Below are 52456 nucleotides of genomic sequence, written 5' to 3'. Positions count from 1 at the left end.
CCGCCGCCGCGCCCATCAGCGCGGCGGCGAGGTGGATCGCGGGGTGGCCGTAGTCACCGAACCACAGGTGACGGGCCAGTCCGCCGAGGGCGGCCAGCGCGGCGATGACGCCCATCTGCGCGAAGAGGGTGACGGCCGTGAAGGGGGCCAGGAGCAGGAGGAGGGAGTTCAGCCAGAACGGGGCCGCGCCCGTCCAGCCCCGCCACCGCCATATCGCCGTCGGCATGTACTACCGGCCCCTTCATCGTCAACTCGTCGGCTGCACAGCCTCCTTGGGTGCGGTGGCGGGCACAAGGGCCCGTTCGGCTAGATAACCGAAGGCCAGGCCGAAAGTCGCCCACAGTGCCGTCTGGATGGCGAGGGACGCCAGGCGGAACTCCCAGATGAGCGCGGCCGGGAAGCCCGCCGGGACCTCGTTGATCCCGGGGAGGAGGGCGTACGAGAGGCCGACCGCGGCCACGAAGGCCACCCCGGCGGCGGTGCTCGCGTTCCAGTTGCCCATGGACGGTGCGAGGCGCCGGCCCAGGATCAGCGCGCCCGCGGCCAGCAGGGCGCTCAGGGCGATCATCAGGAGGTAGAGGACGGTCCGGCGGGTGGCCGTCCCGGGGTCTCCGACGGCCGGCGGGTTGGCGGGGTACTTGAGGAACGGCACCAGGGTCACGGTGACGAACAGGGCCCCGGTGACCAGCGCGGCCGTGGCCCGCGGGCCGAAGCGGCCGAGGCGGCCCAGGGCGTAGCAGTAGACGAGCGCGGCGATTCCGCCGAGCGCGACCCCGTACAGCAGGACACCGGTGCCGAGGCCCGCGGTGGCCTGGAGAGCCCGGCTGACGGGGGCCTCCTCGCCGTGGTCGTGGCCGTGTGCGGCGGCCTCCTCGATGGCGATCGCCGCGTCCACCTTGGACTCTCCGAGGAGGTAGGCGACGAGGAAGGCGGCCACACCGGCCAGCAGGCCGGCGAGCATGCCCCGGACGAGGAGCGTGCGGGGGGAGACGGTGCGGGGGGAGAGGGAGGGTACGGCGGAGGACGTCATGGTTCGGTTCCCTTGCGAGGTGCGGATCAGTGGCAGGGGAAACCGAGCAGGTGACGGCCGTCGTGCAGCCATTCGTGGATGGTCTCGCCCTCGAAGACCGCGGTGGCGCCCTGCTCGACGCCGACGAAGTACAGCAGGACGAGGGTGAGGACGGCGACGAAGACCGCCCAGGGGGCGAGCGCGGAGAGTGAGATCGGTGCGACGGTGACAGGCGTCGAGGGCACGGCGGAGTGGGCCATGGCAGGTACCTCCAGAGGGAACACGCGTCCCGGTCAGTGGTGCTCGCGACGACGGCTGCGGGTCTGACTTGCCTCCCCCTTCCGGGAGGGTTCACAGTGGCGCGACCGTGCCGGATTCTCACCGGTTCTTCCGTCGGACCGTCGTCATTCAGTTGTGTCGTCCGCGACCGTACCGCGCTTACGCTCCCTTTATGAACCCCTCTTCGGTACGAGTTCACCTCGTCACCCCAGGTCCGGACGCCGCGCTGCGCGAGCACCGTTTCGGGGCCGGCGGGCCGTACGGGCTGGACACCGGGCTGTGGGCCGGGCGCACCCTGGAGGAGGTGGCGGCCGAGGACCCGGCCGGGGTCCGCAGCTGGCTGACGGACCCGGCGTACGCCCCGCCCGGAGGGGAGTCCGTCGAGGAGCTCGTCGCCCGTGCCGGGAGCTGGCTGGACGGCCTGGAGCCCGGTACCCACCGGGTCGAGGCCGAACAGGCCTTCGTCCGCGCGGCCGTGGTGCACGCGCTGGAACTGCCGCCGCAGGTCTTCTGGCGGCTGGACGCACGACCCCGCACGCTCACCGAACTCAGCGGGCGCGCGGGGCGGTGGAACCTCAGGCTGGGCAAGCCGGCCCCCGAGGGGGAGCCGGTCACCGAGGGGACCTAGCCCGGACGGATCAGGCGACGATCCAGTCGGAGGTCGCGATCACCGGCTGCACGCCGTCGCGGTGGATGGTGCCCTCGATCAGGCCGTACATCCGGTCCGCGGCGAAGTAGACCTCGTTGTCGTTCTTGAGGCCGAAGGGCTCCAGGTCGACGAGGAAGTGGTGCTTGTTGGGCAGGTTGAGGCGCACCTCGTTGACCCGCGGGCAGTTGTCGAGCACCCGCTCGGCCATCTGGTTCAGGGTCTGCTGGAGCGAGTACGAGTACGTCTCCGCGAAGGCGTCCAGGAGGTGCTTGCGGACCTTCTTGTACGAGCGGTCCCAGTCGAACTCCGGGTCGTCGGAGGCCAGCGCCGAGTGGGCCCAGCGGGAGGTGACCTTGGTCGCCAGGATGCGGTCGTACGCCTCCTGGAGGGTCGTGTACTTGTCCTTGATGTAGCCGTGGAACTCGGAGTTCGTCGAGTTCATCACCGTCAGGTCCTTGAGGCCCGAGATGACCTGGAGACCGGTGGTCTCGCTGTAGGTGACCTGCGCGGTGCGCACTTCCTGGCCCTTGAGGACGAAGGAGTGCTGCTCCTTGCGCGTCGGGACGGGGATCCGCTCCCAGACGAACTCCTCGATGCGGATCTGCGCCTCGCGGATCGGCTGCTGCGAGGAGACGAAGTGCTTGGCGAGGAGGATGCCGAAGGCCTCCGGGGAGGCGATGCCGTGCTCCTTGGCGAAGGCGTACACGGTGTTCTTCGTGGTGTCGGTCGGCAGGCAGTTGGCGTTGTCGCCGGTGAGGTGGACGTCGCGGAACTCGCCGCGGAGCGCGACCGAGACGTTGAGGTCGCGGATCTCGTGCCAGGAACCGTCGCTGCCCTTGCGGGTGACCTTGACGATGCGGTTCTCGGCCTTGCCGTACTGGTTCTGCGCCAGGACGTGCTTGCTCATGCTGTCTTCCTTCGACTCGGGAACACGGAGTCCGGTTGTCTGGATCCCGTACGCCCGGCGTCCAGCGGTCCGACCGCTCCCCGCCGTTCGGTCCCGCAGGACCGCCCCGGGACTGACGTGCATCCCGGTCCGTAGGTGCTTGATGCAGGCCCGGTGTCGTGTGCATCCAGGCCTGAACGGATTGCAGCATGTATGCGGTGGGTTGACCACGGCACCGATCATCCGAACACCAGCACCCACGGCTTGGGCGACCGTACAGAACAGCAGGTCAGGCCGTGTGCGCGTCGGCCACCGAGAGGGCCTCGTCGAGGATCTCCAGCCCCTTGGCGACGTCCTGCGGCGCGATGTTGCAGGGCGGTGCGACGTGGATGCGGTTCCCGGCGAGGAGCGGCCACAGCCCGCCCTTCTTGCAGGCGGCTCCGAACTCCGCCATCGGCGCGTTGTCCGCCCCGGCGGCGTTGTACGGCACCAGCGGCTCCCGCGTCCCCCTGTCCCGGACGAGTTCGAGCGCCCAGAAGGTGCCCAGGCCCCGCACCTCCCCGACCGAGGGGTGCCGCTCGGCGAGCGCGCGCAGGCCGGGCCCGAGGAGCTCCGCGCCCGTGCGGGCGGACTGCTCGACGATCCCCTCCTCCTCCATGACGTTGATCGTGGCGACGGCGGCAGCGCAGGCCAGCACGTGCCCGGAGTACGTCAGCCCGCCCGGGTAGGGCCGGCGGGCGAAGGTCTGGGCGATGGCGGACGAGATGGCGACCCCGCCGAGCGGTACGTATCCGCTGGTGACGCCCTTGGCGAAGCAGATCAGGTCCGGGACGACGTCCCAGTGCTCGGAGGCGAACCACGTACCGGTGCGCCCGAAGCCGACCATGATCTCGTCCAGGATGAACACGATGCCGAAGCGGTCGCAGAGCTCGCGCACCCCGGCCAGGTAGCCGTCCGGGTGCACCAGGACGCCCGGGGCGCCGCCGACGGTCTCCAGGATGATCGCGGCGATGGACTGCGGGCCCTCGAAGACGATGGTGTCCTCGAGGTGGCGCAGGGCCCGCTCGCACTCCTCGGCCGGGGTGCTCGCGTAGAAGGGCGAGCGGTAGGCGAAGGGGCCCCAGAAGTGCACGACGCCCGCGGTCGCGGAGTCGTTGCCGAAGCGGCGGGCGTCACCGGTCAGGTTGATCGCGGTGGAGGTGGCCCCGTGGTACGAGCGGTACGCGGACAGCACCTTGGGCCGGCCGGTGTGCAGCCGTGCCATGCGGACGGCGTTCTCGACGGCCTCGGCACCGGCGTTGGTGAAGAAGATCTTGTCGAGGTCGCCGGGGGTGCGCTCGGCGATCAGCCGGGCGGCCTCGGAGCGGACGTCGACGGCGAAGCCGGGGGCGACGGTGCACAGCCGGGCGGCCTGCTCCGCGATGGCCGCGGTGACCTTGGGGTGCTGGTAGCCGATGTTGGTGTAGACGAGGGCGCTGGAGAAGTCGAGGTAGCGATTGCCCTGGTAGTCCCAGAAGTACGAGCCTTCGGCCCCGGCGACGGCGAGCGGGTCGATCAGCTCCTGAGCCGACCAGGAATGGAAGACGTGCTTCCGGTCAGCGTCTTTCACGGCGGCGAGGGCGTCGGCTGCTGTGTTCATGAAACGAGGGTAGTTGTCCAGGATGTGGACCCCGGGCCGACTCCGCCGGGAGCTCCCGGACGGCGGCGGTCCGCGGGACCGGGCGGGTCAGACGATGTGGCGGCCGCCGTCGACGGCGAGCACGTCGCCCGTCGTGTAGGCGGCGTTCACCAGGTACAGGGCGGCTTCGGCCACGTCTTCGGGGGTGCCCACGCGGCGCAGCGGGGTGTTCTCGGTGATCCAGTCGCGGGAGCTCTCCCAGACCTGTTCGGCGTCCTCGTACCAGGGGGTGACGATGAGTCCGGGCGCGACGGCGTTGACGCGGACGGCCGGGCCGAGCTGGGAGGCGAGCAGGCGGGTCATGTGGTTGAGCGCGGCCTTGCTCACGGCGTAGGGCACGGAGCTGCCCAGGGCGCGGGTGGCGGAGACCGAGGAGACGTTGACGACGGAACCCGCGCCGGAAGCCCGAAGGTGCGGGGCGGCCGCGGTGATCATCTGCCAGGCGCCGATGACGTTGACGTCGAATATCTCGCGCCAGACCTCGGCGTCGACCGCCTCCAGGTCGTCCAGCGGGACGAAGCGGGTGACGCCGGCGTTGTTCACGAGGATGTCGAGCCGGCCGAAGGCGTCGACGGCCTCCTGGACGACCCGCCGCGCGTCGGCCGCGTCGGCGACGTCTCCCCGCACGTAGACCGCGCCGGGCAGTTCCGCGGCCAGCGCCCTGCCGGCGCTCTCGCTGCGGGCCGAGTTCACGACGACCCGGATGCCCTCGGCGCTCAGCCTGCGGGCGACGGCCGCACCGATCCCCGAGGAGGATCCGGTGATCAGGGCGACGCGGCTCTCGGTCATGGCTCTCCTCCTGGAGTTCTGGAGCGTTCTGGATCCCGCGGGGTCGGCCTGGATCATAGTTTGCCGCATGGCGGAATTCGATTTCCGAGATGTGAAATCCCTGGGGATCTTTCTCCAGCGTTCCTGGAGGAATCCGGGGCCCCGGCCGCCTAGGATTGGCTTCCTTTGACTGGGGTAGGCGCGGCGCGGAGACAGGAGGCCCTGTGACCGAGCAGACGCGAAGGCTGGTCCTGGGCGGTGCCACGGCCGGGGTCGTGAGCAGGTGCCGGGACTTCACCCGGCAGGCACTGGCCGACTGGCAGTGGCAGGGCCGGCCCGAGGCCGTGGAGGACGTGCTCCTCCTGGTCTCCGAGGTGGTGACGAACGCCTGCCTGCACGCCGGCGGCCCGCGTGAACTCGTCCTGAGGCATTCCCCCGAGCGCCTGCGCATCGAGGTCAGCGACGACAGCCCCGAGCTTCCGCGGCGCCGTCCGCCCGGCGACCGCGCACTGCCGGGAGGGCACGGACTGATCGTGCTGGAACGGCTCGCGCGGAGCTGGGGCTCGGTGCCGTCCGCGGACGGGCGTCCCGGCAAGACGGTCTGGCTGGACGTCCGGGCGCCGGATCCGTCCCCGCCGCGGACGCAGCGCCGGCCGGGCCAGGCCCTCTAGGCGGTTTCCGCGGGCTCCACCTCGCGCCCGCTTCCGCTTCCGCTCCCGTCCTCCTCGTCCGCGTCCTCGCCGTCGTCGGTGAGCAGTCCGGTGCGCAGCTGCGTCAGGGTCCGGTTCAGCAGCCGTGACACGTGCATCTGGGACAGGCCCACCCGGTCGCCGATCTCGGACTGCGTGAGCTCCTGCCCGAAGCGCAGCGCGAGCAGCGTGCGCTCCCGCTCGGGGAGCGCGGCGAGCATAGGCTTCAGCGCCTCCAGGCACTCGATCCGCTCGTACGCGGGCTCCTCCTCGCCGAGCGAGGGCTGCGTGGCGAGGGCGTCCCGCTCGCCGCCGTCGTCCTGCACCGGTGCGTCGAGGGAGCGTGCGGAGTAGGCGTGGGCCGCGATCCGGCCTTCCTCCAGCTCGGCGGGCGTGACGTGCAGGTGCTCCGCGAGTTCGGCGTCCGTGGGCTCGCGGCCGAGGCCCTGTTCCAGGGCGTCGTGCGCCTTGGCCGTGTCGATCCGCAGTTCCTGGAGGCGGCGCGGGACCTTGACGGCCCAGCTGGTGTCCCGGAAGAACCGCTTGATCTCGCCGCTGATCGTCGGCATCGCGAAGGAGGTGAACTCCACCCCGCGCTCCGGGTCGAACCGGTTGATCGCCTTGATCAGGCCGATCGTGCCGACCTGGACGATGTCCTCCATCGGCTCGCTCCGGCTGCGGAACCGACGGGCGGCGTACTTCACGAGGCTCAGGTTCAGCTCCACGAGGGTGTTGCGGACGTACGAGTACTCCGGGCTGCCCTCCTGCAACTCGGCCAGTCTCCGGAACAGGGACACGGACAGGGTCCTGGCCTCGTGGGTGGCGACGTCTGTGAGTTCTGTGCGGTGCATGGCCTGCGCTCCTCCGACGGCGGGGACCGGCGGTGTGCCGGGGCGCGTCGTCGCGCTGTCCAAGGGGATATACCCGCCCTGACTACCTCATACCCCTCAAAACGCCAGGTCCGGGCTCCGGGGGTCAGCCCAGGGCCTCCCCGTACAGCCGGAAAAGCCGCGGGCCTCCGGCGGGGGCGGTGGCCCGCAGCTCGTCCCAGGCCCGCGCCGCGGCCTCCCGGGCCACGGCGCCGGGCCATGGCTGCGGGAGCAGCTCGGGCGGGAGCAGGGGGTCCGGAACCATCGCGTCGGACAGCGCGGCCGCCAGTGCGACGGCCCGGGCCAGCACCTTCCCGGCTCCGGAGCCCCCGACCCCGGAGCTCCCGACCCCGGAGCTCCCGTCCCCGGAGCTCCCGGCTCCTTCTCCGGCCCGGGCCCCGGCTGCAGCCTCGCCCGTCGGGCGGCCCGTCCGGGCTTCCGCCAGGGTGCGCAGGGCCTCGTACCGCCCCGCGATCTCGGCCAGCGGCCACAGCCGGGCCGCCAGGGCAACCGGGTCGGTGGTACCGCCCACCGCGAGGTCCCGCGTGCTCAGGCAGCTCAGGGCCCCGGCGACCCCCAGTTCCGCCGCGCGGGCCCGTACGTACGGGCCGATCGCGTTCGGGGTGACGTAGAGACCGCCCTGCACCGGGGCCGCCCCGAGGCCGGTCACGGTGTCCCGCAGGGCGTCGCGCGCCGCCCGGGAGGATTCCGGCACGGCGAAGGCGAAGGCGTGCCAGACCCCGTCCCAGGGCTCCAGGCCCCGGTCCTGCCGGTACGCGTGCCGGACGAACCCGACCTCCGGCACCAGCCCCGGCAGGTCCGGTCCCGCCGCGGCCGCGGCCCCCGGGTCCACCGGCGGCCGCAGTACGGAACGCCGCCCGCGTCCCTCCAGTACGAAGCGGCCCTCCGCCACCAGCCGCTTCACGCAGAGCCGGACCTGCTGGTCGGTCATGCCGAGCAGCGCGGCGACCTCGTACAGTTCGGCGCCGTCCACCGTCCCGTCCTCCCGGACCAGCGCGTGCACGACCATCCGCGTGGGGACCTGCGGGACCGCCAAGTCCGCAGGCTCTGCCGGGTCCGCCGCATCCGCCGGCCGCGTTCCGCTCATCACCGCACCGCCTTGTGCATCGTCGTCACGGCCCCGAACCCCAGCACGTCCCGCAGCCACGGCGTCCGCCGGACCTGGACCGCACGGAAGCCGTGCCGTTCGTACAGGGCGCGGGCGCGCGGGTTCTCCGCGACCACGTCCAGCCGGATCCGGTGGCAGCCCTGTGCCACGGCGATCGCCTCGATCTCCCCCAGCAGCAGCCCGCCGATGCCCCGGCCCCGCTCGGCGGGGTCCACGGCGATGCCGTCCATGACGAGTTCGCCACGGGCCGGGGTGCGCTCCAGCAGGGCCAGCAGGAAGACCCGGTACAGGCCTCTGACCTGCCCGTACTCCGACCTGACCGCGGCCGCGTCACCGCCGACCAGGCCGCGCCCGGCGAGCTGGTAGCCCGCGACGCCCACGACCCGGCCGTCCGGACCGCCGGACAGCGCGGTCACCGCGCGGTCCGGGTGCAGGTGCCCGGCGATGAACCGGCGCCCCGCCTGCGCGGGCCCGAGGGCGGCGCCCAGCTTCCCCCCGAAGGCCTCCCAGTACAGCTCGGCCACCCGCTCCGCGGCGCCCTCGGGCACCCCGCGCCGCAGTTCCACGCTCTCCGTCGTCATACGCACAAGCATAATACGTTCACGGGCGCTACGATCGTTCTTCAAATGAACGATTCATCGAGAGGGAGTCCTCCGTGACCGAGCCCCACCGCAAGGCCCGTCGCCCGCTCCGCAGGGTCCTGCTCCTCGTCCTGTCCGTCGTCCTCCTGACCGCCGCCGCCCTCACCGGCGTCGTCCTGTGGCAGCACGGCTATGCGTTCCACGAGCAGCGGGTGAGGGTGCCGGCCGCAGGTCACGTCCTGCCCGGCGTGCTCGCCACCCCCGAGGGGAAGGGGCCCGGCCCCTTCCCGCTCGTGGTCTTCGTGCACGGGGACGGCGAGGTCGACGCCACCCACGAGGGCTTCTACCGGCCCTACTGGGAGGCCTTCGCGCGCGCCGGTTACGCCTCGCTCTCCCTGGACAAGCCCGCCGACTGGCTCGCCCAGTCCATGGACGACCGGGCCCGCGAAACCACCGACGCCCTCGCGTGGGCCCGCACCCGGCCCGGGATCGACGGGGACCGCATGGGCCTGTGGGGTGCGAGCCAGGCGGGCTGGGTGATGCCCAAGGTGGTGGCCCGGGCCCCGGCCCCGGGCATCCGCTTCGTCATCGCGGTCGGCACCGCCGTCAACTGGGAGCGCCAGGGCGAATACCACCTGCGCTCCGAGCTGCGCGCGGCAGGCGCCGACGCCGAGCGCACGGCGGCCGCCCTGCGCGGCCGGGAGGCCACCCTGGCGCTGCTGCGCCGCGGGGCCCCGTACGAGGAGTACCGCGCGAGTCCGGACGCGGACCCGGAACTCACCGCGCAGCGCTGGTCGTTCATCAGCCGGAACCACACGGCGGACGCGACAGGGGACCTGAAGGCGATGCCGCCCGTCCCGGTGCTGCTGATCTCGGGCGCCGACGACCTGAACGTGGACGGGGCCGAGACCGAGGCCGTCCACCGGGCCCTGCTCCCGCCGGGGATGCTCACCGTCCGCCGCTATCCGGGGGCGACGCACGCCCTGCTCCGCACCCCCGTCGAGCGTTCCTCCTGGCGGCTGGCCCTGACGGCCGTGTTCGCCCCGCGGGCCCTCTTCCCGCCCGGGCTCCTCACCGACCAGCAGCGCTTCCTCGAAGGGCTGCCGGCATAGGAACGGGCCGGGCGGGACCGCGCAGCTACGCGCCGTACGGACGGGCGGCGCGGCCCTCACGCAGGGTCCGGGACCACCACGCGAGCTGGTCCAGCATGGTCTTGGCGGCTCCCGCCGCGCCCTGCGCCTCGTGCGCCCGGCCGCCTTCGCCGAAGTGGTCCCAGGCGCTGTGGAAGCTGACCCCGTCGCGGATGGCGGCGCAGTGCACCTCGCTGAACACCTGACGCAGGTGTTCGACGGCGCGCAGGCCGCCGCCCACCCCGCCGTAGGACACGAAGCCGACGGCCTTGGCCTTCCACTCGGTGCGGTGGAGGTCGATGAAGACCTTCAGGTGGCCCGGGTAGCTGTGGTTGTACTCGGGGGTGACGACGACGAATCCGTCGGCGGCGGCCACCCGGGCGGACAGTTCGCTCAGCGCGGGGGTCGGCGGGGTGCTCCAGCCCGGCTGGATGCCGGGCAGGTCCAGGCCGGCGAGGTCGATGACGTCGACGTGGAAGTCGCCGTGCTGCTCCGCGAGCGGGACGAACCAGTCGCCGACCGTGGGCCCGAAGCGGCCCTCCCGGGTGGAGCCGATGATGACGGCGATCCGCAGCTTCTCCTGGCCGGCGGACGCGTGGGTGGTCGCAGTGTTGTTGTCCATGGCCCAGACAGTAGGAGCAAGAGGCCCCGCCGGTCCTGTGGCGGACGACGGGCCCGCACCCTGCGGCAGCGCCGGTCCCGGCGTCGGGGCGACGGCTTGACGTCGACCCAACCGGCGCCCCGGGCCCGGTGTTTCACGTGAAACACCGCCTGACCGGCCGTCCGGCGCGTGCCGGAGAGGGTGGCCCGGGCCTCGGCCGCACCCTTGACTCCGGGCCGGGCCCCGAGTGGAGTCCAGCCGTCCGTGGGCATCGGCCCGAGCGCACCTCGACTTCGGCGACCGCCGCACGGGGGCCGGCCGGCTCAGCCGCCGAGCGTGACCCGGGCGAGCTCCCGTACGGCTTCCATGGTGAGCCCGGGCCCGTCGCTGCCGTCGGGTTCCCCGTGCCCCGCGTGCTGCTCGTACGCGGCGCCGAGCGTGGCGCGCGCTGCCTCCTCCACCCGCCCGGCGTCGGTCAGCGACAGGTCCGGTCCGCCCCGTACGGCCAGCGCGGCCGCCAGCAGCCGGGCCGCTTCCTCGGGCCGGTCCAGGCGGACCGCCTGGTCCGCGACCCCGACGAGCATCTGGGCGACGGTCGGCGCGTGCATCGTCCCCACCGCCATTTCCAGCGCCTCGGCCCGCCGGGCCCGCGCTGCCTCCAAGTGGCCGTCCGCCGCGTCCAGATGGGCGAGCGAGTCCAGGACCATGGCCCGGAACGCGTCGTGCACCGCCACCTCCCGCAGTGCTTCCTGCACCCGGTCGAGCCCGGCCCGGGCCACCGCCGACTCCCCGCGCCAGCGGGCCAGTTCGGCCCTGCCGTGCGCCGTCGCGGCGATCGCCTCGGGCCAGCCGGCCGCTTCCGCGTCGCGCTCCGCCTGGGCCAGGGCCGCCTCGCCCGCCGCCGCGTCCCCGGCCAGCCAGGACAACTGCGCCTGCCTGACCTGCGCGTACAGCCGGTCCTCGACGACCCCCATCTCGCCGATCACGGCGGCCGCCTGCCTGTAATGGCCGATCGCCGCGGCGAAGTCACCGCGCCGGGCCACCAGATCGGCCAGGACGGTCAGGGCGAAGGAGGTGCCCCAGCGCTCCCCGATCCCGCGGAACCCCGCCAGCGCCTCCTCGGCCGAGGCCTCCGCCGCCGCGGGAGGCCCGCCCGCCGCGAGCAGGGTGCGGGCGCTCTCCAGCCGGCCCTGCGCCCGCAGCCAGGGATCCTCGTCGGCCAGCACCCCGTCCCATGCGTCCAGCGGCGCGGGCTCGCCGGCGGCGGCGCTCAGCAGCAGGCGTTCCATCGGCGCGACGAAACCGACCACCGGATGCCGGGTGCCCGTCCGTTCGGCGAGGACCACCGCCCTGCGCAGCAGATCGCCGGTCCGCCGGTCGTCCCCGAGCCCGGCCGTCGCGAACAGCACGGCCAGCGCGCAGGCCACGGCGAGCGCCTCCTCCTCCGGCTCCTCGTCACCGGGCCCTTGGCCGGGCCCCTGGTCCGGCCCCTGGTCAGGCTTCGGGGTGGCGACCGCCAGGGCCCGCGCTGCCAGTTCGGCCCCCTCCGCCTTGTGCCCGCTGATCCACCAGTACCACCCGGCCGCCGCCACCAGCCGTACGGCGGCCCGCGCATCGCCCGCCGCGATCGCGCCGCGCAGCGCCGCGTTGAGGTTGTCGTGCTCCACGGTGAGCCGCGCGAGCCACTCCAGCTGCTCCGCCCGGCGCAGGTACGGGTCCGCGGTCCGCGCCAGCCCGGTGAAGTACGCGGCGTGCGCCCGGCGGACCGGCTCCCGCTCGCCCGCCTCCGCCAGCCGTTCCAGACCGTAGGCCTTGATCGTCTCCAGCATCCGGTAGCGCCCGTCCCCGTCCGTCACCAGCAGGGACTTGTCGACGAGCGAGGTGATCAGGTCGAGCACCTCGAACTGCTCCACGGGCCCTCCCACGCAGGCGGCCTCGGCCGCTTCCACGGTGGCGCCCCCCCGGGAAGGCGGCGAGCCGCCGCAGCAGCGCCCGTTCCGCATCCGTCAGCAGCCCCCAGCTCCAGTCGACCACCGCCCGGAGCGTCTGGTGCTGGCGAGGCGGGCCGCCGGGGGTTCCGCGTACGGCCCGCCCACGTGCGCCGCCGCGGCCGGCCGGGCCTCGTCCAGTTCGCCGCGCAGGACGGCGGTGTGCAGCGCGGACAGTTCGGGTGACGGGTCGGCCCCGAGCTCCTCGGCGAGGGCCTCGCGGGCCCGCGCGTACGCGCTGAGCGCCTCGGCGGGACGTCCGGAGGCGACGAGCGCCCGCATCAGTGCCCCGACGAGCCGTTCGCGCAGGGGGTGCTCGGCCACGAGGGAGCTCAGCTCGCCGGTCAGTTCCCGGCCGCGTCCCACCCGTAGATCGGCCTCGATCCGGTTCTCCAGGGCGACCGTCCGCAGCTCCGTCAGGCGGGTCACCGGCGGCCGGAAGGAGTCGGAGCCCGCCACGTCCAGCAGAGCCTGCCCGCGCCACAGCGCGAGTGCCTCCCGCAGCACCCGCGCCGCCGTGCCGGGGTCGCCCCCGGCCAGGGCGGCGTGCCCCTCGGAGGCCAGCCGCTCGAAGCGGACCACGTCCACGTCCTCGGGGCGGACCAGCAGCCGGTACCCCGCCGGATGGGATTCGACGTCCACCCCGGGCAGCGCCCGCCGCAGCCGTGACACCAGGGCCTGGAGTGCGTTGGCGGCGGCCGCCGGGGGGTCCCGTTCCCAGATGCCGTCGATCAGGAGCTCCGAGGACACCACGCGTCCCGGTTCCAGCGCCAGCAGGATCAGCAGGGCGCGCAGCCGCGCGCCCCCGACGCCGACGTCCCGCCCGTCCTCGGCCCGTATCTCCAGGGCACCCAGCATCGAGATCCGCATGCCGTCATTGTGCGGAGCCGGGCCGACGGACCGGCGGGGCGGGCTACTTGTCGGAGTAGCTGAAGTCCCCGACCGTCCAGGCGCTGACGTCCTTGACGGCGATCCGGTACATCCCGCCGGTCTCCGGGATGCCCAGGGTGCCCTGGAGGATCCGGGCGACGTGGAAGTGCAGGTGCGAGGGTGGTTCCGCGGCGGCCCGGGCGGGGTCGCCCTGCGCGGTGCCCATGAAGATGTCGGCGAACGGGCCGAGTTGGTCGGAGTCCTGGAGGACTTCGGCCACGCGCTGGCGCCACACGCTCTCGGGGGCCAGCCGGCCGGTGACCACGGCGCCGTGCACCACGACGGTCAGGGACATCTGATTGGTCTGTTCCGACTCGACCATGGCGGCGATGTCGACGAGCAGGTCGTCAGGGATCGACATGGGCAGTGACTTTAGCAAGGGCGGGCGAGGGCGCGCCCGGAACGCGACGAGCCGGGGCCCGCACCCTGTGGGTGCGGGCCCCGGCCCGGGGTACGCGTCGGCGTCAGGCGGGAACGATGTTCTCGGCCTGCGGGCCCTTCTGGCCCTGCGTCACGTCGAAGGTGACCTTCTGGCCTTCCTGAAGCTCACGGAAGCCGGAAGAGGCGATGTTCGAGTAGTGGGCGAACACGTCCGCGCCGCCACCCTCCTGCTCGATGAAGCCGAAGCCCTTTTCCGCGTTGAACCACTTCACGGTGCCAGATGCCATATGAATTCTCCTTCGGGGCATTGCCCGGAATCGCACTGTGCGAGTCCGGAAGTCGCTGAGATGTCGCCCCGCCCGGAAATGCACCGGCAAAATAAAAAGTGCGCTCACCGAAAATCTGGTGAGAGCACTTGTAAGTTTTTTGGGAACCACAACTGCAACTGAGATCACAGTAGCACGGGGGGAGGCTCCTGACGGGGAAATTTTTCGTCGCGGGGAGTCGGCGAGCCCTGACATTTTTCGGCCTGCCGGCCTCAATTCTGCACGCGCAGCAGCACGTATGTACGTCAGAAATTCATATGAATGGCGCCGGAAAACGACGTCCTCGTCGGGTCGCGACCCGGCCGGCGCACCGGCCCTGGCCGGCCGTTCGGCCGTACGGGTGAGAACCGGCTCCCCTCCGTACGGCAGAGCGCATGCGCGGCCCAGTCGGGTATGCATATTTTGTCGCGTGTGTCCGAAAGGTCCCGCACATCAGTTCCCTCCCGTTGTCTCCCGTCGAGGAAGGCCCCCTCCATGAAGCGACTCCCCGTGATCGGTGTGCTGTGCATCAGCGCGGTGTTCGGTCTCTCGGCATGCTCCGACGACAGTTCTTCGCCCGCCGAGGAGGCCACCGAGGCCGCAGCCGACGTCTGCACCGACCTCGGCGAGCTCAAGGCCGACAACGCCAAGCTGAAGGCCCTCGACCCGGCCACGGCCACCAAGGACCAGATCAAGGAGGCCTACGACGCCGTCCAGAGCGACTGGGAAGGCCTCAAGGACAACCTGACCAAGCTGAAGCAGGCCGAGAAGGACGCGGTCAAGGCGGCGGCCGAGGACCTCAAGAAGGGCTACGAGGACCTGCCGGGCGACACGACCGGCCAGGAGGCGCTCACCAAGCTCCAGCCGCAGATCCAGAAGCTCGACGTGACGACGGCCGCGGCCTCCGTCGGCCTGAAGTGCTGACGGACGACACCCATCCGGCGGCCGGGGCTACGCAGCCCCGGCCGCGGTCACGTCCGCGGACCTCGCCGTGCGCCCGGTCGGCAGCAGTTCGCTGACCACGAAGGACACCATGGCCGCCAGGATCACGACGGGCATCATGCCCGAGCTGCCGAGGACCATGGTCACGAGCACCACGCTGCTCACCGGCAGCCGCATCACGGCGGCCAGCGCCGCGGCCATGCCCGCCGCGAACCCGGGTACGACGCCCAGCCCCGGCAGCGGCGACAGCAGGACGCCGGCCGCAGCCCCGAGGAAGAGCACGGGGAAGACCGGGCCACCGCGCAGGCTGCCCAGGCAGATGGCGTAGGCGGCGCCCTTGAACAGCAGGACGGCGATCAGCGCCCCGATGCCCCAGGCGTGCGGATCGGTGGCCAGTGCGCCGATCGCGCCCTGTCCGGAGGACGCGACGTCCTCGGGCGAGCGCCCGGTGATCAGCGCGTAGAGGGCGGCGCAGACCGCGGCGCCGAGGGCGCCCTGCACGGTCCGTACGAAGGGCCGCGCCGCGACGTACCGGGCGATCGCCCGGGCCCAGGCCAGGACGGGGTGCAGGACCAGGGCGAGCACCACGGCGATGACCAGCGTCCAGAGCACGTCCCCGATGTCCAGGCGGGGGTCCGGGAGGGCCGAACCGAAGGCCAGGTCCCCCGTCGACAGCCCGGTCCAGCGCCCGAGGCCGGTGAACACCAGGGCCCCGATGCCGCTGGACAGCAGCGACGGCACCATCACAGCGAACAGCTGCGGCCCGCCCACGCCCGCCACCTCGATCAGCAGCACGGCCGCGATCAGCGGGTTGCCGAAGATGGCGGCGATCGCGGCGGCGGCTCCGGCCGCGCCCAGCAGCGCGGTGCTCACCGGGGTCGACGGCAGCCGCGCGAGATTGCGGAACAGCAGGGCCAGGCCGCCGCCCAGGGCGATCAGCGGGGCCTCCGGACCCAGGACCGCGCCCAGCGGCAGGGCGGCGAGCGCCGCCAGGACGACGCCGGGCAGGTAGGCGGGCGAGGTGCCTCCCGCGTTCAGCCCGGCGGCCGGGACGTGGCCGCCCGCGCCGGGCAGGTGCGTGACGACCAGGCCGACGACGGTCCCGGCGACGAGCAGCAGCGGCAGCGGCCACCACCACGGCGGGGCGTCCCAGCCCAGGGACTCGGGGAGGTCGGCCCACAGGAGGTGCTGCAGTTCGCGCAGTGCGACGAGGAACCAGAAGGCGGCGAGGGACACCGGGATGCCGATCAGGGCGCTGAAGACGAGCACCTTGAGGTAGCCGGGGCTGCGCAGCACGTCCCGCAGGACGACCGCCTCTTTCGGCCCGGCCGCGCCGCCGCGGCCGTTCACGGCTCGTCCTCCGGCGGTGCGTACGGGTCCCCGCGCCGGCGCATCCCGATCCTGACCGCGCCGAAGAGGGCCTTGGCGATCACGCCCACGACGATCAGGTCGGCGGCCATCTGCACGGTGACCAGCACGCGTCCGACCTCCGTGAGGGGGGAGATGTCCCCGAACCCGACGGTCGCGAACACCGTGACCGTGAAGTACAGGGCGTCGGTCCGGCTCAGGGGTTCCTGGAAGGACTGCGGAGTCTGCGCGGAGAGCAGGAAGTACGTCGAGGCGAAGAGCACCAGGAACAGCGGGACGGCGGTGGAGAGCGCCTCGACGGCGCGCAGCCGCGGATGCTCCGCACGGGTGATGGCGCTGGCCTGGAGGGCGACCACCCCGCCGAACACGAGGAGCCCGAGCACCAGAAGGACGACGGTGAAGACGCCGAACCCGCCGTCCAGGGGCGCCAGGTAGTAGAGCGCGGTGAGCAGGGCGGCCGAGAGGGTCGAGCGGAGCAGGCACACGGCGAACAGCCGACGGCTGCGCCGGACTGCCCGCGTGCGTTCCCGGTCCATGGCTTCAGGAGAAGGTGGCGGAACGCTTCGCGCGACCGGAGGCCGGGCCGGACGGGTACGTCCGGCATTCGTTCACCATTCGCTCGGAATGCGGACACCCAACACCGGCTGTATGAATGGAGTAACGCCTGCCTGAACGGAGTCGAGCATGGACGATTATCCCCTCCTCAACCTCTTCTGGACGATGTTGTGGCTCTTCCTGTGGGTGATGTGGTTCTTCCTCCTCTTCAAGGTCGTGACGGACATCTTCCGTGACCACGGCCTCGGAGGGTGGGCGAAGGCGGGATGGCTCATCCTGGTCCTGCTGCTGCCGTACATCGGTGTCCTGATCTATCTCATCGCCCGCGGCAAGAGCATGAGCCAGCGGGAGGCGAAGCAGATCAGGGAGAACGAGGACGCCTTCAAGCAATACGTGCAGAAGGCGGCGGGATCTGGCGGCAGTTCGGTGGACGAGCTGCACAAGCTTTCCGCGCTGAAGGACAAGGGTGATATCACCCAGGAGGAATTCGACCGGGCCAAGGCGAAGATCCTCGCCTGAATCCCCGCGCCGGGACTCCGTGCACGGCAACTCTCCGCGAAGGCCCCGCCCCTCCCTGGCGGGGCCTTCGCGGTGCCCGGGCGGGCGGGGTGCCGTAGGTGTGCTCATACTGGGCCATATGAGGCTGAACCGTACGGTGTTGCTGTGCATCGCCGCTCTGACGGCCACCGCCCTCCCGGCCGGGCCGGCCACCGCGGCTCCCGCACCCGCCCCGGCGTCCGTACTCGCCCCGGCGGCCGCGTACCGGGCCCCGCAGGCCTGCGTCAGCACCCCGCAGCCCGCTCCGGGGCCGGACGGAGGCACGGCCGGAAAGGTCCTGGAGATCGCCCGGAAGGCCCAGCGCGAACTGGGCCTCAACGCGGTGGTCCTCAGGGTCGATTCCGGTACCGAGGAGGTCGTCACCGGCGCCCTCGGCACGTCCATGACGGGCGTCCCCGCCGATCCGGCCATGCACTTCCGCTCGGGATCGGTGGGCATCGCCTACATGACGACCGCCCTGCTCCAGCTGGTCGACGAGGGCAAGGCCGGCCTCGACGACCCGGTCTCGCGCTGGCTCCCGGACGTCCCGCACGCCTCCGAGATCACCCTGCGCATGCTCGGCGCCTCCACCTCGGGCCTGCGCGACTACGTCACCGACCCGGAGTTCCTCGCCGCGTACGAGGCCGCGCCCTTCCGCAACTGGACCCCGGCCGAGGTCATCGGCATCTCCACCAGCCATCCGCTCCTGTACGAGCCCGGCACCAACTGGAGCTACTCCCACGCCAACTTCCAGATCCTGGGCGCCGCCCTGGAGAAGATCAGCGGCCTCCCGCTGGACGAACTGCTCACGGCGCGCGTCATGGGCCCCCTCGGCCTGGACCAGACCCGCAACGGCGCCACCCCGGAGATCCCCGCGCCCGCGCTGCACGCCTTCACCTCCGAGCGCGGCCCCTACGAGGAGTCCAGCTACTGGAACCCCTCGTGGACCACCGCACCCGGAGCCGTGCTGACCTCCGACATCTGCGACCTGGCCCGCTCCGCCCGCGCGCTGGGCACCGGGGAACTGCTCTCCCCCGAGGCGTTCCGCACCCAGCTGGACCCCGGCACGGTCGGCCTGGGCACCCCCGAGGACTGCCCCGCGGGCGTCTGCATGAAGAACACGCAGGCCCGGCACTTCGGGCTCGGCGTCATCGTCGTCGACGGCTGGATCCTGCAGAACCCGTCGTTCTCCGGCTACGCCGCCCTCCAGGCCTACCTCCCCGAACTCGGGCTCACCATCGCGGTCAGCACGACGAAGGGCCCGAAGAGCCCCGAGGGAAATTCGGCCCAGACCGTGGCCGAACGGATCTCGGCGGCTCTGGCCCCCGGCCACGTGCTGAAGATGAAATGACCTCCGCGAGCGGTACGCCCCACCGGGCACCCGCTCACAGGGCCGCGGCCGTCTCCTCCCGCGCGGCGAGGAGCGGCTTGCCCATCTCCGCCTCGATGCCGGCGAGCAGCGCGCTCTTGCGGGCCGCGAAGAAGCCGGCGAAGTCGTCGGCCCGCATCAGCTCCGAGCTCGCCAGGTGGGTCAGGACGTGCCCGTCCAGGACCTCGTCGGTGCTCTCGGCGCTCTTGGCCAGCCGGGACAGGTACGCGGACGGGGCGAGGCTCCCGATGATCCGGTTGGTCCGGGCGGTCAACGGGGTCTTGTTGACGATGGAGTTGTAGATCTCCGGCCGGTGCCCGTTCTGCTCGCACCACGCCTTGGGGAAGACGTGGTGGATGTCGACGGCCTCGTCGAAGTAGTCGGTCACCTTCACCGGCTCGCCCGTCCGCCAGTCGGCCGCCCCGGCCTTGAGCAGCAGCGCGTAGATCCCCTTGTAGGCGGCGCTCTGGCGGGTGCGCAGCGTCAGCAGCCGGCCCGGGGCGAACTGGGCGGCCGTGACCGTGCGCGGCTCCTGCTCCGCGCCGCGGATCCACTGCACGACGTCGTGCAGGTCCTGGCTGAACCGGGTCTCCGTGGAGCCTCCGTACAGCTCGCCGAAGACCCCGCACCAGTACCAGCGGGCGAGCTTGCGCTGGGCGCCGGCGGGTTCCGCGGCGTCCCCGGTCGCGGCCAGGATGGCGGCGAGCGGGATCAGCTGGGTGCCGTAGGGGAGGAACTTCGTGTCGAAGAAGTACTGCTGGTGCAGGAACTTCGCCGCCTTCTTGAACCCCTCGATGACGCCCGGTGCGTGCTGCCTGTAGTCCTCCAGGGAGAGGGCGAGCATGTCCTTGCGCTTGCAGCCGACCCGGGGGAGGCGGTCCTCCTCGGTGCCGCGGGCGGCCTCGGCGACGCTGCGCCGGTAGGTCGCCAGCAGCGTGACGGCCTGGAGGAAGTCGGTGTTGGAGACCTCGCGCAGGATGCGGTACTCGGGGGCCTGCCAGGCGGCGCGGCACTCCCGTTCCCAGTGGTCGCGCAGGTCGAACTCGTCCGCGGCGTAGGTGGCGGTGAGCAGCTCGAACACGGTGAGGGTCACGCCGCCGGTGTTGACCTTCTCGAAGACCTGGCAGACGGCCTCGCGCTCGGTCGCCTTGCCGAGCTCGATGACGGGCACGTGGTAGAGGATGAACGGCTTGATGAAGGCCTTGTCGAAGTCCTTCCACAGGCGGCGCTTGGGCCTGTCGTCCTCCCAGTACTCCTCGAAGCCGTCCTCCCAGTCGTCGGAGTCCAGGACGGAGTTGAGGGGGAAGAGCAGGGCCTCGTACTCCTTCTCCCGCGTCGAGAGGTCTTCGAGGACCTCGCCGCGGAAGTTCACCACCTTGCGGGTGGCGGGCAGGAAGCGGATCGCGTCCTCGCGGTCGGTGTACCCGTCCAGGACCTTGGCCATGTCGACGTAGAACCAGCCGGACACCGGCTGCTTGCGCAGGTCCTGGGTGACGACGGCGCGGTCGAGCTTGAGCGCCTGGAAGAGCGAGGTCAGCCGCTGCTGGCCGTCGAGGACCAGGGACTCGGGCTCCCGCCCGGGCGGGGGCGTGGCCCCTTCGATCGGCCGGTACTTGAAGCGGACGTCGCCGCCGGCGCGCAGCGTCATCAGGGTGCCGAGGGGATAGCCGAGGGATATCGAAGCCAGCAGACTCGCGATGTTCGGGTGCGGCCACACCCAGCCGCGCTGGAACTCGGGCAGCTGCGCCCGGCCGTCCCCGACCTGCTGCAACAGGTCGCGCAGCGGTCGCTTGTCGATGCTGAACGCTTCGTCGGCCACATCGGCTCCTTCGGGGCACGGCTCCTGCTGCATGACGCGCCCGAGACTACTGGGCGTGACGGTGCGGGCGCGGCCGTTCCCTGCGCGGGGCGTCAGGGGCGACAGGGGCGTCAGGGGGAGGCGGGGCCGGGTGTCTCGGGGGGCGTGGTGCCCGCGGCGCGGCGGAACTCGGCGTTGAGGCGCTGGGCCTCTTCGAGCTGGTCCTCCAGGATGACGATGCGGCAGGCGGCCTCGACCTGCATGCCCTGGTCGACGAGCTCCCGGGCCCGGGCCGCGATCCGTAGCTGGTAGCGGGAGTAGCGGCGGTGGCCCCCCTCGGAGCGCAGCGGTGTGATGAGGCGGGCCTCCCCGATGGCGCGGAGGAAGCCGGGCGTGGTGCCCAGGAGCTCGGCGGCCCTGCCCATCGTGTAGGCGGGGTAGTCGTCGTCGTCCAGTCGGCCGCCGAGCGAGTCATCCGCTGTCATCTGCACCTCATCCTTGGGAACGCGTCGGGGGCCCGGCGCCGTACGGCCCCTGGGCCCCGGGGGAAATTCAACACCATCGGTCCGCCCTGGTGGTGCGCCGACCTGCCCCGGGCCGCGTCCGGGACCCGGAGCGGACGCGAGGAGGGCCCCGACCGGCATGCCGGTCGGGGCCCTCCTGGGTGCTGCGGATCCGGTGCGCGACCGGGCCCGTGGATCAGACGGACACGGGGCTCCCGAGCAGTGCGGACGCCCGCTGGATCGGGTCGAGGCCGCGCGTCGGTACGGGCGCCTCGGGCAGGCCGCGGCAGGTGAAGCCGAGCGCGGTCATGGCCCGGACGACCTCGCCGGCGCTGAAGTCGCGGCGGTCCTGCCGGGTGACGACCTGGCCGACCTGCTTGACCGGGTAGACGCGGCGGCCGATGATCACCGACTCGCCGACGACGGGTTCGGGCTTGATGCCCTTCATCGATTCCAGGACGCCGCTCTTGGTGAGGTCGAACGGGAATCGGGCGATGACACAGCGCATGATGCCTCACAGGGGGAGGAGGAGGGGCACGACTGGGGCGCGGACCTGCAGACCTGCGGACCTGCGGGACCCGCTGACCGGCGGACTAGGCGGCGGAGCCGACCGCCGGCCGTCGCTGGGAGGTGTGGCGCGGTGCCTGCGAGGAGCGGCTGCGCCGGCCGCGGGAGGAGGAGCTGCGCTTGGGGCGCTCGCTCACCGGTGCGGTGATGACGACGGGGATGCCGGAGGGGGTGCGGGCGCCGGTGATGCGCTGGAGCTCGGCCTCCCCGGAGCGGACCTGGGTGGTCTGCGGGACGATCCCGGCGGTGGCCATCAGGCGGGACATGTCACGGCGCTGCTGCGGTGTGACGAGGGTGACGACGCTCCCGGACTCCCCGGCGCGGGCGGTGCGTCCGCCGCGGTGGAGGTAGTCCTTGTGGTCGGTGGGCGGGTCCACGTTGACCACGAGGTCCAGGTTGTCGACGTGGATGCCGCGTGCGGCGACGTTGGTGGCCACCAGCACCGTCACGTGCCCCGTCTTGAACTGGGCGAGGGTGCGGGTGCGCTGGGGCTGGGACTTGCCTCCGTGCAGGGCGGCCGCCCGTACTCCGCTGTTGAGGAGGTCCTGGGTCAGCCGGTCGACGGCGTGCTTGGTGTCCAGGAACATGATCACGCGGCCGTCGCGGGCGGCGATCTCCGTGGTCGTGGCCTGCTTGTCGGCGCCGTGGACGTGCAGCACGTGGTGCTCCATCGTGGTCACCGCGCCGGCCGAGGGGTCGACGGAGTGCACGACGGGGTCGCTGAGGTAGCGGCGCACGAGCAGGTCGACGTTGCGGTCGAGGGTCGCGGAGAACAGCATCCGCTGGCCCTCCGGGCGCACCTGGTCGAGCAGGGCCGTGACCTGCGGCATGAAGCCCATGTCGGCCATCTGGTCGGCCTCGTCGAGGACGGTGATCTCCACCTGGTCGAGGCGGCATTCGCGGCGCTCGATCAGGTCGGCGAGACGCCCGGGGGTCGCGACGACCACCTCGGCGCCACCGCGGAGCGCACCGGCCTGCTTGCCGATCGACATGCCGCCCACGACCGTGGTCAGCCGCAGCTTCAGGGAGCGGGCGTACGGGGTGAGGGCGTCGGTGACCTGCTGGGCGAGCTCGCGGGTGGGGACGAGCACCAGCGCCAGCGGCTGCCTGGGCTCGGCGCGCTTGCCCGCGGTACGGGCCAGCAGGGCGAGGCCGAAGGCGAGGGTCTTGCCGGATCCGGTGCGTCCGCGGCCGAGTGCGTCACGGCCCGCGAGGGTGTTCGGCAGGGTCGCGGCCTGGATCGGGAACGGCGTGCTCACGCCTTCCGCCGCGAGCGCGGCGAGGAGCTCGCGGGGCATGTCGAGATCGGCGAACGACTCGACGGCCGGCAGCGCGGGGGTGATCGTCTTCGGCAGGGCGAACTCGCCCTGGACCGCTGCGGGGCGGCGGCCGCCGTAACCGCCGGAGCGGCCCTGGCCGCCGCCGGAACGGCTCTGTCCGCCGGAGCGGGGCTGTCCGCCGGAGCGGCTGGGGGCCGACGAGCCGAAACGGCTTCCGCTGCCACCCGTACGGGTGGTGGAGCGGGTGTTCGTACGTGTGCGGTTCATGCGGAACCTTCCTCGATGCGGCGCAGTCAAGGAATTCCCGCAGCAATGAGCCGCACGGGGAATTGCGAGAATGGGCCGAATGGAACGCGAAAGCGAATCCGCGCCGACGGAAATGATTGCGGGCGCAGCTGCTCGGGTGAATTGAACGGCGCGGATATGATCCGGGGCGTCGTGCGAGGATCTCCGTGCGGGGGCGGCAGGATCCTCGGGTCGTCCCGCAGGTGGACCCACTGCGGGGAAATGCGTGCAGCTGAGGCCCGCACCCCGAGGGATGCGGGCCCCAGCTACGAATTACGCGTCAACGTCAGGCGGGAACGATGTTCTCGGCCGTCGGGCCCTTCTGGCCCTGCGCGATGTCGAAGTTGACCTTCTGGCCTTCCTGCAGCTCGCGGAAGCCCTGGGCGGCGATGTTCGAGTAGTGGGCGAACACGTCCGGGCCGCCACCGTCCTGCTCGATGAAGCCGAAGCCCTTTTCAGCGTTGAACCACTTCACGGTACCAGCAGCCATGTCATATCTCCTTTGGGGCAGTACGACGCGATCCGCACCGTGCGGACCACGTGTCGCCGCGATGATTACCCCACCGGAAGAAACAACCGGAAATGCGCAAGCTTCCACAGGTCCGAGGACCGGCCGGATGCTTGAAGTATTGGGAACCACAACTGCAACTGAGATCGACAGTAGCACGCCTTGGTGGTGCTGGTGCGTTAAATATTTCCAATCTCTTCGGCGTCACAAAAACCCTCAGCGCGTGGCCGGTCAAATTCTCATCCCGCCGGGACAGATATTTACCCGCGCCCGGAGTGAGATGCCGCAGCTAGTCCGTCTCTTCTTCCTCGGCCTCCATCCGCCGGATCCCCTCGTGGGTCAGGGTGACCATCGCCGGGGTGTTGCCCGGCTCCCAGTCGACGGTGATCAGGCCCTCGCCCGCCAGGTAGGTGCAGGCGGCGGCCAGGTCCTGTTCCGGCACGTGGAGGTCGTGCCGCAGCTGTGCTCCGGTGATGCCGAGGAGGCGGTTGCCCTCAACGGCCTCGTACAGGATCCGGAGCACCTGGCCGCGGTAGGTCTTGCGTTCGCGCAGTGTGGCCATGACCGCGTCCTTTCGTGTGAGGGGTGGGCTCCGGGGCCGCGGGCGGGGCCTCAGGTCTCGTCGGAGTGGGCGCCGGCGCCGGCGGGGGCCAGGCTCGCGGCCAGCCAGGAGCGGGTGGGGCCGGCGGGTGTGGCGGTGTCCACGGTGAGGTGGAGGCGGGTGTCGCCGTCGAGACCGGGGTAGCTGCGCTGTTCCGCTCCCGCGAAGCAGTTGCGCAGTGCCTCCGCGACCGCTCGGGCGGCTTCGGGCGTGTGCGCGATGATCCGTACCTCGGCGTGCCCGAGCGACGGCAGTGTCTGGGTCTCGATGTACTTCACGTGGGCGTGTTCCCTTTCGTAGTGGGCGAGGTGCCGGTGGGTGGGGGCGCCGTGCGCCCCCACCCACCGCCCCCGGCCGGAGGAAGGTCTTCTCCTCACCGGTCGGCATCCGTGTGGTGGGCTCGACGACTGGTGTCGTCCGGCAGGCCGGGAGGTCTCGGCAGGGGGTCGGTGAAGTGATAGGCCGCGATCCGCGCGTCGTGCTCGGCGTTCAGCCGGTGGATCCAGAGCATTCCGACGGCGATCGCGAGGGCGATCACGACGATGAGGACGAGGGTCTCCACGGAGCTCATCTCCAGCCGTCGGCGGGCACCGGGAGGGCGCTGCGTCCCAGCGGGTTCCCGAAGGGGGACATGCAGGCCCCGCCCTCGCTCTCCCAGGTGGCTTCCCGGCGCATGCGGTCGCGGATGCCGCGCCCGATGACGGTCTCGTTCGCCATGAGCACGCCCGCGGTCAGGGCGCTGCCCGGTACCGCCGCGGCGGCCATCAGACGGGCCGCAGCCGCGGGTGCGGTCTCGGGCGGTATGACGAGGAGGTCCCAGCGGCCGACGGTGTAGGAGAGCAGGATCAGCTTGTCGGGGTCCTGTTCGATGAACCAGCCGACGTGCAGCGTGCGCCCGTCCACGGTCACCGTGTGCGGGACGACGGGCCAGCGGGCGGGGTTCACGGTGACGCGGGTGACGCGTCCCCAGGGCTCCTCCAGCGCGGCGGCGAGCGGTGGGAGTTCGGCTTCGAGGTCGCGGGAGCGGGGCCACCAGGCACCGTCGAGCTGGCCTGCGAGCGTGGTCTTCGGGGTGAGGGACAAGCGCGTCGGGAGCTCTGCGGCGAGATCGCGGGGCGCGGTCCGTTCGAGGAAGGTGGTCATGGTGCGGACCTGCCCCCGGACTGCCCGTCGGCAGCCCGGTTTTTAGGCGATCGCCGGAAATGACACCCGCGTGAAAGCCGGTGTGCGAAATACTCCCGGTGCTTTCACTGTACGCCTGTTCGGCCGACTGTGACCGGCGTGACCAGGCATTTTCCGGCGGGCAGCGGAGCGGGCGGCGGGAGTATCGTGAAATCACGGCGGGCTCGCGCGCGTCTTCGACCGGGTACGGGTGCCGGCATCGGTGCCCGACCTGCGACGACGTACGGCCGCACCCCACAGACGGGTGGACCCCCATGGCTGACTCCGACACCGACGCCGGCACCCCCCGCACGCCCCCACTGGTCCTGCCGGATGCCGTCCACGAGGCGATCAAGCCCGGCACGGCGCTGCTGCGGCTGGAGACCACGCGGTCCCGGGAGGGGCTCCTGGACGGCGCGTGGTGGCCGCGCTCGCGCAATATCGAGACCGAACTGCCCGCACTGATCAGCGTGTTGACGGAGTACCTCGGGCCGATCACCCGGGTGGGCGTGGACGCGTCCGCCTGGAACGGGCTCCCGGTCCGGCTGGTCATCGACGACCGGGTCGTGCACCTGGACTCCGACCCGGTCGGCGACGACACCGTCCTGATCACCCGCGGCCACAACGACCATTTCGCCCTCCTGGTGGTCCCCCCGGACACCACCGCCGACGCCGCCCGCGAGGCGATGGCCCGCGCCGTCCGCGCCGACAACATCACCGAGGCCGCACAGCTCCTCGTCGCCACCACGCCCGAAGCCGGGGACGGATCCGCCGCCGGGCCGGCGGCCTGAGCCGAGAGGCTCCGCCCGCCCCGGGCAGGCGGGAACCCGGCCGGTACGTCGACGGACCGGCCGGGCTTCTCGCAGGTGCGGGCGGATGGGCCCGCGGTCAGAGGTTCTCGTCGTGCAGGTCCTCCACGCGCAGCAGGTCGTCCTCGCGACGGCGCGAGCTCTCCTTCTGCCCCTGCTTCTGCGCCTGCTTCTGACCCTGCTTGTGTCCCTGCTTCTCTTCCTGCTCGCGGGACGGCTTGCCCGGCTGCGGGTGCGCGGGGTCCCCGGGGCGACGGTGCGCCTGCGCCTCACGGCTCTTGCCCGGCTCCTGGTGCTTGTCCTGCGTACCGTCCATGACGGCGACTCCTTCGGGTGCGTGGGGGTTCGGATTCCGGAAACGGATTCCTCCCGCACCACGCTGACACGCACCGTCACGCTCTGCACCGCGTCGACTGCGAAGCGCGGCACTCGGGTGACTCAGCCCGGTCCGTTCCCGGTCCACGCGCGGAGTTTTTCGGGGTTGCGGACCGCCCAGATGCGGGTGATGCGGCCGCCGGTGACGCCGAACGCCGCCACGGTCACGGTGACGTCGGCGAGCTGGGCGACCAGGCCGGGCCGGCCGTTGACCGTCCGCTCCAGGAGCTTCAGCCCAGGGGCCTTGTCGGAGATGTGGATCAGGTACTGGGCGATGGGCTCTCCGCCCTCGACCGGCCGCAGGACGGTGCCTACCAGGCCGCCGCCGTCGGCGGTCATGGTGGCGTCGGGGTCGAGCAGGCCGACGAGCGCCTTGATGTCCTTGGCCTCCCACGCCTCCTTGAAATGCCGCACCACGTCGGCCTGCCCGGCCTGGCCGGCGCGCGCGGCCTGCCCGCTCTGCCCGGACGCTGCCCGGGCCTCCGGGCCCTGCGTGGCGTGGACACGTCGACGGGCGGAGGTCGCCAGCTGCCGGCAGGCCGCGGGAGTGCGGCCGACGATCCGGGCGATCTCGGCGAAGGGGTAGCGGAAGACGTCGTGCAGGATGAACGCCACGCGTTCGGCGGGCGTCATCGACTCCAGTACGACGAGGAAGGCCATGTTCACCGACTCGTCCAGGGTGATCCGGTCGGCGGGGTCGCCCGGCTCCGCCTCGCCGCCGGCCCACTCCGTACGGTCGGGCAGCGGCTCGGGTATCCAGGCGCCGACGTAGCGCTCGCGCCGGACCCGCGCCGAGCCGAGCACGTCCAGGCAGATGCGGCCGGCCACCGTCGTCAGCCAGGCGCCGGGTGACTCGATGACCTCCCGCTGCTCCCGCGACATCGCGTACCAGCGGGTGTACGTCTCCTGCACGGCGTCCTCGGCCTCGGCCAGCGAACCGAGCAGCCGGTAGGCGAGGTTCGTCAACTGCCGCCGCTCGCTGACGACTGCGCTCAGGCTGGGCTCGGCCCGGTCGTGCACCGGCTCGGACGGGGTGCTCATGGCCGTGACCGCTCCCTGGTTCTTCTCGTCCGTGCCGGCACTCGGCTCCGCCTCACATTCCGAGGGCCCACTTCGTCGGGCAGTCGAGACAGTAACGATCCACCGCCGCAAGGCAGAAGAGGGGGCCGCGTCATGGCCACGCAGACGACGGCAGTGCCGGGCAGGTTCACGTTCCTGCAGGTCTCGATAGTCCTGCAGACCTTGGCCCTCTTCTTCCAGGCGGTCACCGCCGGACTCCTGCTGTCCTCGTCGTACGGCATGACCCTGCACGAGGTCGGATCGCGCGTGATGTACGGCGCTTCGATGCTGTACGTGCTCGCCGCGGTCCTGGCGTGGCGGCCGGGCGGCGGATCACCCCGCCCGATGCTGTACGCGTCCGGATTCCTCGTACTCGCCTCGGTGCAGGTGGTGCTGGGCATCGCGCACGTGCCGTCGCTCCATGTCCCCCTGGGGGTCCTGATGTTCGGCCTGAGCGTGCTGGCGCTGGGCCGGGTGCTGTCCACGCGCTGCCGTTTTGGTCATTAGGTCCGTATTGCACATAATCTATCGAGCGTGGGGGTGCATCCTGCCCGGTGTCACGCGTGACGCTGTTCGCCGCCCGTCCCCGCACCGCCCGGTGCGGGTGTACCAGCGACGAAGGCGCCACCGTGACCGCCACCTCACCCCGACCCGCCCCGCCTGCCATACCCGGCGCGTCCGCCGGCCGAGCCTTGCGCAGGCGCGCGGCCGGGTGGGCGCCCCCGGCCGTCGGGCTCGCCCTCGGGGTATGGGGGAGTACGAATCCCTCCGCGTGGACCGACGAAATCGTCACCCTCGACGTGGCGCGGCGGTCGTGGACGCAACTGACGGAGCTGCTGGGGCACGTCGACGCGGTGCACGGCCTGCACTACGTGCTGATGTACCTGGTCGGGCAGGTGGCCGGGGTCAGCGAGTTCACGATGCGGCTGCCTTCCGCGGTGGCGGTGGCCGTCGCGGCGGCCGGCCTGTCCCGGCTGGGACGGCTGCTCGGCGGCCCCCGCCTCGGACTCTGCGCGGGCCTGCTGCTCGCCGTGCTGCCGACCGCCTCGCGGTACGCGCAGGAGGCCCGCTCGTTCGCCTTCGTCATGGCCGCGGCGGTCCTGGCCACGGGCGCCCTGGTGAAGGCCCTGTCCGGCGACTCCCGGGTCCGCCGGCCGGTCTCCTACGCCGTGCTCATCGCCCTGCTCGGCTGGTTCAACGTGCTGGGACTGCTGCTGGTGGCGGCCCACACGGCCACCCTCGCCCTACGGCGTCCCGGCCGCCGCACCGTCGTACGCCTGCTGCTGGCCCAGGCCGCGGGCATCGCCGCCGTCGTGCCGTTGCTGATCCTCGCCTCCGCCCAGAGCGCCGCCGTGGGCGAAGCCGCACCGGTCACCGCCGGGACCCCCTTCAACTACTTCACCTGGCTCCTCACCCCCGGCCAGGACACCCTGCCGACCGCGCTGAAACTCCTGCTCACCCTCACCGCGCTTGCCGCCCTGACCCTCCTCGTGGTCCGTCGGCGCAACGCCCCGCCGCTGGCCCTCGCCGTCGGCGTGCCCTGGCTGGCCGTGCCCCCGCTGGTCCTCATGGCGGTCTCCCTCGGCCACCCCCTCTTCGCCTACCGCTACCTGCTGTTCTGCCTGCCGGCCCTGGCGCTGCTGCTCGCGACCGCCTTCACCGTCGCCTCCGCGCGACTGCAGCTGCTGCTCGCGCTCCTGGCGGCCGTCCCCCTCGCCGCGTCCCACCTCGCCATCCGTCAGGAGGACAGCCGCCCCTGGGACACCCGCGCCGTGATCGGCACCCTGCGCACCCTCGACGTCCCCGGCGACGCCGTCCTCTTCAGCGGGGCCCGGTGCGGCCTGATGGCCACCGCCTTCGAGGAGGCGTTCACGGGCCACCCCGACCTCGGCACGGACCGGACGGCCGCCGAACTCGGAGCCCTGGACGGCCTCCCCGCCGACCCGGCCGTCCTGCAACGGCGGCTGGACCACACCCCCCGGGTCTGGCACATCACCTGCAACCACCTCTCCGCCGACGCCCTCCGGGCCGCCGCCGAGGTGCAGCAGGTCCAGGAACGGACCCTCGCCCGCGCCGGCTTCACCCCGGTCTACCGCCACAGCGCCCGCGGCGTGGACATCACCCTTGAGGAACGCCCGGGCGGCGGCCGGTGAAGCTGCTGCTCGGTCGTGCTCATGCGCCGCTCGTCGTGGCAGGGCCCCCGATGAAGTCGGCCACGAGCTCGACGAAGGCGTCCTCCTGCTCGAAGAACATGACGTGGCCCGCGTCCACCTCGGCGTACGAGCTCCCCGCGATCGCGGTGTGCAGGGCCCGGCTGTGCTCGACCGGGACGGTGATGTCCTGGGTGCCGCCGATCACCAGGGTGGGTGCCTCGATGCGGGGCAGGAGGGGCCGGATGTCCACCCGCAGGTCGTAGTCGACGTGCCGCAGGGTGCCCGCAGTGGGCGGCAGGTTGGGAATGAGGGCCTCGAACCCTTCGCGGCCGATGGAGTTGAGGAAGCCGCGGCTGAAGCCGGTCATCGCCACGGCACGGCCGAAGGAGGCGGGGTCACTGCTGCCGAGGTCCTGCCAGAGGGTGAACAGGCTGCGCAGGTACGCGTCGCTGTCGGTGTGGGCCCAGCCGGCGACGAGGACCAGCCGCCGCACCAGGTCGGGGCGCAGGGCGGTGACGGCGGCGGCGACGGTGGAGCCCATCGAGAAGCCCAGCAGGTCCACCGGTCCGTCCTGCGGGTCCACCGTGTCCTCGATGACGGCGATGACCTGGGCGGCGAGGCCCTCGGTGGTCAGCGGGGCGCCGTCGTCGACGGTCGCGTCGGTGCCGGACAGGTCGGGGGTGATCACCGTGCGGTGCGGGGTGAACCGGGGCGCCGTACGGCCCCAGTTGAGGGCGCTGCCGGCCGATCCGGTGCCGTGGACCAGGACCAGGGCGGGGCCCGAGCCGGTCTTCTCGTAGTGGACCTGCGCGCCGTTGACGTCGACGATGGCCATGGGGTGCTCCCGACTGTGGTGTGAGCCGGGGTGTTCGTACTCCGGCCGGCCCTACGGTGCCGCCGCCCGGCGACGGCCGGGAGAGACCTCCTCACCCTGGGACCGGCAGTCCCTGGTTGGGATCCGGGCCGTCCGGCAGACTGACCGTATGAAGATCGACCGTGAGGCAGCCGCCCTCTTCCTGCGCCGCTCGCGCGAGCGGGTACGGCCGCAGGACGTGGGGCTGCCCGTCGGCCCCCGGCGGCGCACGCCGGGCCTGCGCCGCGAGGAGGTCGCCCAACTCGCGGGCATGTCGGCGGACTACTACATCCGCCTCGAACAGGCCCGCGGGCCGCAGCCCTCGCCGGAGATGCTCGCCGCCCTGGCGCGCGCCCTGCGCCTGTCCGACGACGAACGCGACCACCTCCACCTCCTGGCCGGCCGGCGTCCGCCCGCCGGCCGCCCCTCGGGCGACCACGTCGGCCCGGGACTGCTGCACCTGCTGGACCAGATGCCGGCCACGCCGGTCCAGGTGATCAGTGACCTCGGCGACGTCCTGGCCCAGAACGCGATGGCCGAGGCTCTGCTGGGCGGTGTGTGCACGGTGTCCGAGCACGGCCGCAACGTGGTCTGGCGCTGGTTCGCCGACCCGGCCCAGCGCGCCGCGTACCCCGTGGAGGAGCACGAGTACTACAGCCGGCTGCACGTCGCGGACCTGCGGGCGGCCGTGGGCCGACGGGCCGCGGACCCGGCCGCGACCCGGCTGGTGGAGCGGCTGAAGGCGTCGGGTGAGGAGTTCACCGCCCTGTGGGAGCTGCACGAGGTCTCCGTGCGCCGGGCCTCGCGCATGCGCGTCCTCCACCCGCTGATCGGCCCGGTCGCATTGGACTGCCAGGTGCTGCTCGCCCCGGAGGGGGACCAGCGCGTGGTCCTGTTCACCCCGCCCGTCGGCAGCGACACCGCGGAACGCCTCGCCCTGCTCAAGGTCGTGGGCACCGGCCAGTTCACCGCTGTCGGCTGACGCCGGCGGACCCTTCGAGGGAGTCGGCGTCCTCCATGAAGGACAGCATCCGGGCGTTGACCACGTCCGGGTGGTCGATCTGCGGGCCGTGCCCGGTCGCGCTGATGATCTCGGCGCGGGCCCCGGGGACGAGGCGCGGTACGCGTTCCAGCTGCCGCTTCGGGTGCACGAGCAGGCTGTGCTTGCCCATGATGACGTAGAGCGGGGTCCGGATGGACCGCAGCGCGTCCTCGGCCAGCGGCAGGGGCGCGGGGCGGCGGATCCGGTACGCGCGGGCGCCGAGCTGGATCCACTTGCGCATCTCGGGGACGGCGAGGACCGGCTGGTCCAGCCACTTGGCGAGTCGTGGGCGCAGCGCCTTCGGGGCGAAGGTGGCGAACAGGCTCACGAAGATCCAGACGAAGAAGCGCAGGCCGACCTTCTCCAGGCCGCCGGGGTCGAGGGCGGTGACCGAGGCGAGCCGGGCGGGCCGGCGGTGGGCCTGGTTGAGGACGAGCCAGCCGCCGTAGGAGGAGCCGACGAGGTGGACCCGGTCCAGCCCGAGCGCGTCGAGGGCCTCGTCCATCCACTGGGCGGCGCGCTCGGGCTGCCACATGGGCTCGCGGTGGACGCTGCGGTTCGCGTCGCCCGGGGTGTCGAGGGCGTAGACGGGCCGGTCGAGGCTGAGCCCGGGGGTGTTGGGGTACCACATCGCGGACGAGTAGGCCGCGCCGTGGATCAGGACGATCGGCGTCCGGGACTCGGCTGCGGGGTCCGCGGGTCCGTACCGGTAGACGTGGGTGGTGCCGAAGCTCGTCTCCACGTCCGTCTCGGAGCGGGCGGGCGCCCCCATCGCGCGGAGCACGTCGTCAGCGGCCAAGTAGCGCTCGCGCAGGGTGTCGTTGACGTAGCGGCCCACATCGCGGCGTACGCGGGTGGTGTTCTCGGGCACGGCGGCACCTCCTGTGAAGATCCGTTCTTCGTGGTACGACCGTATCATCAATGTGGTACATCGGTATCATGAAAGGGTTCGGGTAGCGGAGTGCGAACCCACCATCGACAGGCGGAGACACGGGAACATGCCGAAGCGGGTGGATCACGAGGAGCGGCGCGCCCAGATCGCCGAAGCGCTCATCCAGGTCGCGGGGCGGCGCGGGCTGCACGCCGTCGGCATGCGCGACGTGGCAGCGGAGGCGGGCGTATCGCTCCGGCTCGTGCAGTACTACTTCGAGACGAAGGAGAAGCTGCTCTTCTACGGCCTCCGGCACCTGACCGGCCGCTTCACCGCGAGGGTGGGCGCCCGACTGGCCGCGGCCGGCCCGGACCCGGGCCCGCGCGCCACGGTGGAGGCACTGCTGCTGGCCTCGCTGCCGACCGATGAGGAGAGCCGCACGTTCCACCTGCTGTACAGCTCGTACGCGATCCTGTCGGTGACCGACGGGGCGCTGGCCGCCCAGCCCTTCATCGACAACCCCGACGCCGCGGAGCACGCACTGACCGGACTCCTCGAACAGGCGGCGGCCTCGGGCGTGAGCGACCCGGATGCCGACGCACGCACGGAGGCGATCAGCCTGCTCGCGATGGCGGCGACGATGGGCACCAGCATCCTCGTGGGCCAGCGGAGCCCGGAGTCTGCGATCGCGGTGCTCCGTTACCACTTGGACCGCATCTTCACGGCTCCCCACGTCCGCTGAGCCCCAACTGCGGCCCGCACAGGGGCCCGTGTGCCGGACACGGGGGATACGTTGCCCGGTGTCCCCGGTGTGCTCGCCGTGCACGGCTCTGACCAGGTACTCAGGGCCGAGCGGGATGAGTAGGCGTACTCAGGTGGCGGTCCTCGGCAGCTTCGAGACTGGGCGCAGGTCGAACGGAGCGGAACGAATCGGAACGGGGAACGTCATGGTGCGGCGCTGGTCGAAGGCTGAGATGTGGGTGCCCGGTGCGTACCTGGCACTGGTGGTCGCGATGCTGCTCTACGTCGCGGTCGGCAGCCGGACCGGGGACATCGGGTTCTTCGGAGTCTGGCCGATCCTGGCCACGGCGCCGGTCAGCGTCCTCCTGCTGAGCAGCTTCGGACCTGCGGCGGACGCCCTGGACGAGCCGGCCCCGGTGGAGGGGCCCGTCTACGAAGGCTCGCAGCCGCCTCCGGAGCCGCTGCCCACGGAGTTCCTGCCGGAGTCCGCCCCGCGCCCCTCGGACTGGGTGGCACCGGACACGTCCGTCGACGGCAAGCTCGACATGTGGTCCGAACTCGGCTTCCACGGCGCGGTCCTGGTCGGCGCCCTGGTCAACGCGGCGGCGATCTGGGCCCTGCTCCGTTACGTGGCGCGGCGGCGCGACGCCAGGAGTGCGCAGGTCTAGCCCGAGAGCCCAAGAGCCTCCGCCTGGGCTTTGGCGACTGGAACTCAGGGCCGGTCATTCCGCAGAAAGGCGAGGGCGTCGGCGGCGAACCGCTTGTCCGTGAAGGTTCCGCCGTGGCTGCGGTCCTGGTAGACGACGAGCTGGGCGTCAGGAATGCCGTTGACGGTCTGCCGGGCCAGGTCGAGTGGGTAGACGATGTCCTCCTCGCCCTGGAGAAGCAGCGTGGGCGCCTGGATCTCGTGCAATCGGCCGCGCAGGTCGAAGCCGTCCTCGGCGGCCAGCATGGTCGCGGCGTCCAGGTGATCGTGGCGGCCGTCCATGAGCCAGAGCAGGCACCCCAGCGCCGTCCGGCCGATCGCCGAACCGGTGAGCATCTCTGCCAGTGCAGGGCTCGGCCGCTCGCCTCGCCGTGCGCGCTCGATGTAGCGGCGCTGGGCGCGCCTGCCGACCGGGCCGAGGGTGCAGGCCGTACCGCCCAGGACGAGGCGGTCGACCAGCTCGGGATGGTCGGCGGCGAGCTGGAGGGCGAGCGACCCGCCGGTGGACAGGCCCAGCACGTTCACCGGTTCGCTGAAGGTCGCCCGGATCGCGTCGGCGTGGACAGCGGCGAGCCGGGCCATGGTCGTCGTCGGCGGCAGGCCGGGCGGGCGGATCAGGAGGTGCGTGGTGAACCGCTCGGAGAAGGGCCGCAGCATCCGCAGGGTGAGCCGGCGGCTCGCGCCCGTGGGGACGGCCGCCTCCGGTGTGAAGAGCAGGACGATCAACGGCGGTCCTTCGCCGGCCGACAGGCAGGGCAGTCCGTGCATCATGACGCGGCTCCGCGGACCCCGCCGCCGGCGTCGAGGCGGGTGATGCGCCGCTGCGCGGCGAAGGCGGCGGCCGGGTAGCGCGGGTCGGGCCGCAGGGCGTATTCGCGCAGGCACGCTTCGGTGAACTTGATGACGTGCTCGTCGCCGTGCTCGGCGGCGCGGGCGCCCAGCTCGTCCAAGGGGGGCAGATCCGGCACCTCCGACTGCCAGGCCGCCGTGCCCTCGTCGCGCCGGTCCGAGGTGAAGGCGAACAGGAACGCCGACTGCACCTGCCAGAGCCGGGCCAGCGTCGGCTCGTACAACTCCTGCGGCAGATGCGGGAGTACGAGGCGGACGGCGGCGGGGGCCGTGACCCCGTGGATCAGCGGGACGGGGTACACCTCGGGGTGGCCGAGATAGACATCGGCGAACTGGGCCGTCATCTCGCTCAGCAGCCGGGGTGCCTGCTGCGGGGCCAGTGCCTCCAAGGACGCGCCGTAGCCCGGAAGTTCGGCGAGCGTGTCCAGGCGGTGGCGGGCGGTACCCGGCCCCATCGGGCCGTCGAGCGGTACGCGGGGCAGCGTGGCGACCGCGTCGGGCAGCTCGTGGGGGCCGTGCAGTCGCGGCCGGCCGGGGAGTTCGCTGTAGCGGGCCGCCCAGTAGGCCAGGCCCCGGGCCAGTTCCTTCAGCTGGAGCACCGTGCCCCCGTCGCCGGTCGCGTACAGCCCGCGTACGGCATGCGCCGTGCGGATGACCCCGTGCGTCAAGCCCGCGAACAGCCCCGGAAGGAGGCGGGGCCACCAGCGCACGAGCACCTCGCGCCAGTGCGCCTCGGCCAGTTCGCGGACGAAGAGCCGCTCCCAGTCCCCGGCCCGCCGGAAGGTGCCGAGGGCGGGACGCCACGAGGACTCGTCCGCGGGGTCCAGGGCGAAGCGGGCGGCGGGAGGCTCGTGGTGTTCCATCGCCTTCCGGTAGCGCCCCACCCACCGGGCGACTTCGTCCGCCTGCCCGAGCACCGCGAGCGCCTCGGCGCCCATCGGGCCGTGGTTGGCGAGATCCACCCCCTGTCCTCGCTCGTACCCCAGGTCGTCCATGCGTTCCAGGGCGTCATTGAGCGCATCGCTGTAGCTGATCGACGGCATGAGAGCATCCTTCGGATAGCCCAACAGTTCGGATACCCGAACCATATACACTTGTAACATGCCGCAGAGCGAGAACGCCGGGAAGGCGTCACGGAAGCCGACCCCGGACGAGCTTGAAGTCGCCGGTCTCGTGCCGTTGTTGGAGCCCTTCTACCGAGGCTCGGTCGTACGGGATCTGATGCCGGAGCCTTTGCGGGGCGTCATGGAGGCGCATGGCCTGACGCCGCGCCACGGCGCCGTACTGCCCCAGTTGCTGGCCGGACAGCCGCTGGCCGTCAGTGAGATCGCCCGACGGCTCCAGGTGTCGCTGTCCACCGCCAGCGAACTGGTCGGAGCCCTGAGCCGGGCCGGCATCGTGGACCGGGTCGAGGATCAGGCGAACCGCCGCCGCGTCCTGGTGTCCTTGGCCGAGGAATACCGTCTGCCGCTCGAAGCCTTCATCGTTCGGCGGATCGAACCGCTGCTACGCGCGCTGGAGGGGCTGTCGCCCGACGAGAGGGCGGGATTCCTGACGGGCCTCACGGCCTGGGTCCGTGAAGTGCAGAAGTGAGCGCGTTGTGCGCGCCCCTGCGGGCGGGCGCTGGATTCCGCCCTTGTCGGTGACCGATGCCCAGCGGGCTGCGCTTTTGTGCGGTAGCGGCTCGCGCGCTTGTGGCCACAAGAGCACAAGGCTCTGAGAAGGTTGACGTGGGCTGGGGCAGACCGCGACCGCGTACCGCCTTCGTTGACCGGGAGAGAAGTATGACCATCAAGGACATCGGGCCGGAACCTCAAAGCTTCGACCTTGAGAAGGCGACACTCGACAACACGGACTATCGCGCGGTCGCCTGGTCCGGGAAGTACCTCCAGTTGACCCTCATGTCGATCCCGGTGGGTGAGGACATCGGCCTGGAGACGCACCCGGAGACCGACCAGTTCCTACGACTCGACGCAGGCCGGGGCCGCGTCCAGATGGGCCGCACGAAGGACCGGCTCGACTTCGACCGGGAGGTCGAGGACGGCTGGGCGGTCTTCGTGCCCGCCGGCACTTGGCACAACGTCACCAACATCGGTGACGAGACCCTGCAGCTCTACGCCGTCTACGCGCCGGTCCACCACGCGGCGGGCAACGTCCATGCGACAGCCGCCGACGCGGAGCGCGACGAGGACTCAGGCAACGACGAGCCGCCATCGTGGTCGATCCAGCCTGCCCAGCAGCCGTCGGACGAGCACGCCTGACCAGCGAGGGCTTGTCGCGGCAGTAGTTCCTGGCCCCGAGGCGAGCCGAAAGCACCAGTGCGACCGCCACCGTCCACAGGATCGTTCCCCCGCTCGTGGCTCCGGCCGGAGCAGCCCGGCGGAGGTGACGAACCGGGGGCCAAGGGTGGCCGTCAGTGACCACTCGGCGTCCAATCTGACGCCCCGTTACGGCGCTTATGGCACGCGGGCCGGATAGGTCTAGACAATAAACAAGCCCCAGGTCGCTGACCTGGGGCTTTGTAATGGAGCGGATGACGGGAATCGAACCCGCGCTATAAGCTTGGGAATCACAGATCTTCGAGCCCCTTGTGCCTCTCTGGCCAGGGGAAACGAGTGTCGGCGCGCCCCCTGGGGCTCGTTGCGAGACCAGCCATTGACTGCTGTTGCCCCCCGTATCTGGCACGCGACTGGCATGCGACCGCCAAGCCGCCTTGTGGGGACGGCAGTAGACGGCCTACACCAGTCAAGCGAGCGCTGAGGTTCGCTCCGCGGATCGTTCGAAACCCCTTCGGACTGCGGGTGTCGTGGGTCACACTAGGCATCTGTGAAGCCAGGGGGAACCATGACGAATCCATACATCAACGCGCCCATCCAGGCTCGCATGTACGCAAGCACAGTGCACAAGGTGGTCTGGGTCATCGCGGTCGTAGCGACGGCAGGCCTTCTCGCACCGCCTCTGTTTTTCATCGCAGCCAAGAAGCGTGTCGTCAGCATGGCTGTGCCGGCGGCGTATGCGGTGATCATCTACGGAACGGCATTCCTGGGTTCAATCGTCGGCAACCCGAAGAACTGGGTAGGCGGCGTTCTCTCGATCACGATGATCGCTGCTGCTGTGCATGCCGCCATCCTCGATACGGATTGGAAGCCAGGCCGGTAACGGCCGAGGCGGTAGCGCCCGCCTGGTCAGCCGGGAACCAGGTATTGCTGAGGCCGAGACGGTCTGGCGTAGGACCGAACTGTGTCCCATTGGTGTGACCTTCTGATCCGTAGCTCTAGCCGGTCGACCCTCCCAGAACCGTGCTGCCCTCGGGATCAGGACAGTGGTGCTGACTGGCAGCCAACACATGGAACCGGTTGACCCCCGTGTCTCACTGCTTTACTCCTGAGCACTAACCGTTGTGCGGGGAGGGGAACGTCTTGAGCGCGTTACTTGCGGCAGGTGCTGCGCTGGCAGCAAGCCTGATCACCGGCATCCTTACCTGGCTGGCGGGTCGCAGTCAGCTGAAACAGCAATCCCTCGACCAGCAGAAGGCTCGGATTGAGCAGCTGCGACGCGATACGTATGCCCGGTGTGGCGAGCACCTGATGGCGTATCTGGCCCAGCTGAACAACTGGACTGTTCTGGGCTGGAACGCGGGGGAAGAGGATCTTCGTGACGTACGGCGTGGAGCAACTGAACTACGTCGCGAAGGACTCTCCTGCACTGCGGCAGTCTCTTTGGTCGGACCGCTGGCCATGGTTGAGCGGTTCCAAGATGCTCATAACCGACTGCTTTCCGTTGAAAGGAAGCTTGTAAGAGCACTTACGATTCCTCGGCCGACTGATGAACCTAGCGATCTCAAGTTCGGCTACCTCGATACCTACGGGACGGATCGCGCTCTTGAGGCATTCTTCGGAGAGGCAAGGGCCACCCTTGGGTTCAGCGAGATCGACGAACCGGCACCCTAGGGCGCCCTCGGTCACCACCACTTACCCCCAACTCCCATCCCGTCTGCCGTCGGCCCACACGTATGTGGAGCGGACGCGGTGCCGGGCGTCCAGGTGGAGCGCGCCACTGTACGAACGACCTGGACGCCCGGTGCCGTGTCTGCTCGGCTTGTCCTGGGCCGATGGCAGATGGGATGGGAGTTCCCCGCCTCAACCCTCCACGGGTCGCACCCGCCAGCGGTGCCCCCGCCATCCCGGAGTCGGAGCGCCCCCGCCGGAGGCATGTCGGTGAGTGGTGGCACCGGCGGTCCGTAGGGCTTGACTCATGCCTTTGGGCCTATCCCAGTCGCAGGGGCGGGCGTCGGCGCAGCGGGGGCGGAGCGGGCCGCAGGCAGGAGCGTCGCCCCGAGCGGAGCCGGGAAGCCCGCCCGGCGGAGCGGAGCGCAGCCGGGTGCTTGATGAGGTAGAGAAACCTGTAACAGGTCCGCCCTGCTCCTTCGGCTACGCCGTGATGAGTGCCTCGGCGATGGCCTGCATGTCATCGGTAACGGCGTTGGCTCCCGCGCCAGCGAACAGGGCGGCCTTGTGAGGCTTGTTGGCGTAGCCGATGACCGTCGTACCGGCTGCATGAGCGGCCTGGATGTCCGTGAGCGAGTCACCGATCAGCGTGCAGTGCGTGACGTCCATGTGCGCCTGCTCGGCCGCGGTGATGAGCGGATACGGGTTCGGCTTCATCAGGTGGGGCTGCCCAGAGGGTCGGCCGACGATCCCCATTACGTACTCACCCAAACCGTGCAGCTCCACGAAGCGCCTGACGCAGTCAGCGGAGTTGTTGCTCACCACCACCGCCACCCGCCCAGACGTCCGCGTCGCCCGGAGGGCTTCCACCGCTCCCGCGGTCGGCGGCCCGGCCACGGCAACAGCCTCGACCTCTGCCTCCGTCAGCGCACGTTCTACCTCCTGGCCGATGGCGGCCCCTGCTTCGTGGGCGATGCGCAAGACCTCGATCGGATCGTCGGTCTCGGCAGCCTTGGCGCCCGCTGCCTGGTCCACGGATGAGAGCAGGGCAGTCAGCTGCTCGGCGACCTTGGGAGCGGGCAACCCGGCGAACACGTCGCACATGGGCCCGTCGAAGTCGAAGAAGACGACGCGCGCGTTCGCAAGAGTCCCAGAGAGCCGGTCATCGTGCGTCAAGGTCGAAGTCCCTTCCGATGGTCTCCCACACGCTGTCGAACCACATGCGGGCCTGCTGGACCTGCTGCGCTCCGCTGGAGGACTCGCCGTCGTTGATCGAGTGGTGGAAGAGCGTGGCGTCCTTGCCCACGAGGTCGTAAATCTCGATCGTCTCGCCCTGGGCGACGACCTTGTTGGGGCGGATCGGGTAGTACCCGAAGAACGCGTCTTCATCATTGATCACGTAGAGCTTGAAGAACTGCGTACCGCTGTGGACGCGGACGCTGATCTGCGTCTCGGCGACCAGTCCCAGGTGCTCTAGCTCGGCGATGGCGTCCCGGATGCTGCGGGTGTAGCTGACCATGATGTCGTGCATGCGGTCGCGGAGCCGCTTGTCGTCCGCGCCGTCATCCTTGCGCACCGGCGCGGCCTGGGGCACAGACATGTCCGGGACGAGTATCCGCATGGTGATGCTCGACGGCGTGAGGCGCCCGACCCGGATCTTGTCGAGCGGCTCCTGAAGCGCCCCGTGCAGCGTCTCGCTGGAGAACCCGGCGAAGTCGATCGTCACGCGGTCCTTGGAGAACGCCTGCTCGACGTACGGGCGCAGGCCCGCCGGCCGCTCGGTCCGGTTGCGGACGTAGACGCCGCTGCCCTTGCGAGAGACCACCAGGCCCTCGTCTTCGAGGTCGCGCAGTGCGCGCTGGATCGTCGCCCGAGCGAACCCGTAGTGCTCCGTCAGCTTCGCGTGCGACGGGAGCTTCTCGCCGGGGCCCAGCTTCCGCGTGCGGATGGCCGCGCTGAGGCTGCTCGCTACCTGCTCGTACGGGGCTCGGTCGTCATCTGGGTCGAGGGGCTCGGGGACGAAGGTCATGGGTCGATGGTAGGGGACCCCTATGAGGCAGGACAGTCATGCCAGTCATGTTGTTGACATGGCTAGCCATCTCTCCTACCTTCGAGATGTGACCAACCGGGCTAGCCAAGTTGGTCATCTAGCTTCCTGCTGGCATCTCTGAAGGAGAACCATGCCGTCGTTCAAGGTAGACACGTCGACCGCTGTGGTGTTCGTGGCCACGGCTCCGACCCCGAAGCTCGTGAGCAAGCAGACCGGTGAGCGTGCGATGGACCGGGAGACCGGTGCCGGGCTGTCCACGGTGGGCCTGCTGATCTCGGACGAGGGGGAGGGCAACCTCTACCAGGTGACCGTGCCGGAGACGGGTCTCCCCGAGGGGCTGGTGCCGGGTATGCCGGTGTCGGTGATCGGGCTGAAGGCGCGGGACTGGGAGAACACGTTCAACGGGCAGACCCGGCACGGCATCTCGTTCCGTGCCGTCGCCCTCACGGCCGGGGCCTGACCGTGGCCGACCTGACGACCTTATGGGAGGTCGGCGTCCCGCTGGCCGGTGTGGGCGGTGGTCTCGGATACGCGAAGCACCGTGCGCCGCGCCTCTTCTGGTCCGTGGCCGGTCTGCCTGCGGCCTGTGTGCGGTTCGCAGCGAGCTACCGGGCCACGATGGACGTGTGCGGGCTGACGGTGCAGCCGTCCCGCCTGCGGGCGTTCCTGGTCCGTAACGTCGCCCGCCGCAGTGACGTGCAGCCTGTTCCTCCGAAGGTTCGCGGGGTACGGGGGTCCTCGACCGGGATGCGGGTCACCTTGCGTCTTCCGGCCGGGCTGGAGCCCTCCGACGTGATCGCGGCCTCGGAACGGCTGCGGCACGCCTGGGGTGTCCACTCCGTCCGCGTCATCGAGACCAGGCCCGGGTTCGTAGAGCTGCGGATGACCGGCTACGACGTGCTGCGGCGGGTGAAGATGCCGCGTCGGCGGCCGACTGGTCAGATGGTGGTTCCGGTCGCGCTCCGGGATGACGGCACTGCGTTTGTCAGGGACTACCTCAAGGTCCCTCACGCGCTGACGCTCGGCGCTAACCAGTCGGGCAAGACGATGTATCTGCGGAACCTGATCGCCGGGCTGGCCCGGCTGCGGGTCGCCCTGGTCGGGATCGACTGCAAGCGGGGAGTCGAACAGCGCCGGTATGCGCCGCGTCTCTCGGCGCTCGCCGTCACGCCGGAGGAGGCATCCGGACTCCTGGACGCGCTCGTGGACGAGATGGAATCCCGCTTCGACCTGCTGAGCGAGTACGGGGCCGCCGATCTGTGGGCCCTGCCCGAAGAGGTCCGGCCGGTGCCCATCGTGCTGCTCGTCGATGAGGTGGCGGAGCTGTTCCTTGTGGCGGTGAAGAAGGACGAGGAGCGCCGGGACCGGATGGTCATGCAGATGATCCGCCTCGGGCAGATGGCTCGCGCTGCCGGCATCTACCTGGAAATCTGCGGCCAGCGCTTCGGTTCCGAACTGGGCAAGGGAGCCACCACGCTCCGGGCCCAGCTCACCGGCCGCGTGGTCCATCGGGTGAATGACAAGCAGACCGCAGACATGGGCCTGGGCGACATTGCCCCGGACGCGGTTGTCGCCGTGACGACGATCCCGCCCGACAAGCCCGGCGTCGCGGTGGCCGGTGACTCCTCCGGGGGCTGGTCCCGTATCCGCACCCCGGAGCTGAGCGCGGAGGAAGCCGCCGCAGCCTGCGCCCAGTTCGCGCACCTGACCCCGGCCCTTCCCGCCCTGGCCCCGTTCCGGCCGGTGATCCCTGCCGTGGCTCCGGCTGCCGGGTCCGTTCCGCTCGTGAAGCCGATTCCGGCCGCGGATTAGCACTTCTCTCCCTTTGGTCGGCGCGGCCGTCTCGCGCCAGGTCCCTACCCGACCCATGCCCGAACCGGTGCCGGAAGACAGCTCGGCACCGGCCCCCTTGGAAGGAGGTGACCCGTGTCCCGCACCCTCCGCCTCGACGCCGTACTCATCCAGGCCGTCATCGCCGGTGCCCTGTCCTTCGCCCACCTGCACGACCTGGCAGCAGCGGCAGGACAGGACGGCTGGAAGGCGTGGGCCTACCCGGTCAGCGTCGACCTGCTCCTGGTCGCCGCATGGCGCCGGATGCGCACCGACACCGAGAACCGCGACGCATGGCTCTGGTTCGCCATCGCCCTGGTCGCGTCGCTCGGCGCCAACGTCGCCACGGCCGGACTGCTCGACCTGAACAACGTCCCGCCCTGGCTGCGCATCCTCGTCGCTGGCTGGCCCGCGCTCGCCTTCCTCGGCGGCACCCTGCTGGCTCATGCCTCTGCCCCGGTCCGCGAGCCGGAGCCGGAGCCCACGGACCAGGCCGAGGTCGAGCCCGTCCCTGACGTGACCGTGGAGCGTGCCCCGGAACCGGCTCCCGAGCTGCCGCCGGCCGAACCTGCTCCGCAGCCCGCACCGCCTCAGCCCGGACCGCCGGAGCCTGCTCGGGACCGGCCCGCGCTGCCGGTTCCGCCCGCTCTGCTTGACCACGCCCAGAAGATCGCGGACGCCCACCAGGCACAGACCGGGTCCCCGATCGACTCGGCGACTCTGCGGAGCCGTCTCGGTGTCCCGCCCGCGCTGGCGGACGCCATCGCCGTCCAACTCGCCTGACAGGAAAGGAGGGACAGACCCGTGCGCCCGAACCGCTTCCACCACGTGATCCGCATCGGCCCGGTGCAGGTCGGCACCCACCACGACGGCCGCGGCCGCACCCGGCACACCGCCGTATGCACCGCCCCCGGCTGCGACTTCTCCGCCGACTACCTCACCCGCGCCGCCGCCGAACTCGCCGCCCGGACCCACCGCTGCAAAGCGCGCTGATCACAAAGGAGACCCGCGTCATGGACGTACCGCTGTGGCTCGCCCTGATCGTCGTCGGCTTCCTCGGCTACAAGCTCATCCGCCCGCCGCTGTGGCTCGTGGCCGTGCTCCTCATCGGCGGCTACCTCCTCGCCGACAGCTTCCTTGCCCCGCTCCTCGACCCGATCACCAAGTAGGGAGAGCCCGCCATGCTCCGACCGCGCATCCCGGTCAACCCGCTCCCGACCGGCATCGTCTCCCCGCTCGTACAGCCTTCCGGCGTCGAGCACCGTGAGTCCGCGCCGATGGCCCGCGACCGCCACGACTCGGCCTCGGTGCCCGTAGCCCCGGCCCGCACCGCGGTCCAGCTCACCCCCGGCAGCGTGGTCGCCCTCGCCGCCGGCGGTGGTGCTGTCGTCCTCGTCGTCGGCGCTGTCCTCGTCTCGATGCTCCTGGCGGTCGCCATCACCGGCGTCTCCGTCGCCGTGATCGCGGTGGTCCTGCGGCTGCTCGTCAAGGACCTTCAGAGGGGCCGGTGACCCGAATGGACACGCATGTCATCGCTGCGGGCTTACCGGCCCTGGGCTGGGCCCTGCACGGCGGAATGCTCTGGCACCGCCTGTCCACCGCCCGCCGCGACCCCCTGACCGGCCTCCACACCCGCGCCGGTTGGACCGCCCGCGCCGAACGCCTCATCGCCAGGCACCCCGGAGCGTTCGTGCTCCTGGTCGACCTGGACAACTTCAAGGCCACCAACGACACCCACGGCCACGCCGCCGGAGACGCCGTCCTCACCGCCACGGCACAACGGCTGAGCAGCTGGTGCGGACGCCACGGGATCGCCGCCCGCATCGGCGGAGACGAGTTCGCCGCCATCGTGACCGACCCGGATCGCACGTCGGGCCTCCACCAACTTCGGACCGCCTTGGGCCAGCCCGTCACGCACAACAGCTGCACCCTGCCGGTCTCTGCCTCGGTCGGCCACTGCCACCGCGAAAACCTGCCGGTGCCCACCCTCACCGACGCCCTGTCCGCGGCTGACTCCTCGATGTACGCCGCCAAGGGCCACGGCAGGCGCAACACACGCTAGGCGGCTTCGGTCGCAAGGCTCCCCGCTCACCAACCAAGGAAGGTCACTGACATGCGCTTCTTCAGCAAGCGTCCCGAAATCGACCACGACGAACAGGATCGGCGGTTCGAGCAGGCCAAGCGCGAGAGTGGCCGTCGCCTGAACGAGATCCGTGACCGGATCGGCAACGGCACCGCCACCCGCGAGGACAAGCGCATCTTCAACGCCACGCAGAAGCGCGGTCACCGCATCAAGTAACGCCCTCCGGGGCGGCCTCGGTCGCCAAACTTCCGCCGCCCCGGACGGCTCCACCCATTCCAGATCCATCGGACCCGAAAGGGAAAGCCCATGATGCCCCAGCCTCCGGTCGCGCGTGCCTGCTCCCACTGCGACGGCTTCCCCGTCGTCCACATCACCACCGGCACCACCAACTCGGACGGGCAGCGCCGCACTCTTCCCGCCACCTGCCCGGCCTGCAAGGGCACTGGCAACCGCACCGCCCCGGCCGCCCTCACCCACGCCGGGAAGTGACCGCCTTGACCGACGCCGCCACCATGGCGGGCCTGGACCCGGCCACCCTGAGCGATCTGCTCCGGGTGGCCGGGGCTCCCGGCTTCGACCGCCTCCACGAACAGATCCGCCGCACCGGGGGATGCGCCGCCCCGATCCGCCTCTCCGGCGGCACCAAGCTCATCGACCCCGCCACCCGGACCGTGATCCACGCCTACAACACCGACACCGAACCCGGCGGCGTCCTCCGCGTCGCCTGCGGCAACCGCCGGGCCTCCCGCTGCCCCGCCTGCGCCTGGACCTACGCGGGCGACACCTACCACCTCATCCGCGCCGGACTCGTCGGCGACCCCGACAAGGGCACCCCCGAGACGATCCGCGATCACCCCCGCGTCTTCGCCACCCTGACCGCCCCGTCCTTCGGCCCCGTCCACAACCGCCCCGGCACCCGCCCCTGCCGCTGCGGCATCCGGCACCCCGAAGACGCCGAGGAACTGGGCACCCCGCTCGACCCGGCCACCTACGACTACGCCGGTGCGGTGCTGTGGAACAACCACGCCTCCGAGCTGTGGCGCTACTTCACGATCTACCTCCGCCGAGAGATCGCCGCCCGCGCCGGCCTCACCCAGAAAGCTGCCCGCGAACAGTCCCGCGTCTCCTTCGGCAAGGTCGCCGAGTACCAGAAGCGCGGAGCCGTGCACTTCCACGCCGTGATCCGCTTCGACGGACCGGACGGGCCCGACAGCCCGCCCCCGGTGTGGGCCACCCTCGACCTGCTTACCGATGCCATCCGGGCCGCTGCAGCCCGCGTCAGTGTCGTTGTGCCCGCCAGCCCGGAGCACGGCTTCCCCAACGACTGGCTGCTCCAGTGGGGCGAGCAGATCGACGTGAAGCCCATCGGCGCCTTCGGCAACGGGGAAGACCTGACAGAGCAGGCGGTCGCCTCCTACGTCGCCAAGTACGCGACCAAGGCAGCCGAGAGCACGGGTGCCACCGATGAAGCTGTGCACTGCCGCAAGTGCGGGGGAACCGGGGTCTCCGACCGGTACGACCGTCCGGGGTCCGCTCTCAGCCGCTGCGCTGGGTGCCACGGAACGGGCACCCGTGAAGACCTCGCAAGACTGCTTGTCCCCGATCACGTCCGTCGTCTCATGGCAGCCTGCATCGAACTCCAAGCGGTCTACCCGAGCCGCCGCCTCGCTGGCTGGGCTCACATGCTCGGCTTCCGCGGGCACTTCTCCACCAAGTCCCGCAACTACTCGACCACCCTCGGGGCCTTACGACAGGTCCGCGCCGACTACCGCGCCGCCCAGCAACGCGCCTCCCTCGGCCTGCCCGACCCCGACGACCACCCCGAGGCCACCCTCCTCGTCGTCGCCCACTGGTCCTACGCCGGCCACGGCTCCACCCCCGGTGAGTCCTGGCTCGCCGCCAACATCCGCCGCGACATCCGGCTCAACCGCGAGATCGCCCGAGAAGAACTCATGGGGGAACGAGATGAGTGAGCGATACCTGTCCGTCGTCCAGGTCGCCGAACTGCTCGGGACCACCGTGAGGTTCCCACGCCGCCTCGTCGCCGAGCGTCGTATCCGGTACGTCAAGGTCGGTACCCACGTGCGGATTCCGGAGAGCGCGGTTCAGGAGTACATCGCCGCCAACACCGTCGAGCCGCGTCGGCCGCAGCGCTCCCGCTACCGGAGGGCTGCCTGATGGCCAACAGCAAGGGCAGACGGCGCCGGTTCGGTGCCATTCGCAAGCTGCCGTCCGGTCGGATCCAAGCTCGTTACCCGGGGCCTGACGGCGTGATGCGCCCGGCGCCGGAGACGTTCGAGACGACCAGGGACGCGGACGACTGGCTCGCCGAGAAGCAGACCGAGATCAACAAGGGGGATTGGCGGGACCCGGACGCCGGAGCCGTCAACTTCGGTGAGTACGCACTTCAGTGGATCGAGGAAAGAGGGCTCGCGGCCACCACCGATGAGCTGTACCGGCGGCTGCTCCGGCTGCACCTCTTGCCGACCTTCGAGGACTTGGACCTGGACGAGATCACCCCGCCCCGCGTCCGTACCTGGCGCGCCGATCGGCTCAAGGCGACTGGGGCCACGACCGTGGCGAAGACGTACCGGCTCCTGAAGGCGATCATGGAGACCGCTGCCGACGACGAGTTGATCCGCCGGAACCCGTGCCGGATCAAGGGCGCCGGGAAGGAGTCGCCCGCGGAGCGGCCCACCGCCACCGTCGAGCAGGTTGACGCGCTCGCTCAGGAGATGGGCGCACGCTGGCGGCTCCTCGTCTACATCGCCGCCTACGGTCCCGCCCGACCTGAGGAGCAAGCAGCTTTGCGGCGGCATGACGTCGACCTGGTCAACAACGGCGTCTGGGTGCGGTCCGCTGAGCCCGAGCTGAACACCGGCAAGCGGGCGCCCGGTGACACCAAGTCCGAGGCGGGCAGGAGGTTCATCGTCCTGCCGGAGTTCATGAAGGCTGACCTCAAGCTCCACATGTATCTGTACGCGGAGCAAGAGCCGGACGGCCTGCTCTTCGTGGGGGAGCGGGGTGCCCCCTTTCGGCGGACGACCTTTGGACGGAAGTGGAAGAAGGCCCGTAAGAAAGTCGGACTGCCGGATGGCTTCACCCTCTACGACCTTCGTCACACCGGGCACACCCTGTCGACGCAGTCCGGGGCGACGCTGAAGGACACGATGGTCCGCGCCGGCCAGTCCTCGGAGAAGGCGGCCATGGTCTACCAGCACTCGAACCTGGCCCGGCAGAAGGAAGTCGCCGCAGGGATCGATGCCCGGGTGCAGGCGCTGCGTGCCGAGGCTTCTGGCACGGAACTGGCACGAGAGCAATAGAGAGGTCTAGCCAACACAAAAGCCCCAGGTCGCTGACCTGGGGCTTTGCAATGGAGCGGATGACGGGAATCGAACCCGCGCTATAAGCTTGGGAAGCTCATGTTCTACCATTAAACTACATCCGCACAGCGTTCCAGTTGCCTGGAGCCGTATCGTGCCTCACTCTACCCCATGATCGACCCCCGGTGAATTTCCGCGGGGTCGTCGTCGTGTGTGGCGTGCACCGAGGCGTGTGGGTGCGGGAGTTGGGGCGTACCGTAGGGGCGCGGAGCGGCGGCTGGAGCAAGTGGCCGAACATCCCCTAATGTGGCGATTCGTCGCAGTACGGCTCGTTGGGGAAAGGGACTCGATGGAGCACACCGTCGTCCGTTGTGCCGAAGGGCACGTGTTCAGTACCGCCTCCTTCCCGCTGCAGCACCTCGGTGCCGGCCGGATCGGACCCGGGCGGCTGCTGCGCTGCCCGCGGTGCGCGCGGCTGAGGCACGCCGTGCCCGTGGGCGCCGTGAAGCGGTAGCCAGCGGTAAGGGCTGGGCCGGGGCGCGCGGGCATCCGCTCTCGATTGGGGGTGGCCCGTGCGCTCTGCGTATCCTCGGGACGTGCTTCTCTCTGACAAAGACATCCGGGCCGAGATCGACAGCGGACGGGTTCGCATCGACCCGTTCGAGGAGTCGATGGTGCAGCCCTCCAGCATCGATGTACGTCTCGACCGGTTCTTCCGGGTCTTCGAGAACCACCGCTACGCCCACATCGACCCCGCGGTCGAGCAGTCCGACCTGACGCGGATGGTCGAGCCCGAAGGGGACGAGGCGTTCATCCTGCATCCGGGCGAGTTCGTGCTCGCCTCGACGTACGAGGTCATCTCGCTGCCCGACGACATCGCCTCCAGACTGGAGGGGAAGTCCAGCCTGGGCCGCCTGGGGCTGGTGACGCATTCGACCGCCGGGTTCATCGACCCCGGCTTCTCGGGCCACGTGACCCTGGAGCTGTCGAACCTCGCCACGCTGCCGATCAAGCTCTGGCCGGGCATGAAGATCGGGCAGCTGTGCCTGTTCCGGCTCAGCTCGCCCGCGGAGTTCCCGTACGGCAGTGAGCGGTACGGGTCCCGCTACCAGGGGCAGCGCGGGCCGACCGCCTCGCGCTCCTTCCAGAACTTCCACCGCACCCAGGTGAGGCACGAGGCATGAGCGAAGTACGCGAGAACCTGAACTACGAGGGTTTCGGGCGCGCCGTGCGCGAGCTGGCGCAGACCGTCGCCGACGACGGCTACGAGCCCGACATCATCCTGAGCATCGCCCGGGGCGGGGTCTTCGTCGCGGGCGGGCTGGCCTACGCGCTCGACTGCAAGAACATCCACCTCGTGAACGTCGAGTTCTACACGGGGGTCGGGACCACGCTCGAGATGCCGGTCATGCTGTCGCCCGTGCCCGAGGCGATCGACTTCACCGACAAGAAGGTGCTGATCGCCGACGACGTCGCCGACACCGGCAAGACGCTGAAGCTGGTCCACGACTTCTGCCTCGGCCACGTGGCCGAGGTGCGCTCCGCCGTGATCTACGAGAAGTCCCACTCGCTCGTGAAGTGCGAGTACGTGTGGAAGAAGACCGACGAGTGGATCAACTTCCCCTGGTCGGTGGAGCCGCCCGTGGTCAAGCGCGAGGGCCAGGTCCTCGACGCCTGATCCGCACCGGACACCGCAAAGGGCCCGCCCCGCAGTCACCTGCGCGGCGGGCCCTTGCGCGTACGGGTTACAGCGTGCCGAGCTTGATGATCGACAGCAGGGCGATCAGCTGGATCGCGGACGCGCCCAGGGCCTTCGGCCACGGCAGGTCGTGCGACTTGCTGATCAGCGAGGTGAAGAGGGCGCCGGCCGCCACCCAGGTGGCCCAGCCCAGCACCTGCACGACCATGTTGTCGCCGCCGAGGAACACCGCGAACAGCAGGCGCGGGGCGTCGGTGACGGACATGACCAGCATCGACAGGCCCACGGTCGGCTGCCACGCGCCGTCGCCGCCCAGCTGGCGGGCCAGGGTGTGCGTGACGGCGCCCAGGAGCAGGCCGCAGATGACGAAGGCCACGCCCGCGGACAGGACGATCGGGACGGCCTTGGACAGCGTCGCGTTGATCGCGTCCTCGCGGGCGTCGTCGAAGCCGAAGACGGCGAGGAGCCCGTAGAGGAACGTCACGGTCAGGGCCGGGCCCCAGACGGCGTAGTCGCGCATCTGGAGGAAGGTCTGCCCCGGGCGGGTCACGATGCCGCGCAGGAGCTCCTTCCACGGCAGCCGCGGACCCGCCGGGGCTGCCGAGGCCGCCCCGGCCTGGTACGTCGCGCCCTGGCTGTACGGATCCTCACCGAAAGCGAAGACCTGGGTGTGCCCCGGGTTGTCGTTCGTGTAGCCCGGTCCCGGGCCGTACGGGGGCTGCGCCTGGGGCTGCTGTCCGTACGGGTCGAAGTACTCGGGCTCGCCGTGGCCCCCGGCGGCGGCCTGCTGGGGCCACTGCTGCTGAGGGGGTCCACCGGCAGGTGGGTAGGGCTGCTGGCCGTACGGCGGCGGTTGCTGCTGACCGTACGGCTGCTGCCGCGGGGGTTGTTGCGGAGAGCGGTTGTTGTCCCGGCCGCGTCCGATCCTGAATCCAGCCACGTGATCGAAAGTACCTGGTCCGGCGCGGCCGGGTGGCCGGGGTGCCGGAACCGGCCGCCTTTGCGGCTGACCTGTGACATCCCCTAGGGGTACCCCGGGGGGTGTTCCCCACCTCGGCCGGATGTCCGGTTTACGTGGCTGCGCTGCATTCTGCGGAGGTTCGTTACGTTCCCGAATGAATATGCATATATGGGGTCCGTAGTTTCGTTCCTGTCGACGCCACGCAGCACGAACGCACCGACGTACGAGCAAGAACGAGCAGGAGAAGAGTCCCCGCATGCGCAGCCCCCGCCGCCCCCGCCGCACCACCCTCCGCACCGCCGTCGTCGTCGCCGGCGCGTCCGCCGTCCTGGCGCTCCCCGTCGGGTCCGCCTTCGCCGATTCCCCGGCCGTCCCGGACCCGCAGGTGCTGCCCGGCATCGACCAGCCGCAGGTCGACCAGCCGCAGGTCGACCAGCCGCAGGTGGACCGGCCCGAGGTGGAGCAGCCGCAGGTGGACCCGTCCGTCCCGCCCACGACGCCTCCGGTCACCCCGCCCACGACCCCGCCGGTCAAGCCGACCCCGGAGCTCCGTGCGTACGTCACCACGGTGAAGCTGGCGGACGGGTCGATCGCCAAGGTCTACAAGATCGGCGACGACCACTTCGAGGCCGACATCTACGCGGGCTCCACGAAGCTGGACACGCTGGTCAGCAAGGGCGGCGCGGCGGCGTACGGCCAGAACAACGGACTCCACGTCGTGCTCCAGCCGAACGGCACCGTGACCTCGTGGCTGGAGGGCGCGCCGCAGCCGAAGCCGCCGGTCGGGAAGCCGAAGCCGAAGCCGGAGGTCAAGCCCGAGGCCGGCAAGGAGACCTGGGTCCGGATCGCCATGCCCGACGGGCGGATCGCCAAGCTCGTGGACGGTCCGAAGGGCAAGCGCGTCGAGATCTCCATGCCGAACGGGAACCTGCTCGGCACTGTCGACCTGAAGAACCCGAGCGCGCTCAACGACGGCTGGACGTACAAGCTCGTCCAGGACGGCAAGCGCGTGAAGTTCGTCGTCATCGACGGCAAGAGCGGCGGCAACAGCTGGGTCTACGACTTCAGCGGCAAGCTGGTCGAGCGGTACACGGTCGACACCGGGAAGCACGACGTGAAGAAGGACGTCGAGCCGGACGTCAAGAAGGACCTCGTCAGCAAGCCCGTCGAGAAGCCCGTCGTCGACAGGGTCGTCCCGAAGGGCGGCGTGAAGGCCGGTGCGGAGGGGGTCACCCCGCCGAAGGAGGAGACGCCGGTGCTGCTCGCCGCCGGCGGCGGCATGGCCGCGGTCGGTGCTGCGGGCCTCGGCTTCGCGATGCTGCGCCGCCACCGTGCGGGGGACGAGGGCTGATCCCGGCCCGGCCCCGGCGGGCCTGAACACGCAGCAGCGGCCGGTCCCTGGTGGGGGCCGGCCGCTGCTGCGTCGGGACTCGCCCGACTCCGTGCTTACTTGTCCTGCTTGGCTTCCTCGGGCTCGGCCTTCGCCTCGGCCTCGGGCTCAACCTTCGCCTCGGGCTCGGCCTTCGCTTCGGGCTCCGCCTTCGGCTCGGGCTTGGGCTCGGCCTTCGCCTCAGCCTTGGCCTCCGCGACCGGCTCCGGCTCTGCCTCCGGCGTGGGCTCCGGCTCCGGCTCGGGTTCCGGCTCGGGTTCCGGCTCCGGGGTCTTGACGGAGTCGAGGAGGAGCTGGGCGACGTCGACGACGGTGACGTGTTCCTTGGCCTGGCCGTCGTTCTTCTTGCCGTTGACCGAGTCGGTGAGC

General features: G+C 71.1%; 65 protein-coding genes, 1 tRNA gene and 1 pseudogene (1 of these 67 cut by a window edge). 31 read left to right on the top strand and 36 right to left on the bottom strand.

The annotated features are described in order from the left end of the window. The 3 genes in view from IO30_RS0109090 to IO30_RS0109080 are tightly spaced (at most 26 nt apart) and all read right to left on the bottom strand, a layout consistent with a single transcriptional unit that may run on beyond the window. Window positions 1-226, bottom strand: the 5' portion of a protein-coding gene (locus IO30_RS0109090) for a hypothetical protein (RefSeq protein ID WP_031141095.1). Its footprint begins 20 nt before the window's first position; only the first 226 of its 246 coding nucleotides appear in the window; its start codon is at window positions 224-226; its stop codon lies off the left edge, out of view. 21 nt (window positions 227-247) lie between these two features. Next, window positions 248-1030, bottom strand: a complete 783-nt coding sequence (locus IO30_RS0109085; protein WP_051902078.1) for a CbtA family protein — start codon at window positions 1028-1030, stop codon at window positions 248-250. A gap of 26 nt (window positions 1031-1056) precedes the next feature. Further along, entirely contained in the window at window positions 1057-1269 is a 213-nt protein-coding gene (locus tag IO30_RS0109080; protein ID WP_031141091.1) for a CbtB domain-containing protein, read from the bottom strand. Window positions 1270-1460: 191 nt separating this feature from the next. Between IO30_RS0109080 and IO30_RS0109075 the strand changes: the two genes are divergently transcribed. Continuing rightward, complete coding sequence (locus tag IO30_RS0109075) at window positions 1461-1916, top strand: histidine phosphatase family protein (RefSeq protein WP_031141089.1); 456 nt, start codon at window positions 1461-1463, stop codon at window positions 1914-1916. 10 nt (window positions 1917-1926) lie between these two features. Here the strand turns inward: IO30_RS0109075 and pucL are convergent, their stop codons facing one another. The 3 genes from pucL to IO30_RS0109060 form a co-directional block, all read right to left on the bottom strand. Continuing rightward, window positions 1927-2844, bottom strand: a complete 918-nt coding sequence (gene pucL, locus IO30_RS0109070; protein ID WP_031141087.1) for a factor-independent urate hydroxylase — start codon at window positions 2842-2844, stop codon at window positions 1927-1929. Between the two features lie 268 nt (window positions 2845-3112). Beyond that, window positions 3113-4462, bottom strand: a complete 1350-nt coding sequence (locus IO30_RS0109065) for an aspartate aminotransferase family protein (RefSeq protein ID WP_031141086.1) — start codon at window positions 4460-4462, stop codon at window positions 3113-3115. Window positions 4463-4549: 87 nt separating this feature from the next. After that, window positions 4550-5290, bottom strand: coding sequence for an SDR family NAD(P)-dependent oxidoreductase (locus tag IO30_RS0109060; protein ID WP_031141084.1), 741 nt, complete (start codon window positions 5288-5290; stop codon window positions 4550-4552). 203 nt (window positions 5291-5493) lie between these two features. On the opposite strand from IO30_RS0109060, the gene IO30_RS0109050 reads away from it, so the two are divergent. Next, a complete protein-coding gene (locus tag IO30_RS0109050; RefSeq protein WP_031141080.1) occupies window positions 5494-5940 on the top strand; it encodes an ATP-binding protein in 447 nt (148 codons plus the stop codon). On the opposite strand, the gene IO30_RS0109045 is transcribed toward IO30_RS0109050, so the two are convergent. From IO30_RS0109045 to IO30_RS0109035, 3 genes are all read right to left on the bottom strand, one after another. Further along, the gene (locus IO30_RS0109045; RefSeq protein WP_078904043.1) at window positions 5937-6809 is read right to left on the bottom strand and encodes an RNA polymerase sigma factor SigF; all 873 of its coding nucleotides are present in this window, start codon (window positions 6807-6809) and stop codon (window positions 5937-5939) included. The genes IO30_RS0109050 and IO30_RS0109045 overlap by 4 nt on opposite strands. A 124-nt stretch (window positions 6810-6933) precedes the next feature. Next, on the bottom strand, window positions 6934-7935 hold the full coding sequence (locus IO30_RS0109040) for a phage repressor protein (protein WP_051902073.1): 1002 nt from the start codon (window positions 7933-7935) through the stop codon (window positions 6934-6936). Continuing rightward, window positions 7935-8537 (bottom strand): GNAT family N-acetyltransferase, encoded by a 603-nt coding sequence (locus tag IO30_RS0109035; RefSeq protein ID WP_031141074.1) that lies wholly within the window; start codon window positions 8535-8537, stop codon window positions 7935-7937. The genes IO30_RS0109040 and IO30_RS0109035 overlap by 1 nt, the downstream gene beginning before the upstream one ends. A gap of 74 nt (window positions 8538-8611) precedes the next feature. On the opposite strand from IO30_RS0109035, the gene IO30_RS0109030 reads away from it, so the two are divergent. After that, the gene (locus IO30_RS0109030; RefSeq protein ID WP_037893545.1) at window positions 8612-9649 is read left to right on the top strand and encodes an alpha/beta hydrolase family protein; all 1038 of its coding nucleotides are present in this window, start codon (window positions 8612-8614) and stop codon (window positions 9647-9649) included. Window positions 9650-9674: 25 nt separating this feature from the next. Here IO30_RS0109030 and IO30_RS0109025 read toward each other — a convergent pair whose 3' ends face one another. From IO30_RS0109025 to IO30_RS0109010, 5 genes are all read right to left on the bottom strand, one after another. Continuing rightward, the gene (locus IO30_RS0109025) at window positions 9675-10289 is read right to left on the bottom strand and encodes an NADPH-dependent FMN reductase (protein WP_051902070.1); all 615 of its coding nucleotides are present in this window, start codon (window positions 10287-10289) and stop codon (window positions 9675-9677) included. 302 nt (window positions 10290-10591) lie between these two features. Further along, window positions 10592-12181 (bottom strand): hypothetical protein, encoded by a 1590-nt coding sequence (locus IO30_RS41810; RefSeq protein WP_157853165.1) that lies wholly within the window; start codon window positions 12179-12181, stop codon window positions 10592-10594. 93 nt (window positions 12182-12274) lie between these two features. Further along, window positions 12275-13126, bottom strand: a complete 852-nt coding sequence (locus tag IO30_RS44485) for an AfsR/SARP family transcriptional regulator (RefSeq protein ID WP_051902066.1) — start codon at window positions 13124-13126, stop codon at window positions 12275-12277. A gap of 43 nt (window positions 13127-13169) precedes the next feature. After that, window positions 13170-13547, bottom strand: a complete 378-nt coding sequence (locus IO30_RS0109015) for a hypothetical protein (RefSeq protein ID WP_031141069.1) — start codon at window positions 13545-13547, stop codon at window positions 13170-13172. 103 nt (window positions 13548-13650) lie between these two features. After that, entirely contained in the window at window positions 13651-13854 is a 204-nt protein-coding gene (locus IO30_RS0109010; protein ID WP_030011983.1) for a cold-shock protein, read from the bottom strand. 513 nt (window positions 13855-14367) lie between these two features. Here IO30_RS0109010 and IO30_RS0109005 point away from each other — a divergent pair. Beyond that, window positions 14368-14796, top strand: coding sequence for a hypothetical protein (locus tag IO30_RS0109005; RefSeq protein ID WP_031141066.1), 429 nt, complete (start codon window positions 14368-14370; stop codon window positions 14794-14796). A 27-nt stretch (window positions 14797-14823) separates the two neighbouring features. On the opposite strand, the gene IO30_RS0109000 is transcribed toward IO30_RS0109005, so the two are convergent. Both IO30_RS0109000 and IO30_RS0108995 read right to left on the bottom strand, forming a co-directional pair. Next, window positions 14824-16164: a chloride channel protein gene (locus tag IO30_RS0109000; protein ID WP_051859349.1), complete on the bottom strand. Its 1341-nt coding sequence runs from the start codon at window positions 16162-16164 to the stop codon at window positions 14824-14826. Further along, on the bottom strand, window positions 16161-16718 hold the full coding sequence (locus IO30_RS0108995; protein WP_031141063.1) for a potassium channel family protein: 558 nt from the start codon (window positions 16716-16718) through the stop codon (window positions 16161-16163). The genes IO30_RS0109000 and IO30_RS0108995 overlap by 4 nt, the downstream gene beginning before the upstream one ends. A gap of 148 nt (window positions 16719-16866) precedes the next feature. Between IO30_RS0108995 and IO30_RS0108990 the strand changes: the two genes are divergently transcribed. Next, complete coding sequence (locus IO30_RS0108990) at window positions 16867-17256, top strand: SHOCT domain-containing protein (protein WP_031141060.1); 390 nt, start codon at window positions 16867-16869, stop codon at window positions 17254-17256. Window positions 17257-17374: 118 nt separating this feature from the next. After that, the gene (locus IO30_RS0108985; protein WP_107066864.1) at window positions 17375-18625 is read left to right on the top strand and encodes a serine hydrolase domain-containing protein; all 1251 of its coding nucleotides are present in this window, start codon (window positions 17375-17377) and stop codon (window positions 18623-18625) included. A 34-nt stretch (window positions 18626-18659) separates the two neighbouring features. On the opposite strand, the gene IO30_RS0108980 is transcribed toward IO30_RS0108985, so the two are convergent. The 9 genes from IO30_RS0108980 to IO30_RS0108940 form a co-directional block, all read right to left on the bottom strand. Continuing rightward, a complete protein-coding gene (locus tag IO30_RS0108980) occupies window positions 18660-20462 on the bottom strand; it encodes a GmrSD restriction endonuclease domain-containing protein (protein WP_031141056.1) in 1803 nt (600 codons plus the stop codon). Between the two features lie 110 nt (window positions 20463-20572). Further along, complete coding sequence (locus IO30_RS0108975; RefSeq protein WP_031141054.1) at window positions 20573-20926, bottom strand: MerR family transcriptional regulator; 354 nt, start codon at window positions 20924-20926, stop codon at window positions 20573-20575. 214 nt (window positions 20927-21140) lie between these two features. Further along, complete coding sequence (locus IO30_RS0108970; protein ID WP_031141052.1) at window positions 21141-21452, bottom strand: SCO5918 family protein; 312 nt, start codon at window positions 21450-21452, stop codon at window positions 21141-21143. A gap of 85 nt (window positions 21453-21537) precedes the next feature. After that, window positions 21538-23058, bottom strand: a complete 1521-nt coding sequence (locus tag IO30_RS0108965; protein ID WP_031141051.1) for a DEAD/DEAH box helicase — start codon at window positions 23056-23058, stop codon at window positions 21538-21540. A 304-nt stretch (window positions 23059-23362) separates the two neighbouring features. Further along, on the bottom strand, window positions 23363-23566 hold the full coding sequence (locus tag IO30_RS0108960; RefSeq protein WP_031141049.1) for a cold-shock protein: 204 nt from the start codon (window positions 23564-23566) through the stop codon (window positions 23363-23365). Window positions 23567-23873: 307 nt separating this feature from the next. Then, complete coding sequence (locus IO30_RS0108955; RefSeq protein ID WP_031141047.1) at window positions 23874-24146, bottom strand: hypothetical protein; 273 nt, start codon at window positions 24144-24146, stop codon at window positions 23874-23876. 50 nt (window positions 24147-24196) lie between these two features. Further along, complete coding sequence (locus IO30_RS0108950; protein ID WP_031141045.1) at window positions 24197-24463, bottom strand: hypothetical protein; 267 nt, start codon at window positions 24461-24463, stop codon at window positions 24197-24199. 95 nt (window positions 24464-24558) lie between these two features. Further along, window positions 24559-24747, bottom strand: a complete 189-nt coding sequence (locus IO30_RS40295) for a hypothetical protein (protein WP_157853163.1) — start codon at window positions 24745-24747, stop codon at window positions 24559-24561. Between the two features lie 5 nt (window positions 24748-24752). Then, window positions 24753-25328: a DUF5994 family protein gene (locus tag IO30_RS0108940; protein ID WP_031141043.1), complete on the bottom strand. Its 576-nt coding sequence runs from the start codon at window positions 25326-25328 to the stop codon at window positions 24753-24755. A 293-nt stretch (window positions 25329-25621) separates the two neighbouring features. Between IO30_RS0108940 and IO30_RS0108935 the strand changes: the two genes are divergently transcribed. Next, window positions 25622-26137 (top strand): DUF5994 family protein, encoded by a 516-nt coding sequence (locus tag IO30_RS0108935; RefSeq protein ID WP_031141041.1) that lies wholly within the window; start codon window positions 25622-25624, stop codon window positions 26135-26137. A gap of 97 nt (window positions 26138-26234) precedes the next feature. Here the strand turns inward: IO30_RS0108935 and IO30_RS0108930 are convergent, their stop codons facing one another. Further along, window positions 26235-26471: a hypothetical protein gene (locus IO30_RS0108930; RefSeq protein ID WP_051902064.1), complete on the bottom strand. Its 237-nt coding sequence runs from the start codon at window positions 26469-26471 to the stop codon at window positions 26235-26237. A 122-nt stretch (window positions 26472-26593) separates the two neighbouring features. Next, a complete protein-coding gene (gene sigJ, locus IO30_RS0108925; protein WP_031141038.1) occupies window positions 26594-27571 on the bottom strand; it encodes an RNA polymerase sigma factor SigJ in 978 nt (325 codons plus the stop codon). 132 nt (window positions 27572-27703) lie between these two features. Here sigJ and IO30_RS0108920 point away from each other — a divergent pair, with 132 nt between their 5' ends. Both IO30_RS0108920 and IO30_RS41800 read left to right on the top strand, forming a co-directional pair. Then, window positions 27704-28096, top strand: coding sequence for a hypothetical protein (locus IO30_RS0108920; protein WP_031141036.1), 393 nt, complete (start codon window positions 27704-27706; stop codon window positions 28094-28096). Between the two features lie 122 nt (window positions 28097-28218). After that, window positions 28219-29742: a glycosyltransferase family 39 protein gene (locus IO30_RS41800; protein WP_031141033.1), complete on the top strand. Its 1524-nt coding sequence runs from the start codon at window positions 28219-28221 to the stop codon at window positions 29740-29742. Window positions 29743-29761: 19 nt separating this feature from the next. Here the strand turns inward: IO30_RS41800 and IO30_RS0108910 are convergent, their stop codons facing one another. Further along, window positions 29762-30577 carry an alpha/beta fold hydrolase gene (locus IO30_RS0108910; RefSeq protein ID WP_037893540.1) on the bottom strand — a complete coding sequence of 272 codons (816 nt, stop codon included), beginning with the start codon at window positions 30575-30577 and terminating at the stop codon, window positions 29762-29764. Between the two features lie 148 nt (window positions 30578-30725). Here IO30_RS0108910 and IO30_RS0108905 point away from each other — a divergent pair, with 148 nt between their 5' ends. Next, entirely contained in the window at window positions 30726-31577 is an 852-nt protein-coding gene (locus tag IO30_RS0108905) for a helix-turn-helix transcriptional regulator (RefSeq protein WP_031141029.1), read from the top strand. On the opposite strand, the gene IO30_RS0108900 is transcribed toward IO30_RS0108905, so the two are convergent. After that, complete coding sequence (locus IO30_RS0108900) at window positions 31561-32508, bottom strand: alpha/beta fold hydrolase (RefSeq protein WP_031141027.1); 948 nt, start codon at window positions 32506-32508, stop codon at window positions 31561-31563. The genes IO30_RS0108905 and IO30_RS0108900 overlap by 17 nt on opposite strands. Before the next feature lie 127 nt (window positions 32509-32635). On the opposite strand from IO30_RS0108900, the gene IO30_RS0108895 reads away from it, so the two are divergent. After that, window positions 32636-33250: a TetR/AcrR family transcriptional regulator gene (locus IO30_RS0108895; protein ID WP_031141025.1), complete on the top strand. Its 615-nt coding sequence runs from the start codon at window positions 32636-32638 to the stop codon at window positions 33248-33250. Window positions 33251-33455: 205 nt separating this feature from the next. Then, entirely contained in the window at window positions 33456-33917 is a 462-nt protein-coding gene (locus IO30_RS0108890) for an SCO4225 family membrane protein (protein WP_031141023.1), read from the top strand. Between the two features lie 44 nt (window positions 33918-33961). Here the strand turns inward: IO30_RS0108890 and IO30_RS0108885 are convergent, their stop codons facing one another. Together IO30_RS0108885 and IO30_RS0108880 are read right to left on the bottom strand one after the other, a co-directional pair. Next, complete coding sequence (locus IO30_RS0108885; RefSeq protein WP_037893538.1) at window positions 33962-34726, bottom strand: alpha/beta fold hydrolase; 765 nt, start codon at window positions 34724-34726, stop codon at window positions 33962-33964. Further along, a complete protein-coding gene (locus IO30_RS0108880) occupies window positions 34723-35847 on the bottom strand; it encodes a questin oxidase family protein (RefSeq protein WP_031141019.1) in 1125 nt (374 codons plus the stop codon). The genes IO30_RS0108885 and IO30_RS0108880 overlap by 4 nt, the downstream gene beginning before the upstream one ends. 58 nt (window positions 35848-35905) lie before the next feature. On the opposite strand from IO30_RS0108880, the gene IO30_RS0108875 reads away from it, so the two are divergent. The 4 genes from IO30_RS0108875 to IO30_RS45310 all read left to right on the top strand — a co-directional run bounded on the left by IO30_RS0108875 (window position 35906) and on the right by IO30_RS45310 (window position 38754). Further along, complete coding sequence (locus IO30_RS0108875; RefSeq protein WP_031141017.1) at window positions 35906-36397, top strand: MarR family winged helix-turn-helix transcriptional regulator; 492 nt, start codon at window positions 35906-35908, stop codon at window positions 36395-36397. A gap of 191 nt (window positions 36398-36588) precedes the next feature. Next, complete coding sequence (locus tag IO30_RS0108870) at window positions 36589-37065, top strand: cupin domain-containing protein (RefSeq protein WP_031141015.1); 477 nt, start codon at window positions 36589-36591, stop codon at window positions 37063-37065. A gap of 583 nt (window positions 37066-37648) precedes the next feature. Continuing rightward, window positions 37649-37963, top strand: a complete 315-nt coding sequence (locus IO30_RS0108865; RefSeq protein ID WP_031141013.1) for a hypothetical protein — start codon at window positions 37649-37651, stop codon at window positions 37961-37963. A gap of 260 nt (window positions 37964-38223) precedes the next feature. After that, the gene (locus IO30_RS45310; protein ID WP_157853161.1) at window positions 38224-38754 is read left to right on the top strand and encodes a hypothetical protein; all 531 of its coding nucleotides are present in this window, start codon (window positions 38224-38226) and stop codon (window positions 38752-38754) included. A 480-nt stretch (window positions 38755-39234) separates the two neighbouring features. On the opposite strand, the gene IO30_RS0108860 is transcribed toward IO30_RS45310, so the two are convergent. Both IO30_RS0108860 and IO30_RS0108855 read right to left on the bottom strand, forming a co-directional pair. Further along, window positions 39235-39927, bottom strand: coding sequence for an HAD family hydrolase (locus IO30_RS0108860; protein WP_031141012.1), 693 nt, complete (start codon window positions 39925-39927; stop codon window positions 39235-39237). Next, the gene (locus IO30_RS0108855) at window positions 39914-40780 is read right to left on the bottom strand and encodes a GntR family transcriptional regulator (protein ID WP_031141010.1); all 867 of its coding nucleotides are present in this window, start codon (window positions 40778-40780) and stop codon (window positions 39914-39916) included. The genes IO30_RS0108860 and IO30_RS0108855 overlap by 14 nt, the downstream gene beginning before the upstream one ends. Before the next feature lie 151 nt (window positions 40781-40931). Between IO30_RS0108855 and IO30_RS0108850 the strand changes: the two genes are divergently transcribed. The 12 genes from IO30_RS0108850 (at window position 40932) to IO30_RS0108795 (ending at window position 48037) form a co-directional block, all read left to right on the top strand. Next, entirely contained in the window at window positions 40932-41261 is a 330-nt protein-coding gene (locus tag IO30_RS0108850; RefSeq protein WP_031141008.1) for an SCO3933 family regulatory protein, read from the top strand. A gap of 2 nt (window positions 41262-41263) precedes the next feature. Further along, window positions 41264-42613 (top strand): FtsK/SpoIIIE domain-containing protein, encoded by a 1350-nt coding sequence (locus tag IO30_RS0108845; protein ID WP_031141006.1) that lies wholly within the window; start codon window positions 41264-41266, stop codon window positions 42611-42613. A 114-nt stretch (window positions 42614-42727) separates the two neighbouring features. Continuing rightward, window positions 42728-43414, top strand: coding sequence for a DUF2637 domain-containing protein (locus IO30_RS0108840; protein WP_031141003.1), 687 nt, complete (start codon window positions 42728-42730; stop codon window positions 43412-43414). A 21-nt stretch (window positions 43415-43435) separates the two neighbouring features. Continuing rightward, window positions 43436-43624, top strand: a complete 189-nt coding sequence (locus IO30_RS0108835; protein ID WP_031141001.1) for a mobile element transfer protein — start codon at window positions 43436-43438, stop codon at window positions 43622-43624. A gap of 20 nt (window positions 43625-43644) precedes the next feature. Next, window positions 43645-43800, top strand: coding sequence for a hypothetical protein (locus IO30_RS45890; RefSeq protein ID WP_167347252.1), 156 nt, complete (start codon window positions 43645-43647; stop codon window positions 43798-43800). A gap of 12 nt (window positions 43801-43812) precedes the next feature. Next, entirely contained in the window at window positions 43813-44142 is a 330-nt protein-coding gene (locus tag IO30_RS0108825; RefSeq protein ID WP_031140999.1) for a hypothetical protein, read from the top strand. A gap of 5 nt (window positions 44143-44147) precedes the next feature. After that, complete coding sequence (locus IO30_RS0108820; protein ID WP_031140996.1) at window positions 44148-44693, top strand: GGDEF domain-containing protein; 546 nt, start codon at window positions 44148-44150, stop codon at window positions 44691-44693. Window positions 44694-44744: 51 nt separating this feature from the next. Then, a complete protein-coding gene (locus IO30_RS0108815; protein ID WP_031140994.1) occupies window positions 44745-44930 on the top strand; it encodes a hypothetical protein in 186 nt (61 codons plus the stop codon). Between the two features lie 90 nt (window positions 44931-45020). Further along, the gene (locus IO30_RS0108810; RefSeq protein ID WP_031140992.1) at window positions 45021-45203 is read left to right on the top strand and encodes a hypothetical protein; all 183 of its coding nucleotides are present in this window, start codon (window positions 45021-45023) and stop codon (window positions 45201-45203) included. A gap of 5 nt (window positions 45204-45208) precedes the next feature. Next, window positions 45209-46687 carry a replication initiator gene (locus IO30_RS0108805; RefSeq protein ID WP_031140990.1) on the top strand — a complete coding sequence of 493 codons (1479 nt, stop codon included), beginning with the start codon at window positions 45209-45211 and terminating at the stop codon, window positions 46685-46687. After that, window positions 46680-46892 carry an excisionase family DNA-binding protein gene (locus IO30_RS0108800; RefSeq protein WP_031140989.1) on the top strand — a complete coding sequence of 71 codons (213 nt, stop codon included), beginning with the start codon at window positions 46680-46682 and terminating at the stop codon, window positions 46890-46892. The genes IO30_RS0108805 and IO30_RS0108800 overlap by 8 nt, the downstream gene beginning before the upstream one ends. Continuing rightward, window positions 46892-48037: a tyrosine-type recombinase/integrase gene (locus IO30_RS0108795; protein WP_031140987.1), complete on the top strand. Its 1146-nt coding sequence runs from the start codon at window positions 46892-46894 to the stop codon at window positions 48035-48037. The genes IO30_RS0108800 and IO30_RS0108795 overlap by 1 nt, the downstream gene beginning before the upstream one ends. Window positions 48038-48088: 51 nt before the next feature. On the opposite strand, the gene IO30_RS0108790 is transcribed toward IO30_RS0108795, so the two are convergent. Further along, window positions 48089-48162: transfer RNA gene (locus IO30_RS0108790), tRNA-Gly, on the bottom strand. Window positions 48163-48633: 471 nt separating this feature from the next. Here IO30_RS0108790 and dcd point away from each other — a divergent pair. Together dcd and IO30_RS0108775 are read left to right on the top strand one after the other, a co-directional pair. Next, window positions 48634-49221: a dCTP deaminase gene (gene dcd, locus IO30_RS0108780; RefSeq protein ID WP_031140986.1), complete on the top strand. Its 588-nt coding sequence runs from the start codon at window positions 48634-48636 to the stop codon at window positions 49219-49221. Continuing rightward, complete coding sequence (locus tag IO30_RS0108775) at window positions 49218-49715, top strand: phosphoribosyltransferase (protein ID WP_031140984.1); 498 nt, start codon at window positions 49218-49220, stop codon at window positions 49713-49715. Before dcd ends, IO30_RS0108775 begins: the two co-directional genes overlap by 4 nt. Before the next feature lie 67 nt (window positions 49716-49782). Here the strand turns inward: IO30_RS0108775 and IO30_RS0108770 are convergent, their stop codons facing one another. After that, on the bottom strand, window positions 49783-50676 hold the full coding sequence (locus IO30_RS0108770; RefSeq protein WP_031140982.1) for a Yip1 family protein: 894 nt from the start codon (window positions 50674-50676) through the stop codon (window positions 49783-49785). 277 nt (window positions 50677-50953) lie between these two features. Between IO30_RS0108770 and IO30_RS0108765 the strand changes: the two genes are divergently transcribed. Continuing rightward, the gene (locus IO30_RS0108765; RefSeq protein ID WP_031140980.1) at window positions 50954-52048 is read left to right on the top strand and encodes a hypothetical protein; all 1095 of its coding nucleotides are present in this window, start codon (window positions 50954-50956) and stop codon (window positions 52046-52048) included. 95 nt (window positions 52049-52143) lie between these two features. Here the strand turns inward: IO30_RS0108765 and IO30_RS44480 are convergent. Next, window positions 52144-52456, bottom strand: a pseudogene (locus tag IO30_RS44480) (iron-sulfur-binding reductase); the annotation flags it as partial.

It is taken from the genome of Streptomyces xanthophaeus, assembly GCF_000725805.1.
GTDB lineage: Bacteria > Actinomycetota > Actinomycetes > Streptomycetales > Streptomycetaceae > Streptomyces > Streptomyces xanthophaeus.
This window is presented reverse-complemented; position numbering and strand designations above follow the sequence as displayed.

Bases quoted from the DNA above. Each gene is read 5' to 3' on its own strand.
- IO30_RS0109085 (WP_051902078.1), bottom strand. From the start codon at position 1,030: ATGACGTCCTCCGCCGTACCCTCCCTCTCCCCCCGCACCGTCTCCCCC.
- IO30_RS0109080 (WP_031141091.1), bottom strand. From the start codon at position 1,269: ATGGCCCACTCCGCCGTGCCCTCGACGCCTGTCACCGTCGCACCGATC.
- IO30_RS0109075 (WP_031141089.1), top strand. From the start codon at position 1,461: ATGAACCCCTCTTCGGTACGAGTTCACCTCGTCACCCCAGGTCCGGAC.
- pucL (WP_031141087.1), bottom strand. From the start codon at position 2,844: ATGAGCAAGCACGTCCTGGCGCAGAACCAGTACGGCAAGGCCGAGAAC.
- IO30_RS0109065 (WP_031141086.1), bottom strand. From the start codon at position 4,462: ATGAACACAGCAGCCGACGCCCTCGCCGCCGTGAAAGACGCTGACCGG.
- IO30_RS0109060 (WP_031141084.1), bottom strand. From the start codon at position 5,290: ATGACCGAGAGCCGCGTCGCCCTGATCACCGGATCCTCCTCGGGGATC.
- IO30_RS0109045 (WP_078904043.1), bottom strand. From the start codon at position 6,809: ATGCACCGCACAGAACTCACAGACGTCGCCACCCACGAGGCCAGGACC.
- IO30_RS0109040 (WP_051902073.1), bottom strand. From the start codon at position 7,935: ATGAGCGGAACGCGGCCGGCGGATGCGGCGGACCCGGCAGAGCCTGCG.
- IO30_RS0109035 (WP_031141074.1), bottom strand. From the start codon at position 8,537: ATGACGACGGAGAGCGTGGAACTGCGGCGCGGGGTGCCCGAGGGCGCC.
- IO30_RS0109025 (WP_051902070.1), bottom strand. From the start codon at position 10,289: ATGGACAACAACACTGCGACCACCCACGCGTCCGCCGGCCAGGAGAAG.
- IO30_RS44485 (WP_051902066.1), bottom strand. From the start codon at position 13,126: ATGCGGATCTCGATGCTGGGTGCCCTGGAGATACGGGCCGAGGACGGG.
- IO30_RS0109015 (WP_031141069.1), bottom strand. From the start codon at position 13,547: ATGTCGATCCCTGACGACCTGCTCGTCGACATCGCCGCCATGGTCGAG.
- IO30_RS0109010 (WP_030011983.1), bottom strand. From the start codon at position 13,854: ATGGCATCTGGCACCGTGAAGTGGTTCAACGCGGAAAAGGGCTTCGGC.
- IO30_RS0109005 (WP_031141066.1), top strand. From the start codon at position 14,368: ATGAAGCGACTCCCCGTGATCGGTGTGCTGTGCATCAGCGCGGTGTTC.
- IO30_RS0108995 (WP_031141063.1), bottom strand. From the start codon at position 16,718: ATGGACCGGGAACGCACGCGGGCAGTCCGGCGCAGCCGTCGGCTGTTC.
- IO30_RS0108990 (WP_031141060.1), top strand. From the start codon at position 16,867: ATGGACGATTATCCCCTCCTCAACCTCTTCTGGACGATGTTGTGGCTC.
- IO30_RS0108985 (WP_107066864.1), top strand. From the start codon at position 17,375: ATGAGGCTGAACCGTACGGTGTTGCTGTGCATCGCCGCTCTGACGGCC.
- IO30_RS0108975 (WP_031141054.1), bottom strand. From the start codon at position 20,926: ATGACAGCGGATGACTCGCTCGGCGGCCGACTGGACGACGACGACTAC.
- IO30_RS0108970 (WP_031141052.1), bottom strand. From the start codon at position 21,452: ATGCGCTGTGTCATCGCCCGATTCCCGTTCGACCTCACCAAGAGCGGC.
- IO30_RS0108965 (WP_031141051.1), bottom strand. From the start codon at position 23,058: ATGAACCGCACACGTACGAACACCCGCTCCACCACCCGTACGGGTGGC.
- IO30_RS0108960 (WP_031141049.1), bottom strand. From the start codon at position 23,566: ATGGCTGCTGGTACCGTGAAGTGGTTCAACGCTGAAAAGGGCTTCGGC.
- IO30_RS0108955 (WP_031141047.1), bottom strand. From the start codon at position 24,146: ATGGCCACACTGCGCGAACGCAAGACCTACCGCGGCCAGGTGCTCCGG.
- IO30_RS0108940 (WP_031141043.1), bottom strand. From the start codon at position 25,328: ATGACCACCTTCCTCGAACGGACCGCGCCCCGCGATCTCGCCGCAGAG.
- IO30_RS0108935 (WP_031141041.1), top strand. From the start codon at position 25,622: ATGGCTGACTCCGACACCGACGCCGGCACCCCCCGCACGCCCCCACTG.
- IO30_RS0108930 (WP_051902064.1), bottom strand. From the start codon at position 26,471: ATGGACGGTACGCAGGACAAGCACCAGGAGCCGGGCAAGAGCCGTGAG.
- sigJ (WP_031141038.1), bottom strand. From the start codon at position 27,571: ATGAGCACCCCGTCCGAGCCGGTGCACGACCGGGCCGAGCCCAGCCTG.
- IO30_RS0108920 (WP_031141036.1), top strand. From the start codon at position 27,704: ATGGCCACGCAGACGACGGCAGTGCCGGGCAGGTTCACGTTCCTGCAG.
- IO30_RS0108910 (WP_037893540.1), bottom strand. From the start codon at position 30,577: ATGGCCATCGTCGACGTCAACGGCGCGCAGGTCCACTACGAGAAGACC.
- IO30_RS0108905 (WP_031141029.1), top strand. From the start codon at position 30,726: ATGAAGATCGACCGTGAGGCAGCCGCCCTCTTCCTGCGCCGCTCGCGC.
- IO30_RS0108895 (WP_031141025.1), top strand. From the start codon at position 32,636: ATGCCGAAGCGGGTGGATCACGAGGAGCGGCGCGCCCAGATCGCCGAA.
- IO30_RS0108890 (WP_031141023.1), top strand. From the start codon at position 33,456: ATGGTGCGGCGCTGGTCGAAGGCTGAGATGTGGGTGCCCGGTGCGTAC.
- IO30_RS0108885 (WP_037893538.1), bottom strand. From the start codon at position 34,726: ATGATGCACGGACTGCCCTGCCTGTCGGCCGGCGAAGGACCGCCGTTG.
- IO30_RS0108880 (WP_031141019.1), bottom strand. From the start codon at position 35,847: ATGCCGTCGATCAGCTACAGCGATGCGCTCAATGACGCCCTGGAACGC.
- IO30_RS0108875 (WP_031141017.1), top strand. From the start codon at position 35,906: ATGCCGCAGAGCGAGAACGCCGGGAAGGCGTCACGGAAGCCGACCCCG.
- IO30_RS0108870 (WP_031141015.1), top strand. From the start codon at position 36,589: ATGACCATCAAGGACATCGGGCCGGAACCTCAAAGCTTCGACCTTGAG.
- IO30_RS0108865 (WP_031141013.1), top strand. From the start codon at position 37,649: ATGACGAATCCATACATCAACGCGCCCATCCAGGCTCGCATGTACGCA.
- IO30_RS0108855 (WP_031141010.1), bottom strand. From the start codon at position 40,780: ATGACCTTCGTCCCCGAGCCCCTCGACCCAGATGACGACCGAGCCCCG.
- IO30_RS0108850 (WP_031141008.1), top strand. From the start codon at position 40,932: ATGCCGTCGTTCAAGGTAGACACGTCGACCGCTGTGGTGTTCGTGGCC.
- IO30_RS45890 (WP_167347252.1), top strand. From the start codon at position 43,645: ATGGACGTACCGCTGTGGCTCGCCCTGATCGTCGTCGGCTTCCTCGGC.
- IO30_RS0108825 (WP_031140999.1), top strand. From the start codon at position 43,813: ATGCTCCGACCGCGCATCCCGGTCAACCCGCTCCCGACCGGCATCGTC.
- IO30_RS0108820 (WP_031140996.1), top strand. From the start codon at position 44,148: ATGGACACGCATGTCATCGCTGCGGGCTTACCGGCCCTGGGCTGGGCC.
- IO30_RS0108815 (WP_031140994.1), top strand. From the start codon at position 44,745: ATGCGCTTCTTCAGCAAGCGTCCCGAAATCGACCACGACGAACAGGAT.
- IO30_RS0108810 (WP_031140992.1), top strand. From the start codon at position 45,021: ATGATGCCCCAGCCTCCGGTCGCGCGTGCCTGCTCCCACTGCGACGGC.
- IO30_RS0108800 (WP_031140989.1), top strand. From the start codon at position 46,680: ATGAGTGAGCGATACCTGTCCGTCGTCCAGGTCGCCGAACTGCTCGGG.
- IO30_RS0108795 (WP_031140987.1), top strand. From the start codon at position 46,892: ATGGCCAACAGCAAGGGCAGACGGCGCCGGTTCGGTGCCATTCGCAAG.
- IO30_RS0108775 (WP_031140984.1), top strand. From the start codon at position 49,218: ATGAGCGAAGTACGCGAGAACCTGAACTACGAGGGTTTCGGGCGCGCC.
- IO30_RS0108765 (WP_031140980.1), top strand. From the start codon at position 50,954: ATGCGCAGCCCCCGCCGCCCCCGCCGCACCACCCTCCGCACCGCCGTC.